General features: G+C 71.6%; 60 protein-coding genes (1 of these 60 only partly in view). 32 read left to right on the forward strand and 28 right to left on the reverse strand.

What is annotated here, in order from left to right; translation table 11 throughout:
• The 7 genes from ccoN to CRP50_RS05765 form a co-directional block, all read left to right on the forward strand.
• A protein-coding gene (ccoN, locus tag CRP50_RS05735) for a cytochrome-c oxidase, cbb3-type subunit I (RefSeq protein ID WP_097278028.1) crosses the window boundary here: on the forward strand, positions 1-266 show its 3' end. The gene continues 1210 nt to the left of window position 1, outside the view; the window shows 266 of its 1476 coding nt (coding positions 1211-1476); its start codon lies off the left edge, out of view; it ends in the stop codon at positions 264-266.
• A 13-nt stretch (positions 267-279) separates the two neighbouring features.
• On the forward strand, positions 280-1008 hold the full coding sequence (ccoO, locus tag CRP50_RS05740) for a cytochrome-c oxidase, cbb3-type subunit II (RefSeq protein ID WP_097278029.1): 729 nt from the start codon (positions 280-282) through the stop codon (positions 1006-1008).
• Positions 1009-1020: 12 nt separating this feature from the next.
• Positions 1021-1212 carry a cbb3-type cytochrome oxidase subunit 3 gene (locus CRP50_RS05745; protein ID WP_097278030.1) on the forward strand — a complete coding sequence of 64 codons (192 nt, stop codon included), beginning with the start codon at positions 1021-1023 and terminating at the stop codon, positions 1210-1212.
• A complete protein-coding gene (gene ccoP / locus CRP50_RS05750) occupies positions 1196-2062 on the forward strand; it encodes a cytochrome-c oxidase, cbb3-type subunit III (protein WP_097278031.1) in 867 nt (288 codons plus the stop codon). The genes CRP50_RS05745 and ccoP overlap by 17 nt, the downstream gene beginning before the upstream one ends.
• A 533-nt stretch (positions 2063-2595) precedes the next feature.
• On the forward strand, positions 2596-4083 hold the full coding sequence (gene ccoG, locus CRP50_RS05755) for a cytochrome c oxidase accessory protein CcoG (protein ID WP_097278032.1): 1488 nt from the start codon (positions 2596-2598) through the stop codon (positions 4081-4083).
• 97 nt (positions 4084-4180) lie between these two features.
• Positions 4181-4684: a FixH family protein gene (locus tag CRP50_RS05760; protein WP_097278033.1), complete on the forward strand. Its 504-nt coding sequence runs from the start codon at positions 4181-4183 to the stop codon at positions 4682-4684.
• 37 nt (positions 4685-4721) lie between these two features.
• Positions 4722-7088, forward strand: coding sequence for a heavy metal translocating P-type ATPase metal-binding domain-containing protein (locus tag CRP50_RS05765; protein WP_097278034.1), 2367 nt, complete (start codon positions 4722-4724; stop codon positions 7086-7088).
• A gap of 206 nt (positions 7089-7294) precedes the next feature.
• Here CRP50_RS05765 and fmt read toward each other — a convergent pair whose 3' ends face one another.
• On the reverse strand, positions 7295-8215 hold the full coding sequence (gene fmt, locus CRP50_RS05770; RefSeq protein ID WP_097278035.1) for a methionyl-tRNA formyltransferase: 921 nt from the start codon (positions 8213-8215) through the stop codon (positions 7295-7297).
• Positions 8216-8263: 48 nt separating this feature from the next.
• Positions 8264-8809 carry a peptide deformylase gene (def, locus tag CRP50_RS05775; protein WP_097278036.1) on the reverse strand — a complete coding sequence of 182 codons (546 nt, stop codon included), beginning with the start codon at positions 8807-8809 and terminating at the stop codon, positions 8264-8266.
• Between the two features lie 146 nt (positions 8810-8955).
• Between def and CRP50_RS05780 the strand changes: the two genes are divergently transcribed.
• Positions 8956-10389 (forward strand): mechanosensitive ion channel family protein, encoded by a 1434-nt coding sequence (locus CRP50_RS05780; RefSeq protein ID WP_097278037.1) that lies wholly within the window; start codon positions 8956-8958, stop codon positions 10387-10389.
• A gap of 4 nt (positions 10390-10393) precedes the next feature.
• Here CRP50_RS05780 and CRP50_RS05785 read toward each other — a convergent pair whose 3' ends face one another.
• Together CRP50_RS05785 and CRP50_RS05790 are read right to left on the reverse strand one after the other, a co-directional pair.
• Entirely contained in the window at positions 10394-11014 is a 621-nt protein-coding gene (locus tag CRP50_RS05785; protein WP_097278038.1) for a LysE family translocator, read from the reverse strand.
• Between the two features lie 60 nt (positions 11015-11074).
• Complete coding sequence (locus CRP50_RS05790) at positions 11075-11950, reverse strand: DUF6920 family protein (RefSeq protein ID WP_097278039.1); 876 nt, start codon at positions 11948-11950, stop codon at positions 11075-11077.
• A gap of 115 nt (positions 11951-12065) precedes the next feature.
• On the opposite strand from CRP50_RS05790, the gene CRP50_RS05795 reads away from it, so the two are divergent.
• Positions 12066-12692, forward strand: coding sequence for a TetR/AcrR family transcriptional regulator (locus CRP50_RS05795; protein ID WP_097278040.1), 627 nt, complete (start codon positions 12066-12068; stop codon positions 12690-12692).
• Here CRP50_RS05795 and CRP50_RS05800 read toward each other — a convergent pair.
• Positions 12682-14211 (reverse strand): YifB family Mg chelatase-like AAA ATPase, encoded by a 1530-nt coding sequence (locus CRP50_RS05800; RefSeq protein ID WP_097278041.1) that lies wholly within the window; start codon positions 14209-14211, stop codon positions 12682-12684. The two genes, CRP50_RS05795 and CRP50_RS05800, sit on opposite strands and share 11 nt — an antisense overlap.
• An 80-nt stretch (positions 14212-14291) precedes the next feature.
• Positions 14292-14738, reverse strand: a complete 447-nt coding sequence (locus CRP50_RS05805; RefSeq protein WP_101613956.1) for a GFA family protein — start codon at positions 14736-14738, stop codon at positions 14292-14294.
• A gap of 204 nt (positions 14739-14942) precedes the next feature.
• Between CRP50_RS05805 and CRP50_RS05810 the strand changes: the two genes are divergently transcribed.
• Positions 14943-15842 carry a LysR substrate-binding domain-containing protein gene (locus CRP50_RS05810; protein ID WP_176525049.1) on the forward strand — a complete coding sequence of 300 codons (900 nt, stop codon included), beginning with the start codon at positions 14943-14945 and terminating at the stop codon, positions 15840-15842.
• Between the two features lie 4 nt (positions 15843-15846).
• Here CRP50_RS05810 and CRP50_RS05815 read toward each other — a convergent pair whose 3' ends face one another.
• Positions 15847-16119, reverse strand: a complete 273-nt coding sequence (locus tag CRP50_RS05815; protein ID WP_097278044.1) for a hypothetical protein — start codon at positions 16117-16119, stop codon at positions 15847-15849.
• A gap of 118 nt (positions 16120-16237) precedes the next feature.
• Here CRP50_RS05815 and CRP50_RS05820 point away from each other — a divergent pair, with 118 nt between their 5' ends.
• Together CRP50_RS05820 and CRP50_RS05825 are read left to right on the forward strand one after the other, a co-directional pair.
• Positions 16238-16765 carry a TspO/MBR family protein gene (locus CRP50_RS05820; RefSeq protein ID WP_176525050.1) on the forward strand — a complete coding sequence of 176 codons (528 nt, stop codon included), beginning with the start codon at positions 16238-16240 and terminating at the stop codon, positions 16763-16765.
• A 26-nt stretch (positions 16766-16791) separates the two neighbouring features.
• The gene (locus tag CRP50_RS05825; protein ID WP_097278046.1) at positions 16792-17304 is read left to right on the forward strand and encodes a peroxiredoxin-like family protein; all 513 of its coding nucleotides are present in this window, start codon (positions 16792-16794) and stop codon (positions 17302-17304) included.
• 237 nt (positions 17305-17541) lie between these two features.
• Here CRP50_RS05825 and CRP50_RS05830 read toward each other — a convergent pair whose 3' ends face one another.
• Positions 17542-18453, reverse strand: a complete 912-nt coding sequence (locus tag CRP50_RS05830) for a branched-chain amino acid aminotransferase (protein ID WP_097278047.1) — start codon at positions 18451-18453, stop codon at positions 17542-17544.
• A 157-nt stretch (positions 18454-18610) separates the two neighbouring features.
• Between CRP50_RS05830 and CRP50_RS05835 the strand changes: the two genes are divergently transcribed.
• From CRP50_RS05835 to CRP50_RS05845, 3 genes are read left to right on the forward strand one after another with little or no spacing between them, the layout of a single operon-like run.
• Positions 18611-19126, forward strand: coding sequence for a MarR family winged helix-turn-helix transcriptional regulator (locus tag CRP50_RS05835; RefSeq protein ID WP_097278048.1), 516 nt, complete (start codon positions 18611-18613; stop codon positions 19124-19126).
• A gap of 17 nt (positions 19127-19143) precedes the next feature.
• On the forward strand, positions 19144-19863 hold the full coding sequence (locus CRP50_RS05840; protein ID WP_097278049.1) for a response regulator: 720 nt from the start codon (positions 19144-19146) through the stop codon (positions 19861-19863).
• Between the two features lie 13 nt (positions 19864-19876).
• A complete protein-coding gene (locus CRP50_RS05845; protein ID WP_097278050.1) occupies positions 19877-21295 on the forward strand; it encodes an ATP-binding protein in 1419 nt (472 codons plus the stop codon).
• 189 nt (positions 21296-21484) lie between these two features.
• Here the strand turns inward: CRP50_RS05845 and CRP50_RS05850 are convergent, their stop codons facing one another.
• Positions 21485-22003, reverse strand: a complete 519-nt coding sequence (locus CRP50_RS05850) for a DUF4405 domain-containing protein (protein ID WP_097278051.1) — start codon at positions 22001-22003, stop codon at positions 21485-21487.
• A 116-nt stretch (positions 22004-22119) separates the two neighbouring features.
• On the opposite strand from CRP50_RS05850, the gene CRP50_RS05855 reads away from it, so the two are divergent.
• Positions 22120-22590, forward strand: a complete 471-nt coding sequence (locus CRP50_RS05855) for a GNAT family N-acetyltransferase (RefSeq protein ID WP_176525051.1) — start codon at positions 22120-22122, stop codon at positions 22588-22590.
• A 12-nt stretch (positions 22591-22602) separates the two neighbouring features.
• Here CRP50_RS05855 and CRP50_RS05860 read toward each other — a convergent pair whose 3' ends face one another.
• From CRP50_RS05860 to CRP50_RS05870, 3 genes are all read right to left on the reverse strand, one after another.
• The gene (locus CRP50_RS05860) at positions 22603-23037 is read right to left on the reverse strand and encodes a VOC family protein (protein ID WP_245913381.1); all 435 of its coding nucleotides are present in this window, start codon (positions 23035-23037) and stop codon (positions 22603-22605) included.
• Positions 23038-23216: 179 nt separating this feature from the next.
• Positions 23217-23810, reverse strand: a complete 594-nt coding sequence (locus CRP50_RS05865) for a hypothetical protein (RefSeq protein WP_097278053.1) — start codon at positions 23808-23810, stop codon at positions 23217-23219.
• Between the two features lie 68 nt (positions 23811-23878).
• Positions 23879-24535, reverse strand: a complete 657-nt coding sequence (locus CRP50_RS05870; RefSeq protein WP_097278054.1) for a hypothetical protein — start codon at positions 24533-24535, stop codon at positions 23879-23881.
• A 216-nt stretch (positions 24536-24751) separates the two neighbouring features.
• On the opposite strand from CRP50_RS05870, the gene CRP50_RS05875 reads away from it, so the two are divergent.
• The 3 genes from CRP50_RS05875 to CRP50_RS05885 are packed head-to-tail and all read left to right on the forward strand — an operon-like array spanning position 24752 to position 28136.
• Positions 24752-25855, forward strand: a complete 1104-nt coding sequence (locus CRP50_RS05875; protein WP_097278055.1) for an HlyD family secretion protein — start codon at positions 24752-24754, stop codon at positions 25853-25855.
• Positions 25856-25888: 33 nt separating this feature from the next.
• Positions 25889-27469, forward strand: coding sequence for a DHA2 family efflux MFS transporter permease subunit (locus CRP50_RS05880; protein WP_097278056.1), 1581 nt, complete (start codon positions 25889-25891; stop codon positions 27467-27469).
• 25 nt (positions 27470-27494) lie between these two features.
• Positions 27495-28136 carry a TetR/AcrR family transcriptional regulator gene (locus tag CRP50_RS05885; protein ID WP_176525052.1) on the forward strand — a complete coding sequence of 214 codons (642 nt, stop codon included), beginning with the start codon at positions 27495-27497 and terminating at the stop codon, positions 28134-28136.
• On the opposite strand, the gene CRP50_RS05890 is transcribed toward CRP50_RS05885, so the two are convergent.
• Complete coding sequence (locus CRP50_RS05890) at positions 28115-28876, reverse strand: phosphatase PAP2 family protein (protein ID WP_097278058.1); 762 nt, start codon at positions 28874-28876, stop codon at positions 28115-28117. The two genes, CRP50_RS05885 and CRP50_RS05890, sit on opposite strands and share 22 nt — an antisense overlap.
• Before the next feature lie 50 nt (positions 28877-28926).
• Positions 28927-29637, reverse strand: a complete 711-nt coding sequence (locus CRP50_RS05895) for a response regulator (RefSeq protein WP_097278059.1) — start codon at positions 29635-29637, stop codon at positions 28927-28929.
• 668 nt (positions 29638-30305) lie between these two features.
• Here CRP50_RS05895 and CRP50_RS05900 point away from each other — a divergent pair.
• The 5 genes from CRP50_RS05900 (at position 30306) to CRP50_RS05920 (ending at position 34554) form a co-directional block, all read left to right on the forward strand.
• Complete coding sequence (locus CRP50_RS05900; protein WP_097278060.1) at positions 30306-31859, forward strand: acyl-CoA carboxylase subunit beta; 1554 nt, start codon at positions 30306-30308, stop codon at positions 31857-31859.
• Positions 31856-32338 (forward strand): OadG family transporter subunit, encoded by a 483-nt coding sequence (locus CRP50_RS25475; protein ID WP_176525053.1) that lies wholly within the window; start codon positions 31856-31858, stop codon positions 32336-32338. Before CRP50_RS05900 ends, CRP50_RS25475 begins: the two co-directional genes overlap by 4 nt.
• On the forward strand, positions 32335-32739 hold the full coding sequence (locus tag CRP50_RS05910; RefSeq protein ID WP_097278061.1) for a biotin/lipoyl-containing protein: 405 nt from the start codon (positions 32335-32337) through the stop codon (positions 32737-32739). The genes CRP50_RS25475 and CRP50_RS05910 overlap by 4 nt, the downstream gene beginning before the upstream one ends.
• Positions 32740-32834: 95 nt before the next feature.
• Positions 32835-33971, forward strand: coding sequence for a sodium ion-translocating decarboxylase subunit beta (locus CRP50_RS05915; protein WP_097278062.1), 1137 nt, complete (start codon positions 32835-32837; stop codon positions 33969-33971).
• Positions 33972-33975: 4 nt separating this feature from the next.
• Entirely contained in the window at positions 33976-34554 is a 579-nt protein-coding gene (locus CRP50_RS05920) for a nucleoside 2-deoxyribosyltransferase (protein WP_097278063.1), read from the forward strand.
• A 7-nt stretch (positions 34555-34561) separates the two neighbouring features.
• Here CRP50_RS05920 and CRP50_RS05925 read toward each other — a convergent pair whose 3' ends face one another.
• On the reverse strand, positions 34562-35425 hold the full coding sequence (locus tag CRP50_RS05925; protein ID WP_097278064.1) for an AraC family transcriptional regulator: 864 nt from the start codon (positions 35423-35425) through the stop codon (positions 34562-34564).
• A 164-nt stretch (positions 35426-35589) separates the two neighbouring features.
• Positions 35590-37188 carry a gamma-glutamyltransferase family protein gene (locus tag CRP50_RS05930; protein ID WP_097278065.1) on the reverse strand — a complete coding sequence of 533 codons (1599 nt, stop codon included), beginning with the start codon at positions 37186-37188 and terminating at the stop codon, positions 35590-35592.
• A 191-nt stretch (positions 37189-37379) separates the two neighbouring features.
• Between CRP50_RS05930 and gpt the strand changes: the two genes are divergently transcribed.
• Positions 37380-37886 (forward strand): xanthine phosphoribosyltransferase, encoded by a 507-nt coding sequence (gene gpt, locus CRP50_RS05935; RefSeq protein ID WP_097278066.1) that lies wholly within the window; start codon positions 37380-37382, stop codon positions 37884-37886.
• Positions 37887-37947: 61 nt separating this feature from the next.
• Here the strand turns inward: gpt and CRP50_RS05940 are convergent, their stop codons facing one another.
• The 6 genes from CRP50_RS05940 to CRP50_RS05960 form a co-directional block, all read right to left on the reverse strand.
• Entirely contained in the window at positions 37948-38310 is a 363-nt protein-coding gene (locus CRP50_RS05940) for a type II toxin-antitoxin system RelE/ParE family toxin (RefSeq protein WP_097278067.1), read from the reverse strand.
• A 7-nt stretch (positions 38311-38317) separates the two neighbouring features.
• Positions 38318-38494 (reverse strand): hypothetical protein, encoded by a 177-nt coding sequence (locus CRP50_RS25480; protein WP_176525054.1) that lies wholly within the window; start codon positions 38492-38494, stop codon positions 38318-38320.
• A gap of 71 nt (positions 38495-38565) precedes the next feature.
• Positions 38566-39459 carry a pantoate--beta-alanine ligase gene (gene panC, locus CRP50_RS05945; protein ID WP_097278068.1) on the reverse strand — a complete coding sequence of 298 codons (894 nt, stop codon included), beginning with the start codon at positions 39457-39459 and terminating at the stop codon, positions 38566-38568.
• On the reverse strand, positions 39456-40295 hold the full coding sequence (panB, locus tag CRP50_RS05950) for a 3-methyl-2-oxobutanoate hydroxymethyltransferase (RefSeq protein ID WP_097278069.1): 840 nt from the start codon (positions 40293-40295) through the stop codon (positions 39456-39458). The genes panC and panB overlap by 4 nt, the downstream gene beginning before the upstream one ends.
• A gap of 77 nt (positions 40296-40372) precedes the next feature.
• On the reverse strand, positions 40373-40576 hold the full coding sequence (gene ccoS, locus CRP50_RS05955; protein WP_097278070.1) for a cbb3-type cytochrome oxidase assembly protein CcoS: 204 nt from the start codon (positions 40574-40576) through the stop codon (positions 40373-40375).
• A 96-nt stretch (positions 40577-40672) separates the two neighbouring features.
• On the reverse strand, positions 40673-41521 hold the full coding sequence (locus tag CRP50_RS05960; RefSeq protein ID WP_097278071.1) for an AraC family transcriptional regulator: 849 nt from the start codon (positions 41519-41521) through the stop codon (positions 40673-40675).
• 256 nt (positions 41522-41777) lie between these two features.
• Between CRP50_RS05960 and CRP50_RS05965 the strand changes: the two genes are divergently transcribed.
• A complete protein-coding gene (locus CRP50_RS05965; protein WP_176525055.1) occupies positions 41778-42500 on the forward strand; it encodes a helix-turn-helix domain-containing protein in 723 nt (240 codons plus the stop codon).
• A gap of 4 nt (positions 42501-42504) precedes the next feature.
• Here the strand turns inward: CRP50_RS05965 and CRP50_RS05970 are convergent, their stop codons facing one another.
• Positions 42505-42969: a molybdenum cofactor biosynthesis protein MoaE gene (locus CRP50_RS05970; RefSeq protein ID WP_097278073.1), complete on the reverse strand. Its 465-nt coding sequence runs from the start codon at positions 42967-42969 to the stop codon at positions 42505-42507.
• 165 nt (positions 42970-43134) lie between these two features.
• Here CRP50_RS05970 and CRP50_RS05975 point away from each other — a divergent pair, with 165 nt between their 5' ends.
• The 5 genes from CRP50_RS05975 to CRP50_RS05995 all read left to right on the forward strand — a co-directional run bounded on the left by CRP50_RS05975 (position 43135) and on the right by CRP50_RS05995 (position 47756).
• Positions 43135-43710: a GbsR/MarR family transcriptional regulator gene (locus CRP50_RS05975; protein WP_097278074.1), complete on the forward strand. Its 576-nt coding sequence runs from the start codon at positions 43135-43137 to the stop codon at positions 43708-43710.
• The gene (locus CRP50_RS05980) at positions 43710-45062 is read left to right on the forward strand and encodes a cytochrome ubiquinol oxidase subunit I (protein WP_097278075.1); all 1353 of its coding nucleotides are present in this window, start codon (positions 43710-43712) and stop codon (positions 45060-45062) included. Before CRP50_RS05975 ends, CRP50_RS05980 begins: the two co-directional genes overlap by 1 nt.
• Positions 45063-45065: 3 nt before the next feature.
• Positions 45066-46073: a cytochrome d ubiquinol oxidase subunit II gene (locus CRP50_RS05985; RefSeq protein WP_097278076.1), complete on the forward strand. Its 1008-nt coding sequence runs from the start codon at positions 45066-45068 to the stop codon at positions 46071-46073.
• Positions 46074-46162: 89 nt separating this feature from the next.
• Positions 46163-47386, forward strand: coding sequence for an MFS transporter (locus CRP50_RS05990; RefSeq protein ID WP_245913383.1), 1224 nt, complete (start codon positions 46163-46165; stop codon positions 47384-47386).
• 61 nt (positions 47387-47447) lie between these two features.
• Positions 47448-47756 carry a PGPGW domain-containing protein gene (locus CRP50_RS05995; protein ID WP_097278077.1) on the forward strand — a complete coding sequence of 103 codons (309 nt, stop codon included), beginning with the start codon at positions 47448-47450 and terminating at the stop codon, positions 47754-47756.
• Positions 47757-47762: 6 nt separating this feature from the next.
• Here CRP50_RS05995 and CRP50_RS06000 read toward each other — a convergent pair whose 3' ends face one another.
• The 5 genes from CRP50_RS06000 to fsa form a co-directional block, all read right to left on the reverse strand.
• A complete protein-coding gene (locus CRP50_RS06000) occupies positions 47763-48074 on the reverse strand; it encodes a hypothetical protein (RefSeq protein ID WP_097278078.1) in 312 nt (103 codons plus the stop codon).
• Positions 48075-48086: 12 nt separating this feature from the next.
• Positions 48087-48266: an entericidin A/B family lipoprotein gene (locus CRP50_RS06005; RefSeq protein ID WP_245913384.1), complete on the reverse strand. Its 180-nt coding sequence runs from the start codon at positions 48264-48266 to the stop codon at positions 48087-48089.
• Between the two features lie 108 nt (positions 48267-48374).
• Positions 48375-49385 carry a tyrosine recombinase XerC gene (locus CRP50_RS06010; protein ID WP_097278079.1) on the reverse strand — a complete coding sequence of 337 codons (1011 nt, stop codon included), beginning with the start codon at positions 49383-49385 and terminating at the stop codon, positions 48375-48377.
• The gene (locus tag CRP50_RS06015; RefSeq protein WP_176525056.1) at positions 49361-50071 is read right to left on the reverse strand and encodes a DUF484 family protein; all 711 of its coding nucleotides are present in this window, start codon (positions 50069-50071) and stop codon (positions 49361-49363) included. The genes CRP50_RS06010 and CRP50_RS06015 overlap by 25 nt, the downstream gene beginning before the upstream one ends.
• 2 nt (positions 50072-50073) lie before the next feature.
• Positions 50074-50736, reverse strand: coding sequence for a fructose-6-phosphate aldolase (gene fsa / locus CRP50_RS06020; protein ID WP_097278080.1), 663 nt, complete (start codon positions 50734-50736; stop codon positions 50074-50076).
• Between the two features lie 110 nt (positions 50737-50846).
• Here fsa and CRP50_RS06025 point away from each other — a divergent pair, with 110 nt between their 5' ends.
• Positions 50847-53129, forward strand: a complete 2283-nt coding sequence (locus tag CRP50_RS06025) for a primosomal protein N' (RefSeq protein ID WP_097278081.1) — start codon at positions 50847-50849, stop codon at positions 53127-53129.
• Positions 53130-53166 lie beyond the last annotated feature (37 nt).

Consider the following 53166-nt stretch of genomic DNA (forward strand, 5'->3'; position numbering starts at 1 on the left):
TGCTCTACATCACCGCGATGTGGATCTCGGGCATCATGCAGGGCCTGATGTGGCGCGCCTATGACGAGCTCGGCTTCCTGCAGTACTCGTTCATCGAGACCGTGGAAGCGATGCACCCCTACTACGTGATCCGCGCCGTGGGTGGTCTGCTGTTCGTGATCGGTGGCCTGATCATGGCCTACAACATGTACCGCACCATCAAGGGTGACGTGCGCACGGAGCAGCCTTACGAGGCTCCGGAAGCCGTCGCCGGCGCCCAGCAGTAAGGGGTGACGCGCTATGTCTCTGATCAAGCACCATGAGAAAGTCGAGACGAACGTCCTCGTTCTGACGCTGGGCATCTTCTTGACCGTCATCATCGGCGGCATCGTGGAAATCGTTCCGCTCTTCTCGATCGAAAGCACGATCGAGAAGGTGCAGGGCGTGCGTCCCTACACTCCTCTGGAGCAGGCGGGCCGCGACATCTACATCCGCGAAGGCTGCTACAACTGTCACAGCCAGATGGTCCGTCCGTTCCGCGACGAAGTGGAGCGTTACGGCCACTACTCGCTGGCGGCGGAGAGCAAGTACGACCACCCGTTCCAGTGGGGCTCCAAGCGTACCGGTCCCGACCTGGCCCGCGTGGGCGGCAAGTACTCCAACGAGTGGCACACCCGCCACCTGATCAATCCCCGCTCCGTGGTTCCGGAGTCGATCATGCCCGGCTACCCGCATCTGATGCGCGAGCTGAACTATGACGACATCGGTGCCCGCCTCGCGACCCTGCGGGTCGTCGGCGTGCCCTACACGGACGAGCAGATCACGAACGCCAAGGCCCTGCTGGAGGCTCAGGCCACCGACGGGCTGGACGAAGTCCTCGAGCAGTTCCCGAAGGCCCGCAGCGGCAACCTGGACGGCAATCCGGAAAAGATCACCGAGATGGACGCCCTGGTCGCCTACCTGCAGGTTCTCGGGACCATGGTGGACTTCGCGGAGTTCGATCCGGCTGCCGCCAATGCTTACCGGTGAGGTCCTGATCTGATGCTGGAAGATCTTCAGGCAGTGTCTGACTTCCTGCGGAATTTCTGGGGCCTCTGGCTGATGATTCTCTTCGTGGGGATCGCCGTCTACGCCTTCCGGCCCCGCAACAAGGGCCGGTTCGACGAGGCGAGCACGGTGATCTTCCGCGAGGACGATGACGACAAGGAGCACAAAAATGGCGGGAACTCCTGAAAAGGACGCCATTACGGGCCAGCACACCACTGGCCATGAGTGGGACGGCATCCGCGAACTGAATACGCCGCTGCCGAAGTGGTGGGTCTACGTCTTCTGGGCGTGCGTGGTCTTCTCGGTGGGTTACGTGGTGGCCTACCCGGCGATCCCGTTCACCAACAGCTTCTCGAGCGGCATGCTGGGCTACAGCTCCCGCGCGGAAGTCGAGGTGGAAATGCAGCAGGCGGCGCTGGCCCACAAGGACCAGATCGACGCCATCGCGGCCAAGTCCCTGGACGAGATCGCCGCCGATCCGGCCCTGCGCAACTACGCCATGGCCGGCGGTCAGGTCGTGTTCAAGGAAAACTGCGCGCCGTGCCACCAGTCGGGCGGCGCCGGTGCCTTCGGCTTCCCGACCCTCGCCGACGACGAGTGGATCTGGGGCGGCACGCTGGACGACATCTACACCACCCTCCAGCACGGCATCCGCTGGGAAGGCAACGCCGACACCCGTCTGTCGGAAATGCCCGCCTTCGGTGCCGACGGCATCCTGGAGCCGGCGCAGATCGACGCCGTCGCCAACTATGTCGTGAGCCTCGCCTCCGGCGCCCCGCAGACGGGCTCCGACGGTGCGGTCCTCTTCGAAGAGCAGTGCGCCGCGTGCCACGGCTTCGAGGGTGAAGGCCAGACCATGCTGGGCGCCCCGGCGCTGAACAACCAGCTATGGCTCTATGCCGGCGACATCGAGGCGCTCAAGGCCCAGATCTACAAGCCCAAGCACGGCGTCATGCCGGCCTGGGGCGGCCGTCTCGACGACGCCGACATCAAGCAGGCCGCGATCTACGTCCACTCGCTGGGCGGCGGTCAGTAAGCCTGACGTGTCGCACGTCGGTTGAATGGCGACGGGTCCGGCGGCTGCGGCTGTCGGACCCGTTCGCTTTGTGGCCCGGGACGGCCGGCGGGATACCCGGCGGGCGACCTCCGGGTCCTTGACGAAATGCTCATATGGGCGCACAAAAGGATACGTTGCTGCACCGCATCGACGGGCGGAGTTTCCGCTCGCCGTGACGCCGGATCCGGTCCGGCCGGCGGGGCGCCGGCAAGCCCGGGAAGGGTGGCCGCGACGGGCCTTTGGGCGGCCTTTCGAGCATCCATTGATCGATGTCATTGGCAGGCCAGGGCGCACCCCGTAAAGGGGTGCCGCGGAGCCCCTGCCGCACAGCCGCGAGACCGCCGGCACGCACGCCGCCCGCGGTCCTGCGCCAGCCGCACGGCCGGCATCGCCGCCGCGCATGGCGGCGCCGCGCGGTTCCGGTTGCGCCGGGTGCGCGACCGCACTACCCCTTATGCGCCCGACCCGGTGTGGGGCCGGCGTGGCGCTGCTGAACGAGAGGTCGGGATACCATGGCCGTTGCGAACGAGGTCGCGGAGAAGGCGCCGCAGCCGTCTCCCCCGCCGGGCAAGAAGCCGGAGGGCGAGCAGAAGACGTCCCTCTACGCGGCTTACCAGAAGGTCTATCCGCGTGAAATCCAGGGCAAGTTCCGCTCGCTGAAGTGGTGGTCGGTGGGCATCCTGCTCGCCATCTACTTCATCGGTCCGTGGATTCCCTGGGAACGGTCGGGCAATGCGCCCGATCAGGCGATCCTCATGGATATCGCCGGCCGCCGCGGCTATTTCTTCTTCGTCGAGATCTGGCCGCAGGAGGTCTATTACCTGACCGGCGTGCTGATCCTCGGCGCCATCGGCCTGTTCCTCGCCACCGCCCTGCTCGGCCGCGTGTGGTGCGGCTTCACCTGCATCCAGACGGTCTTCACCGACGTCTTCGTGTGGTTCGAGAAGAAGCTCGAGGGCGACCGCAACAAGCGCATGAAGTTCGACAAGGGCCCGTGGACCGCGCAGAAGTTCGGCATCAAGACCCTGAAGATCTCCATCTGGGCGATCATCTCCATCGCCACGGCGTGGACCTGGGTGATCTACTTCACCCCGGCGTGGTCGACCTCGGTGGACATCGTCACCGGCCAGGCGTCGCTCGGCCTCTACGGCTTCCTCGCGCTCATCGCCGGCACCACCTTCCTGCTGGCCGGCTTCGCCCGCGAGCAGGTGTGCATCTACATGTGCCCGTGGCCGCGCTTCCAGGCCGCCATGTTCGACGAGGACAGCCTGGTCGTCACCTACGAGCGCTGGCGCGGCGAGCCGCGCGGCTACGCCAAGAAGGGCGACGAGTTCAAGGATCGCGGCCACTGCGTCGACTGCACGCTGTGCGTCCAGGTGTGCCCGACCGGCATCGACATCCGCAACGGCAGCCAGCTGGCCTGCATCGGCTGCGGTCTGTGCATCGACGCCTGCAACAGCGTCATGGACCGCTTCAACCTGCCGCGCGGCCTCATCACCTACGACAGCACCAACAACCAGCTGGCGCGCGCCAAGGGCCAGCCGACCCGCTTCCGCTTCGTCCGCCCGCGCACGATCATCTATACCGCGCTGCTGGCGGCGGTGGGCGCCGTCATGGTGTTCGGCCTGTCGACCCGCGCCACGACCGAGATCAACGTGCTGCACGAGCGCAGCCCGCTCTACGTGCCGCTGTCCGACGGCCAGATCCGCAACGGCTACACCTTCAAGATCCTCAACATGCAGCCCGGCGAGCAGACCTTCACGCTGGCGACGGACGGCATCGAGGGGGCGAAGATCACCGCCGTCGGCTATGCGGAAGAGCCGGTGGACAGCGTGCAGCTGCCGGTGAAGGGTGATACGGTGGGCACCTTCCGCGTCTACGTCACGGCGCCGCCCAAAGCGCTGGACGGATCGTCGACTGACCTCGAGTTCGTGCTGACGAACCAGGCGACCGGCGAGACGCTGGACTACGAGACTCTGTTCGCCGGCCCCAACCGCTGACGCGGTTCCCCGACGACAGGCAGGATGCGACGGCCGCGGCTCCCCACGACGACGACCGGGGGGCCGCGGCCTGGTGTGCAACAGGAGTGACAGAGGCATGAGCGTCAAGACGCGCGCCGACGGCTGGTGGTACCCCTACATCTTCGTCGCCGGCTTCGTGGTGGTCATCGCGGTCAACGGAGCCCTGGCGTATTTCGCCACCTCCACCTTCAACGGCCTGGAAACGCAGAACGCCTACGAAAAGGGCCGCCTGTACAACCAGACCATCGCCAAGGAAGAGGCGCAGAAGGCGCTGGGCTGGACCCTGACGCTGACCAGCACGCCGAAGCCGCATGATCCGCCGGGCACCGGCTATCCCGCCGAGCTGGTCATCACCGCCGTCGGCCCCGACGGTCGCCCGGTGGACGGTCTGCAGGTGCAGGCCGAGGTCCGCCGCCCCGCCGTCGACGGTCTCGACCGCGAGGTCACCCTGGGCCGCCGCGACAGCGGCATCTACGGCCAGACCGTGGTGCTGCCCGAGCCCGGCCAGTGGGAAGTGCGCATCCTCGCCACCCGCGGCGAGGACGAGTATCGTCTGCGCGACCGCATCTTCGTGAAGTGAGCCGCGCCGCCTCGGCGACGCCCGGAACCCCGCATCCATGACCGCACCGCTCGCCGAATGCCGGCACTGCGGCAGCCCCGTGACGCCCCGCTCCCCCGCCGGGCCGGACTTCTGCTGCCGCGGCTGCCAGGCCGCCTTCTCCCTCATCAACGGCATGGGGCTCGACGCCTACTACCGGCGGCGCTGCATCGACCCCGAGGTGCGTCCCCTCAAGCCCGAGGACGAGACGGTCGCCGACTTCTCCGCCCATGTGCAGGAAGAAGACGGCGGCAGCCGCAGCCTGCACCTGATGGTGGAAGGCATGCACTGCGCCGCCTGCGTCTGGCTCATCGAGACGCTGCTCGGCCGCCAACCCGGCGTCACCCACGCCCGCGTCAACATGACCACCCGCCGCCTCACCCTGCGGTGGGACCCGGCAGAGGCCCCGGCCGATGCGCCGGCGGATCTGCTCGCGCCGGTGCAGCAGGTGGGCTACCGCCTCGTGCCCTTCGACCCCGAGGCGCTCGGCCGCGAGGGCCAGAAGGCCGACAAGGAACTGCTGCGCGCCATGGCCGTCGCCGGCTTCGCCGCCGGCAACGTCATGCTGTTTTCCGTCAGCGTGTGGGCCGGCCACGACATGGGCTGGGCGACGCGAGATTTCCTGCACTGGCTGTCGGCCCTGGTGGCGGTGCCGGCGGTGGTCTACTCGGGGCGGCCGTTCTTCCGCTCGGCGCTGACGGCGCTGCGGGCCAAGCGCACCAACATGGACGTGCCCATCTCGCTCGGCGTGCTGCTGGCGACGGGCATGAGCCTGTTCCAGGTGGCGACCAGCCAGGAACACGCCTACTTCGACGCCTCCATCAGCCTGCTGTTCTTCCTGCTCATCGGCCGCTACCTGGACCACCGTGCCCGCGGCCGCGCCCGCTCCGCCGCCGAGCACCTGCTGGCGCTCGGCTCGGGCTCCGTGACGGTGCTCGACGCCGACGGCACCCGCCGCATGGTGCCGCCGGCCCGCGTGCAGCCGGGCATGGCCGTGCTGGTGGCGGCCGGCGAGCGCATCGGCATCGACGGCACCGTCGCCGACGGCTCCTCCGACCTCGACACCAGCCTCATCACCGGCGAGACGGTGCCGCAGACCGTGCGCCCCGGCGACAAGGTGTTCGCCGGCATGGTGAACCTGTCCGGCCCCCTGCGCCTCGCGGTTTCGGCGGTCGGCGAGCGCACCCTGCTGGCCGAGATCGTGCGCATGATGGAAGTGGCCGAGCAGGGCCGCGCCAAATACGTCGCGCTCGCCGACCGGGTGGCGCGGGCCTATGCGCCGGTGGTGCATCTGGCGGCGCTGCTCACCTTCCTCGGCTGGTACTTCGGCGTCGGCGTGCCGTGGCAGCAGGCGCTGCTGACCTGCATCGCCGTGCTCATCATTACCTGCCCCTGCGCGCTGGCGCTCGCCGTGCCGGTGGTGCAGGTGATCGCCTCCGGGCGGCTGCTGCGCGGCGGCGTGCTGGTGAAGACGGCGACGGCGCTGGAGCGCCTGCACGCCTGCCGCACCATCGTGTTCGACAAGACCGGCACCCTCACCCTCGGCAAGCCCGACCTGCTGACCGAGGGCGCCGGCTGGACCACTGCCGACCTCGACGTCGCTGCCTCGCTGGCCGCCGCCAGCCGTCATCCCCTGGCGCGCGCCGTCGCCGCCCGCTCCGCCGCCCCGGTGGCCGAGGGGGTGGAGGAAGTGCCGGGCTCCGGCCTGCGGCTGGGTGCGGTGCGGCTCGGCAGCCGCGCCTTCTGCGCCGTCACCGAGGCCGAGGTCGCCGCGCAGCCGGAACCCGCCATGCCGGGACCGGAACTGTGGCTGCGGCGCGCCGACGGCGGCGTCGTGCGCTTCGCCTTCGCCGACCAGCTGCGCCCCGACGCGGCGGAGACGGTGGCGGCGCTCAAGCGCATGGGCTTCACGGTGGAACTGCTGTCCGGCGACCGCGCGCCGGCGGTGAAGGCCGTCGCCGAGGCGGTCGGCATCGACCGCTGGCAGGCCGGCTGCACGCCGGCCGGAAAGTGCGACCGGCTGGCCGAACTGCGCGCCGAGGGCCGGGTGGTCGCCATGGTCGGCGACGGCCTCAACGACGCGCCGGCGCTGGCGGCGGCGGACGCCTCCATCTCGCCGTCGTCGGCGGTGGACGTCAGCCAGACGGCGGCCGACGTGGTGTTCCAGGGTTCGCGGCTGGCGCCGGTGGTGGAGGTCTTCGCCGTCGCCGCCAAGGCCGACCGGCTGGTGAAGCAGAACTTCGGCCTCGCCATTCTCTACAACGTGGTGACCATCCCGCTGGCGGTGGCCGGCTACGTCACGCCGCTCATCGCCGCGGTCGCCATGTCGTCGTCGTCGGTGGTGGTCATCGCCAACGCCCTCCGCCTGGCCCGCGGCCGCGCCTGAGGGTGCCGTCCTCCATGGCACCCGACCTGGGAGCCGTGGATGCGCGGGTCGAGCCCGCGCATGACAAGGTGTTGGAACTTCTCGTGAAAGTGTCATAGCCGGACGTGATCCGGCCATCCACGGCGTCACCAAACGCGGCCAGAAGCACCGCTATCCACGGCCCCCGTCCGCAGAACCGCGGGAGCCAGGCAGAGCCGCCGCAAGCCCTACCCCAGCACCGCCCCCGCCGGCACCTTGAAGCCGCGCAGCAGGTCGGCGCGGGGCAGGGCGCCCTTGCCGGCGCGCTGTAGGCTCAGGGGCCGCACCGCCTCGCCGTCGGCGCAGGCGATCAGCAGGTCGTCGTCGAGCACCGTGCCCGGGGCCGCGCCGGGGCGGCCCGGTTCCACCGTGCAGGCGAGGATCTTCAGGCGCTCGCCGTCCACCTCGCACCACGCGCCGGGGAAGGGCGACAGGCCGTGGATGTGGCGCAGCACCACCCGCGCCGGGCGGGCGAAGTCGATGCGGGCCTCGTCCTTCTCGATCTTCCTGGCGTAGGTGATGCCCTCCTCGGGCTGTTCCTCGCCGTCCAGTTCGCCTTCGAGGATGCGGTCGAGCGCCTCCACCATCAGCTCGGCCCCCACCTGCGACAGGGCGTCGTGCAGGGCCTGGGCGGTGGTGTCGTCGCCGATCGGCACCTCGCGCTTCACCAGCATGGGGCCGGTGTCGAGCCCGGCCTCCATCTCCATGATGGTGACGCCGGTCACCGTGTCGCCGGCCATGATGGCGCGCTGGATGGGCGCCGCGCCACGCCACCGCGGCAGCAGGCTGGCGTGCACGTTCAGACAGCCGAGCTTGGGGCTTTCCAGGATCTCTTCCGGCAGGATGAGGCCGTAGGCGGCCACCACCGCCACGTCGGCGTCGATGGCGTCGAACTCGGCCTGGGCCTCCTCGGTGCGCAGCGACTTCGGCGTGCGCACGGGGATGCCGAGCTCCAGCGCCCTGGCGTGCACCGGGCCGGGCCGTTCCTTCTGGCCGCGGCCGGCGGGGCGCGGCGGCTGGCTGTAGACGCAGGCCACCTCGTGACGGGCGGCGAGCGCCTCCAGCACCGGCACGGAGAAGTCCGGCGTTCCCATGAAGATCACGCGCATGATGGTTCAGTCCCCCTCTCGCGGCGCGGCGGCCGCCATGCCGTGCCGTCAGCGGGCGGCGACGGCGGCCTTCGGCTGGCCGAGTTCGGGATCGGCCTTCTTCAGCTTGGTCAGCTTGCGCAGGATCATGTTCCGCCGCAGCGACGACAGGTGATCGACGAACAGCTTGCCGTCCAGGTGATCGATCTCGTGCTGGATGCAGGTGGCGAGCAGGCCGTCGGCCTCCAGCTCGCGGATCTCGTTCTGGTGGTCGAGGTAGCGCAGGCGGATGCGCGCCGGGCGCTCCACCTCGTCGTACTGCTCGGGCAGCGACAGGCAGCCTTCCTCGTAGGGCACGACGTCGTCGCTCGCCCACAGGATCTCGGGGTTGGCCATGCGCAGCGGATTGCGCTCGCCCTCGGGCGAGACGTCGACCACGACGACGCGCTTGGCGACACCCACCTGAGGTGCGGCGAGACCGATGCCGGGGGCGGCATACATGGTCTCCAGCATGTCCTCCATGAGGCGGGCGGTCTCGGCGTCGACCGACTCCACCGGCTTGGCCTTGACCTTGAGGCGCGGGTCGGGGGCGACGAGAATGGGAAGGAGGGCCATGGCGTCCGTGCAACCTGGGTTTCCGAAGGGTCAGGAGATAATCGCGCCGGCCCGGCCCGTCAAGCCGAGGCGCCGCGCCGCCGCTTCCTAAACGGCCGGCCCTTGGGTATGCTCGGAGTCGGGGGATAGCGGGGGTACGCGACATCATGGCGCATCGGTTGGCTCGTCTCGCGGTGACGCTGTTGCCCGTCGCCGTGCTCGGCGGCCTGTTCGTCGCCGACGGGGTGGACGTGTCGACCGCGGACACCGCCATCGCCGACTGGTTCGACCGCCACCGCCACGACCTGCTGGCCGCCGGCCTGTGGCTGACCGCCGCCTGGACCATCTCGCGCATCCTGCGCCACCACGTCTGGCACCGCATCGCCGCCCGCGGCGAAGGCCCGGCGCCCAAGGTGCTGGCGCAGATCTCCACCGGCTTCGTCTATGCCGTCGCCTTCGGCGGCATCCTCGGCAGCCTGTTCGGCAAGGATCTGCTGGCGGGGCTCGCGGCCTTTTCCGGCGTCATCGGCATCGTGCTGGGCTTCGCCCTGCGCAGCATCATCCTCGACCTGTTCATGGGGCTCGCCATCAACCTGGAGCGGCCCTTCCGCATCGGCGACCGCATCCACGTGAAGATCCGCGGCGCCGAGGTGCTGGGCAGCGTGCAGGAAATCACCTGGCGCGCCGTGCGCGTGCTGACGTCGGAAAACACCGTCGCCATCATCCCCAACCGCGAGATTTCCGACGCCGTCGTCGTCAACATGGCGCTGCCGCAGCCGCCGTCGCTGACGGTGGTGGAGGTGCCGGTGGAAAGCGGCGTCAGCCCGGCGCGTGCCAGCCGCGTGCTGGAGGCCGCCCTGCGCGAAGCCGCCTCGCGCGGCGGCCCCATATGCGAGCCGGTGCGGGCGGAGGCGGGCGCGGTCGCCGGCGACGGCGTCACATGGCGCTGCGTCTTCATGCACGACCACCGCCGCAGTTCCGTCGGCACCGCCCGCGACATCGTGCTGCGCACCGTGCTGCGCCACCTCTACGCCGCCGGGATCGAGCCGGCGACCAGCCGCCGCATCATCCTCGACGGCGACGGCCTGCGCCCGGTGGAGGGCGCCTTCGCGGTGCTGCGCCGGGTGCCGCTGTTCGAGCCGCTGACCGATGCCGAGCTGGAAACCCTGGCCGCCCGCGTCGAGCGCCACCACTTCGCCCCCGCCGAGACGGTGGTGCGCCAGGGCGACGCGGGCGACGTGCTGCACGTGGTGGTGGAGGGCTTCCTGGAAGCGCTGGTGGACGGCCGCATCGTCGGCACCGTCACCCCCGGCGACCTGATCGGCGAGATGGCTATGCTGACAGGCGAGGTGCGCAGCGCCACCGTGCGCGCCGTCACCGACTGCATCGCCTGGGAGGTCCGGCGTGACGCCCTGGCACCGCTGCTGGAGGCGCGCCCGGCCTTGTTCGAGGCGATCTCCGACATCGCCGCCCTGCGCCGCCGCCGCCTGCTGGCCGCCATGGGCGCGCCGGTCGACGGCGCCCCGCCGCCGGCCGCCCAGGCCCAATCCATTCGCGCCGCCATGGCGCGGGTGTTCGGCATGCTGAAGCTGGTGAAGTAGCCGCTTACCTCTCCGCCACCGCAAGCCGCACGCCGAGCCCCGCGATGACGGCGGCGAAGGAGCGGCGCAGCCAGGTCATGACGCGGGGGCTTTCCGCCACCTTGGTGCGCACCGCCGCCGCCATCAGGCCGTAGACCACGAAGACGGCGAAGGTCATGGCCATGAAGGTGGCGCTCAGCAGCCCCATGAGCGGCAGCGGGTTCGCGGCGTCGGCCGGCACGAACTGCGGCAGGAAGGCCAGGAAGAAGATCGACAGCTTGGGGTTCAGGATGTTGATCAGCACGCCGCGCAGGGCGATGCGCAGGCCCCGGCGCGGCGCCTCCTGCCCGGCCTCGGGCCGCACCGACAGGGCGCCGGTCTCGCGCCACAGGCCCCAGGCCAGCCACATCAGATAGAGCACGCCGGCGATCTTCACCGCCTGGAAGGCGACGGCGCTGGCGTGCAGCACGGCGGCGAGCCCGAGGATGCTGGCCGCCAGGTGCGGCACGATCCCGAAGGTGCAGCCGAGCGCCGCCCACAGGCTCGCCCGCGCCCCGCCGAGCAACCCGCAGGACAGGGTGTAGACGACCCCGGTGCCGGGGATCAGCACGACGATGAGGGCGGTGAGGAGGAACTCGGGCGACATGGGCGCGGACTCCCGGCTGAAGGGCGGAGGGGAGAGCCTACCGCCCCTGTGCCCGCCACACTAGAACCGCTTGGCGACGTCGAAGGCGATCCGCATCACCGTTCCGCGCCAGAACGGCTGCTCCTGCCCGCCGATGCGGCGCGACAGGGTGAAGGCGTGCGGCACCATGACGCCGTCGACGGCGCGGTAGTCGCCGCGCGTCACCACCTCCCCTGCGCCGTGGAAGCGGCCGGCCGTGGCCGGGTCGCCATCGGCCTCCGACTCCATGCGCACCAGCGCCCCGGCGGCGTCCACCGTCACCCGATAGGCGCCGATGGGGACGCCGTCGGCCAGCACCACGGCGCGCGCATGGTCGGCGTCCAAGGCCTCCCACCGCAGGTTGGGGCCGGGCAGCAGGGCGGAGGGGTAGAGCGCCGACTCGATGAAGAAGCGCAGGATCGACACGTGGTCGAGCGCCCCGCCGTCCTCGGCCATCACCGGGATCGCCGAGAACAGCTTGGCGCGCATGCGCATGCGCCCGTCCACATAGGCATCCATGGCGCGGGCGGGAACGCCGGGCAGGACCCAGGTGCTGCCGGTGAAGACGAAGGCCGGCTCCGGCCCGGCGGCGGCGACGTACTGCTCGGCGCTCATGGGCTCCCAGGTGGTGGCGCCGGGGCGGCGGAATTCGCCCTGCTGGGCGACCCCGGCGGCGCGCAGGCGACGCGGCGCCTCGCCCTGGAAGGCGAAGGCCATGTAGCGCCGCACCGGCTCCGGCAGCGCCGCCAGTTCGGCCGCCGTCACCGGCGCCGGGTCGGCCGTCGCGGCAGTCCGCAGCACGGCCGCGATGTCGGCGTCGATGCCCGCATGATAGTCGGCCGCCGCCGTCGCCATGGCGCCGGCCCCGAGGGCCAGGACCGCCGCCGCGGCGAGAAGCGTGATCTTCAGCTTGCCCATGCGTATCCCCTGTGTGTGGCCGCGTCCGCCGGCACTGTACCGTACCGTACGGTACTGTTGACGGCAGGGTGCGCCCGTGGCACGGTCCTGTCAAGCCGCACGAAGGACCCCCCGCATGACCGCAGACACCCCCGCCGACCCGCTGGACCCGCGCGCCGCCGCCATCCTGGAGGCCGCCCGGGCCGTCCTGGCGGAGAAGGGCTATGCCGCCGCCTCCATGCTGGACGTGGCGCGGCGGGCGCGGGTGTCGAAGGAGACGCTCTACGGCCGCTTCGGCGACAAGCGCGGCCTGTTCGAGGCGCTGGTGCGCGCCAATGCCGACACGGTCGTGCCGGCGCTGGCCGAGGCCATGGGCGACGCCCGCCTGCCGCTGGAGACGACGCTGGTGCGCTTCGCGGTGGCGCTGCAGACCCTGCTGCTCGGCGAGTCGGCGCTCACCGTCAACCGCGCCGCCATGGCCGAGGCGGCGGCCCATGCCGCCCTCGGCCGGCTGCTCGACGCCAACGGCCGCGGCCGCGTGGTACCGCTGCTGGCGGGCGTGCTGGATCGCCACCGGGCGGCGGGGGAGCTGACCTACGACAGCGTGGAGGAGCCCGCGTCCACCCTGGTCGCCCTCGTCATCGGCGACCAGCAGGTCCGCCGCCTGCTCGGCGCCCTCGCCATGCCGACGCCGGACGCCATCGAGGCGCGGGCCCGGCGGGCGGTGGGGCAGTTCCTGGCGCTCTACGGCGTCAGGCGGTGACGCGCCCCGGCAGGATGCGGCGGTAGCTCAACGCCTCGGCGATATGGATGCGGCGCACGGCGTCGCTGCCGGCCAGGTCGGCGAGGGTGCGGGCGACGCGCAGGATGCGGTGATAGCCGCGGGCCGACAGGTGCAGGCGCTGCGCCGCCTCGGTCAGCAGGCTGCGGCCGGCGTCATCGGGGCTCGCCACGGCATCGAGGACGTGCCCGTCGGCCTCGGCATTGCTGCGCAGCGGGCGGTCGGGCGACAGGCGGGCGTAACGGCGGCGCTGCTCCTCGCGCGCCGCCAGCACCCGCGCCGCGACCACCGCCGTCGGCTCGCCGGCGGGGGCGGCGGCCAGGGCGAAGGGCGGCACCGCGGGCACCTCCACGTGGATGTCGATGCGGTCGAGCAGCGGCCCCGACAACCGCGCCTGATAGTCGCCGGCGCAGCGCGGCGCCTTGTTGCAGGCGAGCGCGGGGTCGTCCAGATAGCCGCAGCGGCAGGGGTTCATGGCCGCCACCAGCTGGAACCGCGCCGGGTAGGCGACATGGCCGTTGGCGCGCGCGATCACCGCCCGTCCCGTCTCCAGCGGCTGGCGCAGGGCTTCCAGGGCGCCGCGGGCGAACTCGGGCAACTCGTCGAGGAACAGCACGCCGTTGTGGGCGAGGCTGATCTCCCCCGGCCGCGCCCGATGGCCGCCGCCCACCAGCGCCGGCACCGAGGCCGAGTGGTGCGGATCGCGGAACGGCCGGCGGTGCAGCAGGCGGCCGCCGTCCAGCCGGCCGGCGACGGAATGAATCATGGAGACTTCCAGCGCCTCCTCGGCGGTCAGCGGCGGCAGCAGGCCGGCCAGCCGTGCGGCCAGCATGGACTTGCCCGAACCCGGCGGGCCGATCATCAGCAGGTTGTGGCCGCCCGCCGCCGCCACCTCCAACGCCCGCCGCGCCGTCTCCTGCCCCTTGATGTCGGCCAGGTCGGGCAGCGGCGGCCCGTCCATGGCCATGCGCGCCTCGGGCCGGGCCAGGAGCTGCGTTCCCTTGAAATGGTTGATGAGGTCGAGCAGCCCGCGCGGGGCCAGCATCCCCTGCCCGCCCGCCCAAGCCGCCTCGCCGCCCTGGACCGCCGGGCAGATCAGGCCGCGCTCGGCGGCATTGGCGGCGATGGCCGCCGGCAGCACCCCGGCCACCGGCGCTAGGCCGCCGTCGAGGCCCAGTTCCCCGAGCACGGTGTAGTTGGCCATCTCCTCGGCTGGCAGCACGCCCATGGCGACCAGCAGGGCGCAGGCGATGGGCAGGTCGAAATGGCTGCCCTCCTTCTGCACGTCGGCGGGCGCCATGTTGATGGTGATGCGCTTGGGCGGCAGGGCGAGCCCGACGGCGGTGAGGGCGGCGCGCACCCGTTCCTTGCTCTCGGCTACCGCCTTGTCGGGCAGGCCCACCAGGGCGAAGGACGGCAACCCGCCCGCGACCGAGACCTGCACCTCGATATCCAGCGTCTCGATGCCCTGGAACGCCACCGTGTTGATGCGCGCGACCATGTGCCCCCTCGTGATCCTTGCGGGGGATTGTACACGCGCACGGCGAGTGGGGAAGGGCGATTCGGCCGGGGCGGAGGGCGTCAGCCGCCTTCCGGCACGTCCTTCTCGTATTCCGGCAGGCCGTCGGCGGTCTTCATCCAGGGCAGGCGCTCGCGCACCCAGCCGTGGCTGGTCGGCTGCGCAGCGGTGGGGTCGTCGAGCGCCGTCAACGGCACACCCACCGTCGCCGTGTCGGTCGGGTCGATCATGTGCAGCGGGCTGCCGCAATGCGGACAGAAGTAGCGGTGCCCCCGCCACGACGACGGGAAGCAGTGCGGCTTGCCCTCGGTGATGCGGAAGGCCTCCGCCGGCCAGATGCCCCAGGCGATGGCGGCCGAGCCGCTGGCGCGCTGGCATTCGCGGCAGTGGCACCAATCGGCATGGGTCGGCTCACCGGTCACCTGGAAACGGACGGCGCCGCACAGGCAGCCGCCGTCGTGGGTCGGGGGAGCGGTCTCGGGGGTCGTCTCGCTGGTCGTCGCGGGCACGCGGGCCTCCTTCGGCGGTGAACGGGGCAGGCGATCGGCGGAACCCGCCCAGCATGGCGGCATCGAGCGCATGGCTCCAGGCCCATTTCGTCAGGTCGAGCATGTTCCGCCTCCGGCTGGTGTCTCGTGCCATCTTGACGCCGGCCGCCCCTTGCGGAGAAATCACCTTATCTCGCCTTTCATGTGACCCAGGATCACATGGCCATGTCCCGCGCCCTGCTGCCGTCGCTCGTCGCCCTGCGTGCCCTGGAGGCGGCGGTGCGTCACGGCGGCGTGGTGAAGGCGGCGGACGAACTGGGCGTCACCCACGGCGCCGTCAGCCGTCACCTGCGCGACCTGGAGCAGGCGCTGGGGGTGGAGCTGGTGGTGCGCGGCGCCCGCCGGCTGGAACCGACCTACGAGGGGCGCCGGCTGGGGGCGGCGCTGACGCCGCTGTTCGACGGCATGGCGGCGGCGGTGGAGGCGGTGCGGCGGCGGCCCGAGCGCGAGTCGCTGCGGGTCAGCGTCGACCCCGCCTTCGCCGGCCTGTGGCTGGTGCCGCGCCTCGGCGCCTTCCGGCGGGAGCGGCCGGGGGTGGAGGTGGTGGTGGACGCCACGACCCACCTCGCCGACGTCGCCGCCGGCCCGGTCGACGTGGCGGTGCGCTACATCGTTCATGGCCGGCCGGAGGCGCCGGGCTGCCGCTTCGAGAAGCTGGCCGACGCCCTGTGCTACCCGGCGGCGGCGCCCGCCCTGGCGGCGACCCTCGGCCCGGCGCCGACGGCGGCCGACGTGGCGCGCCTGCCGCTCATCCACGACGACGGTCGCGAACCCTGGCACCTGTGGCTGACGGCGGCCGGCGTGGCGCCGCCGGCGCAGGCGGGGGCGCTGCTGCTCAACGACCTGACCCTGGCGGTGCTGGCGGCGGAGCGCGGCGAGGGGGCGGTGCTGCTCGACACCGTTCTGGGTGCCGAGGCCCTGGCGGGCGGCCGGCTGGTGGCGCTGTCGCCGCTGACGGTGCGCATCGGCTCCTACTGGCTGGTGACGCCGGCGGCGCGGCCGCTGGCCCGCCCGGCGCGCGAGTTCGCCGACTGGCTGCGCGCCGGCATCGCGGGCGGAGCGTGAGCGCCTACCAGATCTCCCGCGCCAGATCGTCGCCGCCCTTCACCACCTCGTCGAAGACGGCGCGCGCCTGGGTTTCGTCGCGCCAGCCGTCGGGCTCCACCAGGCGGGCCATGCCCTCGGGCGTGTCGGGTTCGGCGGCGCGGTCGCGGCCGTGCAGGGAATAGACCTTGCCGTCGCGCGCCTCCACCACCGCATGGCGGCCGGTGGCGGCCTCGCGGATGAGGCGGAAGCTGGCGTGCTGGTCGACGATGGCGATGGCGGGGTCGGGGTCGGTCATGGGGGCTCTCCGTGCTGGTGCCGTGCCCGGAAAACGGACGAGGCCCCCGCCGGGCTCGCGCAACGCGGCGCGGGCGGCGGCTGTTCCTCCCCAGGACGCAGCCGAGGAGACCACGACCATGCGGCGCCTGCCCCGCCACATCGACGACGCCCGCGCCCGCCGCCACCGCACCCTTTCGGGCCTGGCCTTCGTCGCCGGGACCGTGGTGATGACGGCGGCGGTGGCGCAATACTACGCCCCGAGCCCCCTGCAGCCCGAGATCGAGGACGACTGGAAGCGCCTCGACACGCCGCGCGGCACGCCGCCGCGGGCGGTGCTGGGCGTGGTCTGGCCGGCGCTGTGGGGGCTGATGGCGGCCTCGGGCTTCCGCATCTGGCAGGCACCCGAAAGCGGCGAGCGCGACCGGGCGCTGGCGCTGTTCCGCCTCGCCCTCGGCATGACCGCCGGCTGGGCCAAGCTGGTGTTCGGCAACCGCCGCCGCACCGCCGGGCTGGTGGAGCTGCTCGGCCTGATCGGCGCCGCCGGCGCCTATGCCCGCACCGCGTCGCGCGTCGACCGCGGCGCCGGTTTGCTCGCCATCCCCTACGGCGCCTGGCTGGCGGTGATGGCCGCCCTGAACGCCGCCGTCGTCCGCCGCAACCGCTGACGCCCCTTTCCCGACCGGAGATCCCCATGGCCGCGAAACCCGCCCAGCCCGCTCCCGCTCTCGACGTGCCCCTGTCGGCCGGCGGCCGCTTCGACCTCGCCGAGCAGCGCCCGGAGACCTTCACGGTCGTGGTGTTCTACCGCGGCCTGCACTGCCCCATCTGCAAGACCTACCTGCAGGAACTGTCCGCCAAGTGGCAGGCCTTCACCGACCGCGGCTGCAAGCTGGTGGCGGTCAGCTGTGACGACGCCGACCGCGCCGCCGAAAGCCGCCGCGAGTGGCAGCTGGGCGACCTGCCGGTGGCCTACGGCCTGACCATCGAGGCGGCGCGCGACTGGGGGCTCTTCATCTCCAAGGCCATCAAGGACGGCGAGCCGGCGCAGTTCTGCGAGCCCGCCCTGTTCCTGGTGCGCCCCGACGGCACGCTCTACATGGCGAGCATCGCCTCCATGCCCTTCGCCCGTCCGAAGATCGACGAGGTGCTGTCGGCCATTTCCTTCGTGACGGAAAAGGACTACCCGCCGCGCGGGGATGCGTGAGGGAGGGGGCGTTAACCCATCAATTGTCATGGCCGGGCTCGACCCGGCCATCCACGGCGTCACGGTCGGCCGCCCCAGTGACGCCACCCTCCACGGCAGGCGCCGTGCACGCCGTGGATGCCCGGCTCAAGGCCGGGCATGACAAGTTGTTGTGGCCGCGTCCGCTACGACACCCGCCAACGGGCGCCGTGAAAGCCACAGGGGAAGGCGGCGGACCGCCTCCCCCTGCCGGTCCGATCACGCCGCCGAGTTGCGGGCGGCGGCGGCGAGGTCGTGGGTGCGGCCGACCAGGGCGTCGTAGTCCTCGATCAGCGCCTTGCACACGTCGCCGGGGGTGAAGGTGTAGTCGCCGATCTGGCGCACCGGGGTCACTTCCGCGGCGGTGCCGGTGAGGAAGCATTCCTGCGCGTTCGCCATCTCTTCCGGCATGATGACCCGCTCGACCACCGTGTAGCCGCGCTTCTTGGCCAGCTCGATCACCGTGCGGCGGGTGATGCCGTCGAGGAAGCAGTCGGGCGTCGGGGTGTGGATCTCGCCGTTCATGACGAAGAACACGTTGGCGCCGGTCGCTTCCGCCACCTGGCCGCGCCAGTCGAGCAGCAGGGCATCGTCGAAGCCCAGGTTCTCGGCCTTGTGCTTGGACAGGGTGCAGATCATGTAGAGGCCGGCGGCCTTGGACTTCACCGGCGCGGTGCGCGGGTCGGGGCGGCGCCAGTCGGACAGCATGAGGCGGATGCCGGCGAGGCGGGCTTCCGGCGAGAAGTAGCTCGGCCACGGCCAGCAGGCGATGGCGACGTGGATCTTGGTCTTCTGCGCCGCGACGCCCATCATCTCGGAGCCGCGCCACGCCACCGGGCGGACGTAGCCGTCGACGATGTTGTTGGCCTGCACGGTTTCCAGCGTCGCGCGGTCCAGCTCCTCGGCGGTGAAGGGGACGTCGAAGCCCAGTTCCTTGCCCGAGGCGATGAGGCGCTCGGAATGCTCGGTCAGCTTGAACACCTTGCCGCCGTAGACGCGCTCGCCCTCGAACACGCAGCTGGCGTAATGGAGCGCATGGCTGAGCACGTGCAGCTTGGCGTCGCGCCAATCGACCATCTGGCCGTCGTACCAGATCACGCCGTCGCGGTCGTCGAACGAAGGAACCGACATCTGTATCCGCCTCTGGATGAGAAAAGTTGCCGAAACTCGGTCTTCCTGGGTAACATCGTTCCGGTACATAAGTCAATATGACTGCCCCATGACGGCTGTGGCATACTCGCCCGCGGAAGCCGCCGTCCCCATTCCCACAGCCGAGTCGCCGCGCCCCATGTCCGACATCAAATCCGGTGCGAACCTGCTCTTCCTGCGTGAGGAGGAACTGCGCCAGGGCATCGAGCTCCTGTTCTTCGCCTACCGCGACTTCACGGGCGAGGCCGACGCCATGCTGGCCAAGCACGGCTTCGGCCGGGCGCACCACCGCGTCATCTATTTCGTCGGGCGCCATCCGGGCATGAGCGTCAGCGAGCTGCTGACCATCCTGAAGATCACCAAGCAGAGCCTGTCGCGGGTGCTGAGCCAACTGGTGGCGGAAGGCTTCATCGTGCAGCGCCAGGGCGTGCGCGACCGCCGCCAGCGCCTGCTGGAGCTGACGGAGAAGGGCGTCGACCTGGAACGCCAGCTCACGGAACGGCAGCGCCGCCGCATCGCCCGCGCCTACCGCGAGGCCGGTCCCGGCGCGGTGGAGGGCTTCCGCAAGGTGCTGGCCGGCATGGTGGACGAACCCGACCGCAGCCGCTTCCTGGCCGGCGTGGCGCCGCAGCCGCGGCCGCGCGGCGGGCGCTGAGGGACCGGGCCGCCGCCATGACCGAGGACAGCCCCCACATCCTGGTGGTCGACGACGACGAGCGGCTGCGCAAGCTTCTGCGCAAGTACCTGTCGGACAACGGCTATCTGGTGTCGGTGGCGGTCGATGCGGCGGAAGCGCGCGGCCAGTTGGCGGCCATGGAATTCGACCTCGTGGTGCTCGACGTCATGATGCCGGGCGAGTCGGGGTTCGAGCTGGCGCGCGCTCTGCGGGCCGAGGGGCAGGCGGTGCCCATCCTCATGCTCACCGCCATGGGCGAGACGGAAGACCGCATCCAGGGGCTGGAGTCGGGGGTCGACGACTACCTCGCCAAGCCCTTCGAGCCGCGCGAGCTGCTGCTGCGCATCGCCTCCATCCTGCGCCGCGCCGCCGCGCCGCCGTCGACCCCCGCGCCGGCCGCCGTGGCCGACATCGCCGCGCCGCCGCAGTTGCGCTTCGGCGAGATCGTCTACGACCGCAAGCGGGAGGAGCTTGCGCGCCACGGCGTGCGCATCCACCTGACCACGGCGGAGGCGGCCCTGCTGGGCGTGCTCGCCGAGCGCCCCAACGAGGTGCTGAGCCGCGACGACCTCGCCACCGCCACCGGGGCCGGCGGCAACCAGCGCAGCGTCGACGTGCAGGTCACCCGCCTGCGCAAGAAGCTGGAGGACGACGCCCGGCTGCCCCGCTACCTCCAGACCGTGCGCGGCAAGGGCTACCTGCTGCGGCCGGACTGACGGAGCCGCGTCCATGAAGCTGACCGCCCTGCGCCGCCTGCTGCCCTCCGCGCCGCCCGCCCGGGACGATGCCGCCGCCGTCGCGCCGTGGCGCCGCTGGCTGCATCCCGGCACGCCGTCGCTGCTCAAGCGGCTGGCGCCGCGCGGGCTCATGGGGCGGTCGCTGCTCATCATCGTGACGCCGCTGGTCATCACCCAGGTGGTGGCGGCCATCATCTTCTACGACCGCCACTGGGACACCATGCTGCGCCGCCTGACCGGCGGCATCGCCGGCGAGATCGCCATGATCTCCGACATGCTGCGGCGCGAGCCCGACCCGCTGGAGCGCGAGTGGCTGCTGGCGACGGCGCACCTGCGCCTCGGCCTCGACGTCTCTCTGAGCCCCGGCGACATCCTGCCCAACGAGCCGCCGGCGGCGGCCGGCGGGCAGATGGCGGAAGCCTTGGCGCACGCCATGGAAAGCCGGGTGCAGCGGCCCTTCGTCATCGATACCGACAGCATCGACGACCGGGTGGAAATCCGCGTTCAGCTGTCGGACGGCGTGCTGACGGTGCTGGCGCCGCGCAAGCGGCTGTTTTCCTCCACCACCTACATCTTCGTCATGTGGATGGTCGGCACCTCCATGCTGCTCATGGGCATCGCCACCATCTTCATGCGCAACCAGGTGCGCAGCGTGCGCAAGCTGGCGGCGACGGCCAACAGCTTCGGCAAGGGGCGTGACGTGCCGCGCCTGAAGGAGGAGGGCGCGCGCGAGGTGCGCCAGGCCAGCCACGCCTTCAACCTCATGCGCGACCGCATCTCCCGCCAGATCGAGCAGCGCACCGAGATGCTGGCCGGCGTCTCCCACGACCTGCGCACGCCGCTGACCCGCATGAAGCTGCAGATCGCCATGATGAACGGCGACGACGAGGACATCGCCGCCCTGCGCGAGGACGTCGAGGAAATGGAGCGCATGCTCGCCGACTACCTCGCCTTCGCGCGCGGCGAGGGCACCGAGTCGACCGAGCCCGCCGATCTGTCCGGCCTGCTGCAGGACGTGGTCGGGCGCTACCGCCGCGAAGGCTACGCCGTCGACCTGCACCTGGAGGAGGACATCACCCTGCCGCTCAAGCGGCGCGCCATGGAGCGGTCGGTGTCCAACCTCATCGGCAACGCCTGCCGCTACGGCAGCCACGTGGCGGTGCGCGCCGGCCTGCGGGGGGAGACGGCGGTGCTGCTCATCGACGACGACGGCCCCGGCATCCCCGCCGACAAGCGCGAGCAGGTGTTCAAGGCCTTCTTCCGCCTGGAAAGCTCGCGCAACCCCAAGACCGGCGGCAGCGGCCTCGGCCTGACCATCGCCCGCGACATCGTGCGCGGCCACGGCGGCGAGATCACGTTGGCCGACAGCCCGCTCGGCGGCCTGCGGGTGGTGGTGGAACTGCCGCTGTAAACTGGCCCTCGCCGGGCGGGTGTTCGCATTAGTTTGGCCCTCGCCGGGCGGGTGCTGGCGCACCCTTGGCCGCTCGCTCAATGCGTTTTTTGGTTTGGCCCTCGCCGGGCGGGTGCTCGCGCACCCTTGGCCGCTCGCTCAATGCTCGCTTGCACCGGCCCTCGTGCCGAGGGCCGGTGCGGCTGCGTCTTACGGCGTCTCCGTGGGCGAGGTCGCCAGGAGGGAGGCGACGCCGAAGCCGCCCAGGCCGGCGCGGGTGCCGATGGCGGTCAGCGTCTCCGTCGGGTCGGTGGCGACGATGCCGGCCGCCGCCAGCTTTTCCACCGCCTGCTCGGGCGTCAGGCCGAGGGCCGGCGCGGCGACGGCGAGCGGGGCGCCGGTGACGGCGCCGATGATGGCGCGCGGGCCGCCGCCGGTGGTCGTCTCGGCGGTAGCGGCGGTGACGGCGACGGAGGCGATCAGGCTCAGCGCGAAGGCGATCACCGCCGGGCGCCGCCGCAGGTAGCCGGTGAAGGCCTTCCAGTTGCGCGCCAGGTGCCAAACGGCGATGGCGCCGAACACCACGCTCAGCCATTCGTGGGAAAACCGCACCAGACCGCTGTTCCAGTGCGCCAGCAGCATGATGCCGGTGACGGTGGAAACGACGAAGGTGACGATGGTCACCGGCGTGACGATGTCGCGGGAAAGGCTCTTTCGTGCGGCGGACATGACTGGCAGGCTCCTCGGGCTCGCGCGTTGGTGGATGCGGTCAGCCTGCCGCCGCCCGGTAACGGCGCGATGTCGGGCGGCCCGGCCGTCGGTAACACTGTGTAACGAGGATGCCCATGCACGTCCGCCGCGCCGCCTCCGGCGATCGCCCCTTCATGATGAGCCTGGCCGGCCGCCTCGCCGGCGTCGCCGATTTCCCGTGGCGCACGGTGGCGGAACTGGAGTCCTTCCAGCACGCCTTCATGCAGGCGGCCCTCGGCCGGCAGGAAACGGTGGCGCTCATCGTGGAGGCCGCCGACTCGGGCGAGCGCCTCGGCTTCATCGCGCTCGAGCCGCAGGCGGACCCCATCACCGGCGCCCCCGGCGGCTACGTCTCGCTCCTGGCGGTGACGCAGGCGGCGGAGGGGCGCGGGGCGGCGCGGGCGCTGGTGGAGGCGGCCGAGGACGTGGCGCGGGCCGCCGGCTGGGCGACGCTCGCCCTCGACGTCTTCGCCACCAACGCCCGCGGCCGCCGCTTCTACGACTCCGTGGGGTTCCGGGAAGAGGCGGTGCGCCTCGTCCGCCCGCTCACCCGGCCGGCGGACTGAGGCGCGAGGCCGTCACACGCCGAAGGTGACGCGGCCGTCGGCGGCGATGGGCCAGGCCGGGTTCCAGGCGATTTCCCAGGCGTGGTCGTCGGGGTCGGCGACATAGGCACGCAAGCCGCCGTGCGGCGGGGCCGAGGCCGGCGTCAGCAGGCGTCCGCCGTGGGCCAGCAGTCGGTCGACGGCGGGCTGCACGTCCGCCGCCGTCGGCACGTTGTGGGCCAGGGCGAAGCCGCCGCTCGGCCGCGGTGCCGGGCGGCCGCTGTCGGCGGCCAGGGCTTCGGCCAGCCACAGGCCGAGCACGAAGCCGTTCATCTGGAAGAAGACGATCTCCGGCGTTTCGAACACCGGCTGCCAGCCGAAGCCCTCGACATAGAAGGGCCGCGACCGCGCCGGATCGGCGACGGCGAGGGTCACGACGGACATCTGTTGCTGCATCTGCATGGTCATCTGGCAATCCCTTGGCTGTCGCCGGCGCACCCTGCGCCGGCGTCTGGGCCGGGGGACTTGGCGCTGCGCGCCAGCCAGAACTCCTTCGGAGCGACCGGGCTAACCAAACCGGTCCGCCTTTTTCGACATCCCATGGTGGCGCCGGCACGGCGGTCGGTCAAGCCGCCGGCGGGACGGCGCTACAGCGGCTGCTGCAGGGCGGTGATGATGCGGTCGGTGTAGGGGCTGACGGCCTGCACGTCTTCCTTGGGCGCCTGGGCGAACAGGCTGACGGCCAGCAGCAGGCCCTTCAGCATGGTGCGGTCCTCGGGCGCGATGTCGGGGTTGGTCTCCAGTTCGCGCTCGGCGGCTTCGATGGGGTTGTTGCGGCCGTCGCGGTTCATGGCGAGCACGCCGAGCGCCTTGGTCACCCGATTGGCGACGCCGGCCCAATCCTCCGGCCCCTGAAAGCCGTGGCGGCCGACGGTGGTGTCGAGGTCGTCGTAGGCGGCGGTGCCGCGCAGGCCGTCGATCAGCCGGGCGAAGGGATTGCCGGCCAGCGCGCCGCCCTTCAGCACCGTCGGCGCCACCTCGCGCGCCTGATCCTGGTAGGTCTCCGTCCATTTCCGGATGGCCGGGATGGTGTCGATGAAGGCCTCGATGGTGGGCGCGTTGAGGGGCACGGCCGCCTGTTCCTGCGCGGCGGCGGCCGGGGCCGGCGCGGTGGCGACGACGGTGGCGGGCACGGCGGCCGCCAGGGCGGCGAAGGCGAGCGCGGCGGTCAGGCGGGGCATGGGCGGTCCTTCTCGGATGACGGGGCGGTCATCCTGAGGAACGCGTGTGGCGGGATGAAGGCGGCAGTTCAGTCGGCTGCCGGGGCCTCGGGCGGCCCGCCGTCGACGCCGCCCAGCGCTTCCGCCAGCTGCTCGGCGAAGGGCTGCACGGCCGTCACGTCGCCTTCCGGAGCCGTGCGCATGGCCGTCGCCATGCCGATGGAGGAGACGATCTGCTCCTTCTCCTGTGCCGAGATGGCGGGGTTGTTGAGCACCTGCCGGCGGGTCTGGTCCAACTGGTCCGGCGTTGGGCCGGAGGCTTCCATCTGCAGCGCGGCGAGCGCCCGCATCACCCGGTCGGCGGTGCCGGCCCATTGCTCGGCGTCGGTGAAGCCGTGGGCGCGCACCGTGTCGGTCAGCTCGTCATAGGCGTCGCTGTCCTGGATCTCGGCGAGGCCGACGGCGAAGGGGGTGGCCGCCAGGGTCTCGGCGTCGAATCGCCGCTCGGTCAGTTCGCGCGTGGGGGCGTCCTGGCGCATGGCCCAGCGCTGCACCTCCGGCACGGACTTGATGAAGGCCTGGATGTCGCCGGGGCGCAGCGGCTCGGGCGGTTGCAGCTTGTCGGAGTCCGCCGCCGGGTCGACCGCGCCGGGCGGCTCGGCCTGCTGCGCCAGGGCGGGAGCGGTCGCCAGGGCGGCGGCCAGCGGCAGGACGACGGCGGCGAGGGCCAGCGAGGGGCGCGGCATGACGGTCTCCGGATGGGACGACGGCGCGGCGGCGCGGAACGGGCACCCCCGCATCCCCCTTCCAACGCCACGCCGCCCCGGACCGTTCGACGACTCTAATTCATGGACTGGTGCGTCCACTTTGATCTTGCGAGCGGGCGGCGGCGGCGCTACGTTGAATTCATGGACGCGGCAGTCCAGCAAAAGCCGCGCACTCGGGATCTATGGAGAAGAACCATGCGCAATCCTGCGCTTCTGGTGATCGCCGCCGCCGCCCTGGCCGGGGCCGGCGTGTACGGCTGGGACTGGTACACCACCGGCCGGTTCCTCGAGGTCACCGACAACGCCTACGTCCAGAGCGACGTGGTGACGGTGGCGCCGAAGATCGCCGGCTACGTCGCCCGCGTGCCGGTGGACGCCAACCAGCGGGTCGCCGCCGGCGACGTGCTGCTGGTGATCGACGACGCCGACTACCGCGCCAAGGCGGCGCAGGCCGAGGCCGCCGTGCAGGCGGCGCGGGCGTCGGTCACGGTGGTCGACAGCCAGGTGGCGCTGACCCGCAGCCTGGTGAAGGAGGCCGAGGCCCGCGTCGAGTCGGCGCGCGCCGACCAGGCCCGCGCCCAGGACGACCTGAAGCGCTACAAGGCGCTCAATGCCTCGCAATACGCCTCGACGCAGAAGTACCAGGCGGCCCTGGCCGACGCCCGCAAGGCCGCCGCCGCCGTCGCCCAGGCGACCGCGGCCCTGGCCGCCGAGCGCGGCAACCTCGACCTGCTGGCCGCCCAGCGCCTCCAGGCCGAGGCCGAGGTGGCGCGCGCCGAGGCGAGCCTGCAGGAAGCCCGCATCGCGCTGGACAACACCGTGGTGCGCGCCGCCGGTGCCGGCGTCGTCGCCAACCGGGCGGTGGAAGTGGGCCAGTACGTCGCACCCGGCCGCCAGGCCATGAGCGTGGTGCCGGTGGACGACGTCTACGTGGTCGCCAACTTCAAGGAGACGCAGCTCGCCCGCATGCGGGTCGGCCAGTCCGTCGCCCTGCACGTCGACGCCTACCCCGACCAGCCGCTGCACGGCGTCATCGACAGCGTCGCGCCGGGCAGCGGGGCGGTGTTCAGCCTGCTGCCGCCTGACAACGCCACGGGCAACTTCACCAAGATCGTGCAGCGCGTGCCGGTGAAGATCCGCCTCGCCGGCGCCGCGCCGGCCGAGACCCTGCTGGTGCCCGGCCTGTCGGTGGAAGCCGAGGTCGACACGCGCACCGAGGGTGACCGGGCGCTGGCCGGCGGGTCGTTCTTCCTGGCGCCCTCCACCGCCCTCGCCGCCGTCCCGAAGACACAGCCGTAAGGGCCGGCAGGCCCGCAGACGAAAGCCGCCCCCATGTCCACCGCATCCGCATCCGCCGCCACCGCCGGAGCCCCCGCGCCGGCCGTCGGCTGGGGGCCGAAGCTCGGCTTCCTCGCCATGGTGGTCGGCATGTTCATGGCGATCCTCGACATCCAGATCGTCGCCGCCTCGCTGTCGGAGATCCAGGCCGGGCTCGCCGCCAGCGCCGACGAGATCATCTGGGTGCAGAACAGCTACCTGATCGCCGAGGTCATCATGATCCCGCTGTCGGGCTACCTGTCGCGGGCGCTGGGCACGCGGTGGACCTTCGTGCTGTCGGCCGGCGGCTTCACCCTGTCGAGCCTGCTGTGCGCCTTCGCCGCCACCATGGACCAGATGATCGTCTTCCGCGCCATCCAGGGCTTCGTGGGCGGTGCCATGATCCCGCTGGTCTTCGCCTCGGCATATACCATCTTCCCGCGCGACAAGCAGGCGGCGGTGACGGTGGTGGTGGGGCTGGTGGCGACCGTCGCGCCGACCGTCGGCCCGACGCTGGGCGGCTGGCTGACCGAGATGCTGTCGTGGCACTGGCTGTTCCTGGTCAACGTGGTGCCCGGCGCCATCGTGACGCTGGTGGTGTGGGCGCTCATCGACGTCGACCGCCCGCAGCTCGACCTCATCCGCCGCATCGACGTGCTCGGCCTCGTGCTCATGGGGCTGTTCCTCGGCAGCCTCGACTTCGTGCTGGAGGACGGTGCCCGCAACGACTGGTTCGACGACCACCACATCCTGATGTTCTCGGTGGTCGCGGCGGTGGCCGGCGTCGGGTTCTTCTGGCGCACCCTGACGGCGCAGAACCCCATCGTCGACCTGACGGCCTTCAAGGACCGCAACTTCGCCACCGGCTGCCTGTTCAGCTTCGTGCTCGGCATCTCGCTCTACGGCCTCGTCTACCTGCAGCCGCAGTTCCTCGCCCGGGTGCGCGAGTTGAACGCCCTGCAGATCGGCGAGATCATGTTCGTCACCGGCCTCGCGCAGTTCCTGTCGGCGCCCATCGCCGGCGGCCTGTCGCGCAAGGTGGACCCGCGCATCATGCTGTCCATCGGCTTCGGGCTCATCGCCTTGTCCAACTGGATGCTGACCGGCCTGACCGCCGAGTGGGATTATTGGGAGCTGTTCCTGCCGCAGGTGCTGCGCGGCGTCGGGTTCATGTTCGGCATCATCCCGGTGAACGTGCTCGCCCTCGGCACCCTGCCGCCGGAGAAGCTGAAGAACGCGAGCGGCCTCTACAACCTCATGCGCAACCTGGGCGGCGCCTTCGGGCTGGCCGGCATCACCACGGCCATGACCGAGCGCGGCGGCTTCCACTACGCCCGCCTCGCCGAGCAGGTCAACCCGGCGCGGCCCGAGGTGCAGGCCCGCATCGACGCCCTGGCCGCCCGCTTCGTCGAGCAGATCCCCGGCGTCGACGGCCACGCCGCGGCGTTGAAGGTCATCGCCGGGCAGGTGATGCGCCAGGCGACGGTCCTGACCTTCATCGACGTGTTCTGGCTCATGAGCCTGGTGGTGGCGGGGGCCATCGGGGTTGTCTTCCTCGCCCGCAAGCCCGACCATGCGGTCAGCGATGCCCACTAGCCCCAGGATGAGAGTGCCCGGTCCCGTGTCCGATACCCCCTGCTGCGACAAGCCGGCCGGCCGCGGCCGCCGCCCCGACCCGCGCAAGCGCGAGGCCATCATCGAGGCCGCGGCGGCCCTGTTCGTCAGTCACGGCTACCATATCACCATGGACGCCATCGCCGCCGAGGCCGGCGTCTCCAAGCAGACCATCTACAACCTGTTCTCCACCAAGGAAGACCTGTTCGGCGCCGTCATCGCCGACCGCGGCGAGCGCGTGTTCGGGGTGCTGTCGCGTCCGCCCGCCGACGCCGGGCCGGAGGAGGTGCTGCGCCAGGTGGGGCGGCAGTTCCTGGCGCTGGTCGCCGGCGGTCCGGCCATCTGCGTCCAGCGCATGATGGTCATGGCCGGCAGCGACCCCGCCGTCACCCGCCGCTACTACGAGAACGGGCCGCGCCGGGCGCTCACCCTGCTCGCCACCTACCTGCGGCAGGAGACGGAGAAGGGGCGCCTCGCCGTGCCCGACCCCGACATGGCGGCGGAGGCTTTCCTCGGGATGCTCAACGGCCACATGCAGATGCGCACGCTCATGGGGCTGCAGAGCGAGTGGCCGGAGGAGTACCTGCGGCGCAAGGCCGAGTTCGCGGTGGAGACTTTCCTGCGCGCCTACGCCGTGTCGCCGGCCTGAGGGGTGTCGCCGCTTTCGCCGCGCATCTTGCGGCGGCGCACCAGCAGGTCGGCGACGGCGCTGCACAGCAGTGCCCAGGCGGCGCCGACGCTCCAGCCGGCCAGCACGTCGGTCGGCCAGTGGACGCCCAGGTAGACGCGCGACAGCCCGACCAGCATGGCGATGAGCAGGGCGGCGGCGATGATGAACACCTTCACCGACCGCCCCGGCTGGACCGTCGCCAGCAGGGCGCCGAGGGTCAGGTAGACCACCGCCGACAGGGTGGAATGACCGCTCGGGAAGCTGAGGGTGTGGACGTCGACGATGTGCGGCACCAGGTCGGGGCGGGCGCGCTGGAACAGCGCCTTCAGGCCCTGGCTGATGACCATGCCGCCGAGCACCGACGCCAGCACCAGGGCGGAGGCCCGCCAGCGCCGCAGCAGCCACAGATAGACGACGACCAGCGCCGTCACCAGCGTCAGCACCGTATAGCCGCCGAGCGCGGTGATGTCGCGCGCCGCCTGCTCCACCCAGGCCGGGCCGATGGGATCGGCCAGGTTCTGCGCATCGCGGAAGAACAGCAGGATCTGCTGGTCGAAGGTCTGCAGCTCGTTTTCCGCCACTTCGTCGGCGATGACGCCGAACATCCAGAACCCGCCGAACACCAGCACGAGCAGGGCGAGCAGACGGGCCTCGCGGCGGGCGAGCACGGCGACGGCGGGAACGGCGCGCACGAGGCGCAGGGCGAGGGTGTGGAGCATGGTCCCTGCACAACGCGGGATGGTGCCCCACGGTGGCGTCATCGGTGGCGTCAGGTCACCTCCGGCGTGAAGACGTAGCCGACGTTGCGCACGGTGACGAGCAGGCGCGGCTGGGCGGCGTCCTGCTCCAGCTTCTTGCGCAGGCGGCCGATCAGCACGTCGATGGAGCGGTCGGACGGCGACCACTCGCGGTTGGACACGGCGTCGAGCAGGCGGTCGCGGGTGAACACCCGCTGCGGCTGGGCGGCCAGCGTCGCCAGCAGGTTGAACTCGCCGGTGGTCAGCGGCACGTTCACGCCGCTCGGGTCGGTGAGCAGGCGGCGGCCGGTATCGAGCCGCCAGCCGTCGAAGTGATAGGTGGCGCGCTCGTCGCGGGCGGCATCGGTGCGGACCGCGCGGCGCAGGATGTTCTTCACGCGCGCCAGCAGCTCGCGCTGTTCGTAGGGTTTGACCACGTAGTCGTCGGCGCCGAGTTCCAGCCCCACCACCCGGTCGACGGCGTCGGACTTGGCGGTCACCAGGATGATGCCCATGTCCGACTTCGCCCGCAGCGTGCGCAGCAGCGACAAGCCGTCGCGCCCGGGCAGGTTGATGTCGAGCAGCACGAGGTCGAAGCGACGGCGCGCCAGCTGGCGGTCCATGTCGTCGCCGTTGGCCGCCTCGCTGACCTGATACCCCTCCCGATTCAGGTAGGCCGCCAGCACGGCACGGCTCACCTGCTCGTCCTCGACGATGAGAATGTGATGGCTTTCAGGTCTCATTCGGTCGTGATGCCCCCCTTTCGACCGTTCACCGTTCCATCCTTATTCAACCAACGGGCCGGGCGCAACGCCCCTGACAAATCGGGACATTTACCTGCCGTTTACAAAATCGAACTCGCCGTTTACGGCGGTCGGCTTGGCGGTTCACATGCCTCTGCTATCACCAATCTCGGCTTCGTTGCGGAGCCGCCGAATGGTCCGCTGCTTCGGGGGAAGTGCCGGACCTGGTTCGATCCTCCGGCAGGCTTAGGCCTGCACCTCTTGGGGAAGAGGGAGGGCCGGACCGGCGGCCACCTTAGGGGGGTGCCGCACGGCTGCCGGGTCTTCGGACCCGGCATCGGATGAAGTGCCTGCCGGTGGGGAACCCGATGGGGAACCGGCAGGTCTTCTTCCGCCGAGTTTCGCCGGGTCCGCCCGGCGGTCCTCATCTGCGTCTCGAAAACTGCGCGCCGGCCCTCGGGTCGGCGTTTTTTTTGGCGGGTTTTCGGGTCGGTTCACTAAACCTTAAATTCCAACGAGTTATTCCGATGGTACGGTCGCGCCACGACGGTATCCCGGTGTCCGGGTTCAATTGGACGCCTTGGTCGTGGTACGGTCGCAGCGAGAGCAACCAGGCGGCGAGCCGGGCGCCGGCGGGCGTCGCGGCCGAACGGAGGACGAGGCAGCCGATGGCGATATCCAAGGACCTTCTGGACGACCTTCGCCGCCGCCGCGAGACGGCCATGCTGGGCGGCGGCCGCGACAAGATCGACGACCGCCACGCCCGCGGCCTGCTGTCGGCGCGCGAACGCCTGGAAGCCCTGTTCGCCGCCGACACCTTCCAGGAATTCGGCCTGCACGCCCGTCACCAGACCCGCCACTTCGGCATGGAGGGCAAGGACCTGCCGGGCGACGCCGTGGTCACCGGCATCGGCTTCGTCGACGGCCGCCCCGTGGCCGCCTTCAGCCAGGACTTCACCGTCGCCGGCGGCTCGCTCGGCCGGGTCCACGCCGGCAAGATCTGCGACGTCATGGACTACGCCATGCGCGGCGGCATGCCCATCGTCGGCTTCAACGACTCGGGCGGGGCACGCATCCAGGAAGGCGTCGACAGCCTGTCGGGCTATGGCCAGGTGTTCTATCGCAACGTGCTGGCGTCGGGCGTCGTGCCGCAGGTGGCCGTCATTTCCGGCAGCTGCGCCGGCGGTGCCGCCTATTCGCCGGCACTCATGGACTTCATCATCATGACCCGCGGGTCGGGCAACATGTTCATCTGCGGGCCGGAGGTCATTCGCGCCGCCACCGGGCAGGTGACGACCATGGACGAGATCGGCTCGGCCATGGCGCATGCCAGCGTGTCGGGCAACATCCACTTCGTGGCCGAAGACGACATGCACGCCGGCGCCATCGTGCGCGACCTGCTGTCCTACCTGCCGTCCAACAACATGGCCGACCCGCCGCACGACCTGTCGGCGCACATCACCCTGGCCGACGATCCGGGCCTCGACGCCCTGGTGCCGGAAGATCCGCGCATTCCCGTCGACGTCAAGCGGGTGATCGAGCGCATCGCCGACGGCGGCCGGTACCTGGAAGTGCAGGCCCTGTTCGCGCCCAACATCGTGTGCTGCTTCACCCGCATCGCCGGCATCGTCACCGGCATCGTCGCCAACCAGCCGGCGGTGAAGGCGGGCACGCTCGACATCGACGCCTCCGACAAGGCGGCGCGGTTCATCCGCTTCTGCAACGTCTTCAACATCCCCATCGTGACCCTGGTGGATGTGCCCGGCTTCCTGCCCGGCGTGAACCAGGAGCGCCACGGCATCATCCGCCACGGCGCCAAGATGCTGTTCGCCTACGGCGCGGCGACGGTGCCCAAGATCACCGTCATCCTGCGCAAGGCCTATGGCGGCGCCTACCTCGCCATGTGCTCGCGCGACATGGGGGCGGACCTGGTCTACGCCTGGCCGTCGGCGGAAATCGCCGTCATGGGCGCCGAAGGGGCGGTGAACATCCTCTACCGCCGCGACCTGAAGGACGCCGAAGACCCGGTCGCCAAGCGCCAGGAGCTGGCCGCCGAGTACCGCCGCGAGTTCGCCAACCCCTACGTCTCGGCCGGCAAGCTGTTCGTGCACGACGTCATCGAGCCATCGCGCACCCGGGCCGCCATCGCGCTCGGCCTGCGCAGCCTGCTGTCCAAGCGCGAGACCCGCCCCGCCAAGAAGCACGGGAACATTCCGCTGTGATCGCCGAAGAGCTGGAACTGGTCGGCCTCGGGTTCGCCGTCGTCCTCATCGTGCTGACGGCGCTGTGGGGCATCACCGCCGCCATCGGCCGCATCGTCGTCGGCCGCGAGGAGGCCGCCCGCGCCGCCGCCGCCCGCCGCGCCGAAGCCGCTCGCGCCCAGGCGCCGCAGACCGTCCCCGCCGCCGCCATGGCTGCGGGCAGCGCCGCGCCGGCCGGCGTGCCGCCGCATCACCTGGCCGCCATCGCCGCCGCCGTCGCCGTCCTGGTGCCCGGCCGCCACCGCATCATCGACGTGGTCATGCCGCCGCACACGGCGCCCGCCTGGATCAACGAAGGCCGCTACGAACACATGTCGAGCCACGGCGGCCGCGCGTCCGCCGGCTGGACCATCCCCGGCCCGCCGCACGTCGATCACCCCATCCACCAGGCCAACCCGCTGGCCAACGGCTCCGCCCGGACGCAGAAGAGGACGCCATGAGGAAGTTCAGGATCACCGTCGAAGGCACCGCCTACGAGGTCACGGTCGAGGAACTGGACGCGCCGGCCGGCGCCTCCGCCGTCGCCGCACCGCGCCCGCCGGCCGCCATGCCCGCCGCGCCGACGCCCGCCGCGCCCGCCGCCGTCTCCGCTCCGGCGCCGCAGAACGCCCCGGCCGCGCCGGCCGGCCCCGGCGACGTGGTCAGCCCGCTCGCCGGCACCGTGCAGAAGGTGGAGGTGGCGGTCGGCGCCGCCGTCACCGAGGGGCAGCCACTGGTGACGCTGGAGGCCATGAAGATGCTCACCTCCGTCCCGGCGCCGCGCCCCGGCACCGTCACCGAGATCCGCGTCCAGCCCGGCACCGCCGTGCAGGAAGGCCAGGTGCTGGTGGTGCTGGGCTGACGCCCGGCGCTCCTGCCCGCCGCCTCTCCTACGGCCGCTTCTCCACGTCCCCCGCCGCCGTTCCCCCGCCGACCCAGCCAGCCGAGGCGCCCCGCATGGATACGCTCAATCAGTTGTGGTCGCTGACCGCCTTTCCCCACGTCACGTGGCAGATGGCGGTCATGTGGGCGGTGGTCGCCGGACTGCTCTACCTCGCGGTTTACAAGAACTTCGAGCCGCTGCTTCTGGTGCCCATCGCCTTCGGGGCGCTGCTCGCCAACCTGCCGACGCAGGGGCTGGTGAACCTGCCCGACCCGGTGAGCGAATCGGTGGGCGGGCTGTTCTATTACATCTCGCAGGGCGTCCACCTGGAGATCTTCCCGCCGCTCATCTTCCTCGGCGTCGGAGCGCTGACCGACTTCGGCCCGCTGATCGCCAACCCGCGCACCCTGGTGCTGGGGGCGGCGGCGCAGTTCGGCGTGTTCGCCACCTTCTTCGGCGCCATCCTGCTCGGCTTCACGCCCGAGCAGGCGGCGGCCATCGGCATCATCGGCGGCGCCGACGGCCCGACCTCCATCTTCCTGTCCAACAAGCTGGCGCCCGAGCTGCTGGCCCCCATCGCGGTGGCGGCCTACAGCTACATGGCGCTGGTGCCGCTCATCCAGCCGCCCATCATGCGTGCCCTGACGACGCCCGAGGAGCGCAAGATCCGCATGCGCTCGCTGCGCCCCGTCTCGCGCACCGAGAAACTGATCTTCGCCGTGGTGGTGACCGTGCTGGTGATCCTGCTGGTGCCGGCGGCTTCGGCGCTCATCGGCATGCTCATGCTCGGCAACTTCCTGCGCGAGTGCGGCGTGACGGAGCGCCTGTCCAATGCGGCGCAGAACGAGCTGATCAACGTCACCACCATCTTCCTCGGCGCCTCGGTCGGCATCACCATGACCGGCGAGCGCTTCCTGCAGGTGGAGACGCTCGGCATCCTGGTGCTCGGCATCGCCGCCTTCGGGGTCTCGACCGCCTCGGGCGTGCTCATGGCCAAGGTGATGAACAAGGTGTCGAAGACGCCCATCAACCCGCTCATCGGCTCGGCCGGCGTCTCCGCCGTGCCCATGGCGGCGCGCGTGAGCCAGGTGGAGGGCCAGAAGGCCGACCCGCACAACTTCCTGCTCATGCACGCCATGGGGCCGAACGTCGCCGGCGTCATCGGCACGGCCGTGGTGGCCGGCTACTTCATCGCCCGGCTGGCTGGCTGACGCGGTGGCCGCGCCGCGCGTCTATCTGGCGGGGCCGGAGGTCTTCCTGGCCGACGCCGTCGCCCTGGGCGAGGCCAAGAAGGCGATCTGCGCCCGCCATGGCTTCGAGGGGTGCTTCCCGCTCGACAATGCGTTGGACCTCGCGGGCCTGACGCCGCACGCCGCAGGATGTGCCATCAGTGCCGCCAACGAGGCGCTGATGCGGTCCTGCGATCTGGTGATCGCCAACATCACGCCCTTCCGCGGCCCCGGCATGGACCCGGGCACCGCCTTCGAGGTCGGGTTCATGCGTGCCCTCGGCCGGCCGGTGTTCTGCTACACGGCGAGCCCGCTGCCGCACACCGCCCGTGTCGAGCGCTGGGCCGCCGGCACCCTGCGCCTGCGTCCCGGCGAGGGCATGGAGGACGCCGACGGTCTGCTGGTGGAGAGCTTCGCCATGGTCGAGAACCTGATGATCGACGCCGCCGCCCTGGCGAGCGGCGGCGCCGTCGTCGTCACCTCGGCGACCGAGGCGGCGCCGGACTACCGCGACCTCGCGACCTTCGAGGCCTGCGTCCGGGCCGCGGCCGTTCTGCCGGGCTGAGGGCCGGTCAGGCCTTCAGCGGCAGGTGGATTTCCGTCACCAGCTCGGCCGGTGCCGTGGTGCGCGGGTCGTTGAGGTAGACCTCGCGGCACGGCTGGTCGGCCGGCTCACGCCCGCTCTGCGGCAGCCACTCGCGGTAGAGCCAAAGGTAGGACCGTTCCAGCTCCGCATAGGGGCCGACGTGGCGGATCACCGCGCAGGGGCCGGCGGGCAGGGTGAGGGTCTCGACCGCCGGGTCGTCCACCGGCGTCGTCACCGGAATGGCGGCGGCGGAGCGCAGGCGCGCTTCCGGCACGCTGCCCGGGTCGTCCCAGTAGAGCCCGATGCCCGGCGCCTCCCGTCCGGCCAGGCCGCGCGGCGCGGCCCAGGCGTAGAGGCGGTCGAACACCGCGCCGATGCCCATGTACGGCCCGGTGTGGCGCATGGCGGCGAGGGTGAGCGGGGCGCTGTCGCGAATTTCGACGTCGTAGGTCATGGATGTGTCCTCGTCTGCGATGGGGGATACGTGCATCGCAGGCGACACCAGCCGTCCCGCCGCCCGGTAGGCCGCGGGCGTCGTGCCGTAGGTCCCGCCGAAGGCGCGGGTGAAGGCCGCCACGCTGCCGTAGCCGGCCCGCCGCGCCACCCGCTCCAGCGTTCCCCGCCCGCGCACCAGATCGGCGGTGGCACGGGCGAGGCGCAGGCGGCGGATGGTCTCCGCCACCGTTTCGCCCGTCAGGTGACGGTAGACGCGGTGGAAGTGGAAGGGCGACAGGCAGGCCACGTCCGCCAGCCGCTCCAGCGACAGGTCGCCGTCCAGATGCTCGCCGATGTGGGCGATGACGGCCTGGATGCGGCGGCTGTAGTCGAGGGTGGTGGCGGTGCGGGGCATGGCCGGTGTCTCCTGTGATGCCCCGTCACCCTACCGACGGCCGTTTGATCCGGGTTGCTGACTTGGCGCTGCGCGCCCCGAACCGGAGGCGCGCAGCGCAAGCGAGCATTGAGCGAGCGGCCAAGGGCGCGCCAGCGCCCGCCCGGCGAGGGCTAAAAAACCACTCAATATCCCGCTACACATCCGTCGCTGCGGGGGTCGGCTGCGCCTTCCATCACGCCGTCGGGGCGCAGCACGATGGCGCCGGCGTGGCCCATGAGGTCGTCGAAGGGCTCCACCAGGCCGATGGTGTGGCCGGCATGTTCCAGGGCGGCGATGACGCCCGGGTCCATGCGGCGTTCCACCTTCACGTCGCGGCTCTCGCCCTCGTAGGAGCGGCCGAGCGCCCAGCGCGGGGCGGTCACCGCCGCCTGCAGGCCCTGGCCGTAGAGGGCGTAGCGGGTGAACAGGGCGGCCTGGGTCTGCGGCTGGCCGTCGCCGCCCATGGTGCCGTAGACCATCACCCGCCCGTCGCGGAAGCGCGCCAGCGCCGGCGACAGGGTGTGGAAGGGCTTGCGGCCGGGCGACAGGAAGCGCGGGCTCTCGGCGTCGAAGTCGAAGGCGATGCCGCGGTTGTGCCACACGAGGCCCGTCTCGGGCAGCACGACGCCCGAGCCGTAGGCGTGGTAGAGGCTCTGGATGAAGCTGACGGCGCGGCCCTGGCCGTCGACGCAGCCCATCCACACGGTGTCGCCCGACAGCGCCGGCAGCGGCCACGGCATGGCCCGCTTGGGCGCCACTTCCGCCGCCAGCCGGTCCAGCAGGTGGTCGGACAGGAAGGTGGTGGCGTGCACCTGCATGGCGCCGGGGTCGGCGATGTGGGTGTTGCGCACCCGGAAGGCGAGCTTGGTCGCCTCGATGAGGCCGTGGATGTGGGCGAAGCGCTCCGCCTGCTCGGCCGGCACCCGCAGCCGCTCGTAGAGGCCGAGGATCATGAGCGAGGCGAGGCCCTGGGTCGGCGGCGGCGTGTTGTAGACCGTGCAGCCGTCGAGCCCGAGCGACAGCGGCCGGCGGCGGATGCTGCGGTGGCGGGCGAGGTCGTCGGCGGTGACGGGGGCGCCGGCCGCCGCCAGATCGGCGGCAACGGCTCGGCCGATGCCGCCGCGGTAGAAGTCGTCGAGCCCGTCGCGCGCCAGCGACTCCAGCGTCTGCGCCAGGGCCGGGTTCTTGCGCAGGGTGCCTTCCGCCGGGGCGCTGCCGTCGGCGTTGAGGAACAGGGCGGCGAAACCCGGCTGGCGGGCCAGCACCTCGCGCCGGCGGGCCAGCGACCGGGCCTCGGCGGCGCTGACGGCGGCGCCCTCGCGGGCGTGCCACACGGCGTCTTCCAGCAGGCGGGCGAGGCCGAGGCGGCCCTCCCACCGCGCCGACAGCTCCAGCGCCGACTGCCAGCCGGAAAGGGTGCCGGCGACGGTGGCGCAGGACAGCGGCCCGACGCTCGGGACGGCGTTCAGACCTTCGGCGCGGTAGGTCTCCGGCGCCGCGCGGCGGCCGGCGGCGCCGCTGCCGTCGATGGAGACGACGGGGCGGCCGGGCTCCGAAATCAGCCAGAAGCCGTCACCGCCGAGGCCGTTCATGTGCGGATAGACGACGGCGCAGGTGGCGGCCGCGGCGATCATCGCCTCGACCGCGTTGCCGCCCTCGCGCAGCACCGCCGCCCCCGCCTGCGCCGCCAGCGCGTGGGGGGCCGTGACCATGCCGCGTCGTGCATAAGAGGTGTGGAGCATGCCGCCTCATCCTGATCGATCGGCCACATTGTTGAAAAAGAAGACGAATGGGTAAAGCATTTATCCGCGCAGGGCCGCCGATGGCGCGGACGGGCGGTTGCCGCCTTGCCCAGCGGGGCGCGTTCGGTATAAACCAGCGCCTTCCTTTCGCCCCCGCCGATTCCCGATTGTTCAGTGCAGGACCGCCGAGCATGGCCCAGGACTACAGCACCGCCGTCTACATTCCCATCGCCTGGGAACTGTTCCACCGTGATACCCGCGCGCTGGCGCACCGGCTCATGGAGTCGGGGGCCGGTCCGTTCAAGGGCATCTGCGCCATCACCCGCGGCGGCCTGATCCCGGCCTCGATCCTGGCGCGCGAGTTGGACATCCGCCTCATCGAGTGCGTCGGCGTCGTCACCTACGACGACCGCGTCGCCGGCGAGCCGCAGGTCATCAAGGCGCCGGCGGCGGTGGAGAACGACGGCGAGGGCTGGCTCATCGTCGACGACCTGGTCGACAGCGGCGTCACGGCGCGGGAAGTGAAGCGCCTGCTGCCCAAGGCCCACCTCGCCACCGTCTACGCCAAGCCGGCCGGCCAGAACGAGGCGCATACCTTCGCCGTGCCCATCAAGGAAGGCGTGTGGCTGCTGTTCCCCTGGGACGCCGAACTCATGCCCAACGAGCCGCTGGCCCGCCAGGGCCGCAACCCGAAGTGACGAAGCAGGGCGGCGCCGCGAGGGGCCGCCCGCTTTCTTTCGGCCGCAGCGGTGGCGTGCCTCAATCGGCGTCCTCGGCCATGAGGCCACTCACATGCAGGCCCGGCTCCATGTGCTCGTGCAGGACGCGCACGATGAGTACTGTGGCCTCATCGGTTTTCAGGACGCGGTAGTAGAGGACGTGCGCGGCGGCGCCACGGCGCCCGGCGACGCGGTCCAGCCGGAAGCTGAACAGCCCGCCGGGCAGGTCGGGGCGGGCGAGGGCGCCTGGGCGGCGCGGGTTGTCGGCCAAGGCTTCGGCGGCGCGTTCCAACAGCGCCGCATAGCGGTCGCGCTGCGCTGGGCCGAAGGTCGCGGCGGTGTGCCGCAGAACACGCTCGACGTCCGCGGCGGCGGCATCGGTCAGGCGATACCGGGGCGGCACGGAGGGATCAACCCTCGCGCTTCAGCTTGGCGTTGATGTCGGAAATGCTCAGCGGCGAGAGGCGCCCCGCGTCGGCGTCCATCAGGCCGAGGGCGATTTCGCGGCGAAGGCGGGCGAGCTTCTCCTCGTCCGATGTGGACAGTTCAGCCTCGTCGGCTTGCGGGCGCGGAAGTGGGTGGGCCATGGACGCCTCCAGGAATTACTGAATATCATATGGCCCGGCGATGCGGTCGGTCAAGACCGCCGCGTCTCCCCTTACTCCCCGCCCTTTACGCCCGCCGCCACGTTGTCGATGAGGCGGGTCTTGCCGAGGAACACGGCGCACAGCACGCGGGCCGGGCGGGTCACCGCGTCGACCGGCTCCAGTGTCTCGGCGTCGCGGACTTCCAGGTAGTCGACCGGCCCGAAGCCCAGGCGGCCGAGTTCGGAGATGCCCCAGGCGCAGGCGTGGCCGACGTCCTTGCCGGCGTCGATGTCGTCGGCGATGCGCTTCAGGGTCTTGTAGAGGTAGTTGGCGATGGCGCGTTCGGCGTCGGACAGGTAGGCGTTGCGCGACGACATGGCGAGGCCGTCCATCTCGCGCACCACCGCCGCCCCCTCGATGCGCACCGGCAGGTCGAGGTCGCGGGCGAGGCGGCGGATCACCTGCAGCTGCTGCCAGTCCTTTTCGCCGAACACGGCGACGTCGGGCCGGCCCTGGTTGAGCAGCTTGGTCACCACCGTCGCCACGCCCTCGAAGTGGCCCGGCCGGGCGTCGCCGCACAGGCCCGACGACACGCCCGACACCACGACCTTGGTGGCGAAGCCCTGCGGGTACATCTCGTCGACCGTCGGCGCGTAGACCAGGTGGGTGCCGGCCATGCCGAGCTTGAAGCGGTCCTGCTCCAGCTGGCGCGGATAGCGGGAAAAATCCTCGTTGGGCCCGAACTGGGTCGGATTGACGAAGATGGAGACGACGACGCGGTCGGCCAGCATCTTGGCGCGCCGCACCAGCGACAGGTGGCCTTCGTGCAGGGCGCCCATGGTGGGCACCAGGGCGACCTTCAGCCCTTCGGCCCGCCAGGCATCGACCCGCGCCCGCAGGTCGGCGACGGTGGAAACGGTGTCCAGCACGCGGTGCGCGGAAGCGGGCGCGGCCATGGCGGTCATCCTTTCTGGGGTTCGGCCTTCTTGACGCCGAAGCAGTGCTCCGGCCCGGGGAAGCGGCGCGCCTTGACCTCGGCGGCATAGGCGGCGGCGGCCTCGGACACCTGGGCGCCCAGCTCGGCGTAGCGCTTGACGAACTTGGGCTGGAAGTCGTTGAACAGGCCGAGGATGTCCTCGGTCACCAGCACCTGACCGTCGCACAGGGGCGAGCCGCCGATGCCGATGGTGACGCAGCCGACCTCTTCGGTGATCTGGCGGGCGACCGGCTCCCACGTGCCTTCGACGACGAGGGAGAAGGCGCCGGCCTCGGCGATGGCGCGGGCGTCGGCACGCACATGCTCGGCCTCGGCTTCGGTGCGGCCCTGGGCGCGGAAGCCGCCGGTGGCGTGCACCATCTGCGGCTTGAGGCCGACGTGGCCCATGACGGGCACGCCGCGGTCGACCAGGAAGCGGACCGTCTCGGCCATCTCGACGCCGCCTTCCAGCTTCACCGCCGTGCAACCGGTTTCGGCCAGGATGCGGGCGGCGTTGCGGTAGGCCTGCGCCGGGCTCTCGCCGTAGGAGCCGAACGGCATGTCGACCACCACCATGGCCTTGCGCGAGCCGCGCATGGCGGCCTGGCCGTGGGCGATCATCATGTCGACGGTCACGGCGAGCGTGGTGTCCATGCCGTAGACCACCATGCCGAGGCTGTCGCCCACCAGCAGGATGTCGACGTGGGGGTCGAGGAACTGCGCCATGGGGGCGGTGTAGCAGGTGAGGACGACCACGGGATCGCCGCCCTTGCGGGCCGCGATGTCGCGCACGGTGACGCGCCTCGTCTGGGTCTGTGCGCTCAAACCATCCTCCTGTGAGAGGCTTGTCGTTTCTTGGACTCGGCCGTCCTTTTACCCGGTTCGGCGGCGCAACAAAAGAATCATGAGCGCTTTTCAGGCTTGCCGTTTTCGCCGGCCGGGGGCGGCGCCGCCGGCGGGGGCATGTCGTCTTCCTCGAACAGGATGCGGTTGGCGGCGCCGTCGAGGTCCTCGAACTGGCCGGACCGCAGCGCCCACAGGAACCCGCCCAGGCCCAGCAGCCCGAGGAACAGGGCGACGGGAATGAGCATCAACAGACTGTCCATCACGGTCCTCGCATACCAGGCCGCGCGCCGCGCCGCGCGCCGCCCGAACATAGGGCAGCTCGCGCGGCGAGGCCAGATGATGCGGCGGGGCGGGGCCTAAGAGCAGACGCCTGCCTGGTATGCGCCCGGCGTGATGCCGTAGAGCTGCTTGAAGCGGCGGGTGAAATGCGCCTGGTCGTAGAGGCCGACGGCGGCCGCCACCTGGGCCGGCGGCTGGCCGGCCCGCAGCAGGTCCTTGGCCGCCGCCAGCCGGCGCTGCATCAGGTAGGCGTGCGGCGGGAAGCCGGTGGCGCGGCGGAAGGCGCGCACCAGCTGGAAGCGCGACAGGCCCGACACCGCCGCCAGGTCGTCGAGGGCGATGTCGTCGTCCAGGTGGGCCGCCATGTAATCCATGGCCCGCCGCGGCGCATCGGGGGCGGCGGCGGTGGCCGTCAGGCCGGCGTGGCGGCCGAAGACGGCGGCGACGAGGCCGTAGAGGGCGGTCTGGCGGTGCAGCGTCTCGCCGGTCGCGGCGCCCGCCGGCGCGGTCGGATCGAAGGCCGGCAGCACCCGCCGCAGGGCCGCCGCCAGTTCGGGGTCGTGGGTGACGGAACTGCGGTAGAACGGCAGCATGCCGCGGTCGGAGCCGTCGACTCCGGCCGCCTCCCGAAGAATGTCCTCCAGCACTGGCGGATCCATGTAGAGGACGCGGTAGCGGAAGCCGTCGGCGGTCGCGGCGGTGCCGTCGTGGACGTCGCCGGCGTTGACGGTGATGAGGTGGTCGGGCGTCGCCAGCCAGCGGCTGCCGCGGCAGGTGAAGGTCTCCACACCCTCCTCCACCACGCCGACCAGGCATTCGTCGTGCGCATGGCGCGCGAAAGCGTACCGCGTGAAGGTGGCGGCGAAGAACTCGAACCCCGGCACCGCGGCATGGCGCCAGAACCGGCTGTGATCGGCGGCTGTCATGGCATCAGGATAGCGCGACCACGGCCTGCGGGTCTTGTACGTCGTTGCGGCGACGGCAAACGCCCGCGTTGAAGAAGGTCCGTCGGATGCATCTCCGCGTATACAGAATGGCTCTTCCACTTATCCGCGAGACGCCTTAGGCTCCGCCTCCATGACTGCCGACCCCATCGCCATCGGGCCATTGCCGGACATGGATCCGGCGGTCCCTGCTCCGCTTCCTCCGCAACCGGCCTGCGTGCAGACCCGCGCGGAAGCCTTGCTTCGCGCCGGTTGGAGCCCCGTCGCCGGCGGACCGGGCGGTGGCGAGGCGGTGCTCGCGGTCAGCGGCTCCGCGCTGGTGCTGACCGAGGTGGCGACGCTGGTGGTTCCCGCCGGCTGTGGTGCCATTCTGCCCGCCGACAGCGGATCGGGCGTGATGACGGCGGCCGACCCGCTGTCGGCGGTGGTTCGCGTTCCCCTCGACGAAGCGCCCGTCCCGCCCGTGCCCGCCGTCACCGTGGCGAGCGACTTCGCCCGCATGCTGGCGGCGGAGACGACGGCGGCTCCGGCCGGCGACAGCCCCCGCCGCAGCGCGGCCGCCGGCCTGTTGCGCGAGGAACTGGCGCGCGGCCGCCCCGGCGGCTTCACCCTGGCGGAACCCGCCGATCTGCGGCTCGGCCGCGTCACCCGGCAGATCTGGGTCACCCCCGCGGCGCCCCTGACGGTGAACGAGGCGGCGGCGCTCGCCATCATGAGCCGGCGCACCTTCACCCGCCATTTCGGCCTGCAGACCGGCTTCGGCTTCGACGCCTGGCAGCGCCGCCTGCGGCTGCTGACGGTGGTGCCGCGGCTGGAGCAGGGCGTGCAGGTGACGCAGGTGGCGGGCGAACTGGGTTACGACAGCGTCTCGGCCTTCATCGCCGCCTTCCGCCGCGCCTTCGGCACCACGCCGCGCCGCTTCGGCCGTAGCGCCGTGCGGGCCTCTGCGCTCGCCGGCTGACGGCTCAGCCGTTCCACCGCTCCGCCGCCGCGTCGTCGCTCGCCTTGGCGTCCACCCAGCGGGCGCCGGCGGCGGTTTCCTCGCGCTTCCAGAACGGCGCCTTGGTCTTCAGCCAGTCCATGAGGAAGGCGCAGGCGTCGAAGGCCGCCTGGCGGTGGGCGCTGGCCGTCAGCACCAGCACGATGCGGTCGCCGGGCTCCAGGCGGCCGTGGCGGTGGATCACCAGCACGTCGGTCAGCGGCCAGCGTCGCCGCGCCTCCTGCTCGATGGCCTCGAGCTGGCGTTCGGTCATGCCAGGGTAGTGCTCCAGGGTCATGGCCGCCACCGCGGCGCCCTCCGCCCCCTCGCTGGTCTTGTCGGCGCGCACCAGGCCGAGGAAGCTCGCCACCGCCCCGACGGAGGTGTCGCCGGCGCAGAAGGCGGCCATTTCCGCCCCCGGGTCGAAGTCCTCGCGCTGCACGCGGATCATGGCCGCCTCCCTGTGTCGTGTCGTCCGGCAGAGTAACGCCGGGCGGGCGCGCGATGCCAGAGCCGTGGATTCCTCCAGAAATTATGCGGTCTTGTTGTTCTTGAAACTCATTCCAATCGGGGTTACCTGGAATTTCAGAAATTCCTGAAATCGCAGGACGTGCCGATGAACCTTCCCCCCATCGTCCAGGACTTCGTGCTGCACTTCGGCGAGATGGGCAGCCGCTGGGGCATCAACCGCACGGTGGGGCAGATCTACGCCCTGCTGTTCGTCGCCGACCGCCCCCTCAACGCCGAGGAGATCACCGAGCGTCTCGGCTTCTCGCGGTCCAACGTCAGCATGGGGCTGAAGGAGTTGCAGGGCTGGAACCTGGTGCGCCTGCAGCACCTGCCGGGTGACCGCCGCGACTACTTCACCACGCCCGAGGACATCTGGACCATCGTCCGCACCCTGGTGGAAGAGCGCAAGAAGCGCGAGATCGACCCGACCCTCTCGGTCCTGCGCGACATCCTCATGCAGCAGCCGGGCAGCGCCGAGGAGCGCCACGCCCAGGACCGCATGTCGGAAATGCTGGAACTGATCGAGCTGCTCGACGGCTGGTACGCCGACATGCGGCGGCTCGATACCGTGCGCCTCGTGCAGCTCATGAAGCTCGGCACCAAGGTGCAGCGCGTGCTCGATTTCGGCGACCGCCTGGGGTTCGGCGGCCGCGCCAAGCCGTCCAAGGAGGACCCCGAGTAATGGACCCGCTCATCCTCTCGCGCATCCAGTTCGGCGCGAACATCTCGTTCCACATCCTGTTTCCCACAATCACCATCGCGCTCGGGTGGGTGCTGCTGTTCTTCAAGCTGCGCTTCAACCGCACCGGCGATGAAAGCTGGATGGACGCCTACCGCCTGTGGGTGAAGGTCTTCGCGCTGACCTTCGCCCTCGGGGTGGTGTCGGGTGTCACCATGTCGTTCCAGTTCGGCACCAACTGGCCGGGCTTCATGAATACCGTCGGCAATATCGCAGGCCCCCTGCTCGCCTACGAGATCCTGACCGCCTTCTTCATCGAGGCGGTGTTCCTCGGCGTCATGCTGTTCGGCTGGCGGCGCGTGTCAAACCGCGTCCACACGGCGGCGACGGTCATGGTGGCGGCCAGCACCACGCTGTCGGCCTTCTGGATCCTGACGCTGAACAGCTGGATGCAGACGCCGGCCGGCTTCGAGATGCGCGACGGCGTCGCCCATGCCGTCGACTGGTGGGCCATCGTGTTCAACCCGTCCATGCCCTACCGCGTCGTCCACATGCTGCTGGCGAGCGGCCTGACGGCGGCCTTCCTGGTGGCCGGCGTGTCGGCGTGGCGGTGGCTGCGCGGCGACCGCGGTCCGGCGGTGCTGAAGGCCCTGCGTACCGGCGCGACGCTGGGCGCCATCCTCATCCCGCTGCAGATCGCCGCCGGCGACCTGCACGGCCTCAACACCCTGGAGCACCAGCCGCAGAAGATCGCCGCCATGGAAGGCGTCTGGCAGACCGAGCGCGGCGCCCCGCTGCTGCTGTTCGCCCTGCCCGACGCGGAGGCGCGCGCCAACCGGCTGGAGATCGGCATCCCGCACGGCGCCAGCCTGATCCTCACCCACGACTGGAACGGCGAGATCCGCGGCCTGAACGAGTTCGAGTACCACCCGCCGGTGGCGCCGGTGTTCTTCGGCTTCCGCGTCATGGTGGGCGTCGGCCTGCTCATGCTGGCGGTGTCGTGGGTCGCCGTGTGGCAGATGCGCAAGGGCCGGTCGCCGTCGCCCTGGCTCGCCCGCGGCCTCGTCGCCATGACCTTCTCGGGCTGGGTGGCGACGCTCGCCGGCTGGTACGTCACCGAGATCGGCCGCCAGCCGTGGCTCGTTTCCGGCGTGCTGAAGACGGCCGACGCGGTGGCGCCGCTCGGCGCCGGCATGGTGGGCTCGACGCTGGCGATGTATCTCGCGCTCTATGGCGTGCTGCTGGCGGCCTACATCGGCGCCCTGTTCCACCTGGCCGCCAAGGCCGGCAAGGGCACGCCGATGCCGACCGGCGCGCCCGCGGGCCGCGCCGCCACCCTCGGCCAGGAGGGCTGAGCCATGACCGACCTGTTCCCCGGCGACTGGCTGCCGGTCGCCTTCGCCCTGCTCATGGGCTTGTCCATCCTGGTCTACGTGGTGCTCGACGGCTACGACCTCGGCGTCGGCATCCTGCTCAACGGCGCCACGGCCGAGGAGAAGGACCGCATGATCGCCGCCATCGGCCCCTTCTGGGACGCCAACGAGACGTGGCTGGTGCTGGCGGTCGGGCTGCTGCTGGTGGCCTTCCCGCTGGCCCACGGCGAGATCCTGTCGACCCTCTATCTGCCGGTGGCCCTCATGCTGGCCGGGCTGATCCTGCGGGGCGTCGCCTTCGACTTCCGCGCCAAGGCGCCGCCGGCCCACACGGGCGCGTGGAACGCCGCCTTCTTCGCCGGCTCGCTGCTGGCGGCCGGCGCACAGGGGGTGATGCTCGGCCTCTACATCATGGGGTTCGAGGGCGGCCTGGGCGCCACCCTGTTCGCCGCCCTGGTCGGCGTCTGCCTCGCCTGCGCCTATGCCTTGCTCGGCGCCTGCTGGCTGATCTTCAAGACCGAGGGCACGTTGCGCGCCAAGGCCATCGGCTGGGCGAAGCGGACGCTGTGGGTGGCGGCGCTCGGCATGGTCGCCGTGTCGGTGGCGACGCCGCTGCTGTCTGCGCGGGTGTTCGACAAGTGGCTGAGCTTCCCCGAGGTGGTGCTGCTCGCGCCGCTGCCGCTGGTGACGGCCGGCGTCTTCGCCGCGCTCTGGCTGGTGCTGCGCCACCTGCCGGACCGCCACCACCGTTTCGACCGGCTGCCCTTCGCGGCGGCGGTCGCCATCGTGATGCTCGGCTTCCACGGGCTGGCCTACAGCTTCTTCCCCTACGTGGTGCCCGAGCATCTGACCATCTGGGAGGCCGCGAGCGCGCGCGAGTCGCTCGCCATCATCTTCGCCGGCACGGTCGTCGTGCTGCCGTTCGTCGTCGGGTCGACGATGTACGTGTACCGCGTCTTCCGGGGAAAGGCGACGGACCTGCGCTACGACTGACCGCAGTTCCCGGCGAAGCGGAAGGCCGCGCCCGATCCCCCGGGCGCGGCCTTCTTGCGTGCGGGGCCTGCGCCGCCGTATGACGGAGCATGAGCCGGCCCGTCCTCCTTCTCGTCCTCGCCGTGTGCATGGCCGAGGTCTGCACCATGGTGGGGGTGTTCACCTTCCCCGCCCTGCTGCCCGGCTTCATGGCCGAGTGGCGGCTGAGCAATACCGAGGCCGGCTGGATCTCGGGCGTCTTCTTCGCCGCCTTCGCCGCCGCCGCGCCCGTTCTGGTGGCCCTGACCGACCGCCTGGATGCGCGCCGCATCTACATGGTGGGGGCGGCGCTGACCGCCCTGTCCTGCGCCGGCTTCGCCCTCTTCGCCGACGGCTTCTGGCCGGCGATGCTGTTCCGCGCGCTCGGCGGCGCCGGCCTCGCCGGCACCTACATGCCGGGGCTGCGGGTGCTGGTGGACCGGGCGCCGGCGACCGCGCGGGCGCGGGTTGTGCCGCTCTATACCGCCTGCTTCAGCCTCGGCACCGCCGCCTCCTACGCCGTGTCCGCCGCCGCCGCCGAGTGGCTGGGGTGGCGGGCGGCCTTCGTGCTGGCGGCCGGGGCGGCGGTGGCGGCACTCGTTATCGTGCTGGCGCTGCGCCCGGTGGACCCGCCGCCGCAGGCGGAGCCGGGCCGCCTGCTCGACTTCCGGCCGGTGTTCCGCAACCGCGCCGCCATGGGCTACGTGCTCGGCTACGTCGCCCATATGTGGGAGCTGTTCGCCTACCGCGCCTGGGTGGTCGGCTTCCTGGCGGCCGCCGCCGCCCTGCCCGGGGCCGATGGGGCGGGCTGGAGCGGCGGCGTGTTGTCGCCCACCGGCGTCGCCTCGCTCGGCGCCGTCATCGCCTTCGCCTGCTCCATCGGCGGGGCGGAGGTGGCGACGCGGCTCGGGCGTGGCCGGGGGGGGATGGTCTACATGGTGCTGTCGGGCACGGCGGCCTTCGCCATGGGGCCGGCGGCGGCGGTGTCCTACCCGCTCGCCGCCGTCGCCATGCTGGTCTACATCGGCTTGATCCAGCTCGACTCCGCGGCCCTGACCACCGGCGCCGTGGAGCAGGCGGAGGACGGGCGGCGCGGGGCGACGCTTGCCGTGCATTCGCTGCTGGGCTTCGGCGCGGCCTTCGTCGGGCCGCTGGCGGTCGGGATGGTGCTGGACGCGGCGGCAGGGCAGGGCGCCGTCACCTGGACCTGGGCCTTCGCCGCCATCGGCGCGGTCGGCCTGCTCGGTCCGCTCGCCATGGCCTGGGGGCTGCGGTGGAGCGTCACGAAGCCTTAGCTTGTTCGGGGGTATCCGCCGTGCCAGCGTGGCGGATCGTTCCGTATCGGTGCCCGCCCCCATGACCGAGACCCCGGCCTTCTCCGCCCGCCCGTGGCGGCTCGTGCGCCTGACGGCCGGCTGGCTGCTGGTGATCGTGGGGGCGATTCTGGCGCCGACGCCCCTCCCGCTCGGCCTGCCCATGGTGGCGGCGGGGCTCTACCTGCTGGCGCGCGACAGCGCCACGGTGCGGCGGATCATCCGCGAGCGGCGGCGGGCGTTGCCGGTGCTGTCGCGCGGCCTCGACCGCATCAAGGGCCGCATGCCGGCGGGAGTGCGGGGGATGATCGAGGCGACGGACCCGGCCGGCCCGTTGCCGCAGGAGGACTGACGTCGGTCAGCCGCCCTGGCCGCGGCCGCGAAAGCGGGCCATGGCGCGTTCGAAGGCGTCGGAGACGTCGCGCCATGCCGCCTCGGCGTCGCCGCGGGCGCCGATCCAGTCGTCCTGTTCGGTGAACTCGCAGCGCGCGAGGCTGCGGCTGGCGGCGTCGCGCTTCTCGCGCAGGGTCGTCAGTTCGGGGGAGGGCGGGTGGCCCGGCCGGTCCACCCGCTCCGCCTCCTCGGCATGGTCGAGGTCGCGCATGCGCGCCGTGAGGTCGTCGAGCCGGGCCTGCAGGTCGCGGCACCAGGCCTCGCGGTCGTCAGCCATGCGGCCGGCTCCTCAGTTCTGGGCGTCTTCGGCGGTGTCCTCGATGGCGTCGCCGGCGGCTTCGACGTCACGGCCGAAGCCCTCGGTGGTGTTGCAGGCGCTCAGGGTGACGGCCGTCGCCGTCAGCGCGAGGGCGACGAGGAAGGCGTGCAGAAGGCTGTTGCGGCGCAGGGCGCTCAGGCTGGTCATCATGGTCGTCGTCTCCTGGTCCGTGGACGGTTCGACAAGAACCGGATCTTGTCCTGCCAACGGATCCGCGCGCCTGCCGGTTGCAGGCGCCGGGGGGAGTACCACCCTCCGCTATCGCCCCTTGCGGGCGCGCGGGTGGGCGGCGTCGTAGACCGCCATGAGCTTGGCCGCGTCCACCTCGGTATAGCGCTGGGTGGTGGACAGGTTGGCGTGGCCGAGCAGTTCCTGGATGGTCCTCAGGTCGCCGCCGCGGCCGAGCAGATGGGTGGCGAAGGAATGGCGCAGCGCGTGCGGCGTCGCCGTCTCCGGCAGGCCGAGCAGGTGGCGCGCCTTCTCCATGGTCCGCTGCACCATGCGCGGGTTGAGCGGCCCGCCGCGCACGCCGACGAACAGCGCCCGCTCCGGCAGCGGCGGCCAGGGGCAGAGGGCGAGGTACTGGGCGATGGCCTCGCGCACCAGCGGCAGCACCGGCACCACCCGTTCCTTGCGCCCCTTGCCGAGTACCACCATGGCGTCGGCCGTGGGGCGATCGGCGACGGTGAGGCCGAGCGCCTCACCCAGGCGCAACCCGCAGCCGTAGAGCAGGGTCAGGATGGCGACGTCGCGGGCGGCGATCCACGGCTCGTCGTGCAGCTCGCCGGCGGTCGGCAGCACCTCCAGCGCCTCGTCCTCGGCCAGCGGCTTGGGCAGGCTGCGCGGCGGCTTCGGGTTGCGCACCAGGTCGATGGCCGGGTTTTCCATCAGCCCGAGCTTGGCGCACAGGCGGTAGAAGCCGCGCAGGGTGCTCATGGCCCGCCCGAGGGAGGTACGGGCGATGCCCTCGGCGGTGCGGTGGGCCAGGTAGCTGCGGAAATCGCTCGCCGACAGCTGCGCCAGGTCGGCCAGCGTCGGCTCCTGTCCGAGGAACCCCGTGAGGAACCGCAGGAAGAAGGCGAGGTCGCGCTGGTAGTTGGACAGGGTATGCGGGCTCGCCGTGCGCTCCGACACCAGCCAGCGGCGCCACCGGGCGATGGCGTCGCGCAGGGCAGGGTCGGGCGGCAGGCCCGGCGGCAGGGCATCCGCCTCCGCCGCCTGGGCCGCCGCCGCGTCCTGCGGGATCACGCCGCCGGCTGCTGCGCCCATCGGCGGACCGTGTGTTCCACCACGCGGGCGAGGAAGCCGAGCAGTTCCGTCCCCTGCTGCGGATGGAACGAGCCTTCCGTGCGGGTGCCGAGCGCCAGCACGCCCTGCGGCAGGCCCTCGCCGGGCTCCAGCCGCACCAGCGCGTCGGACGCCACCAGGGAGGCCGCCGCCCCGTAGAGCGGCTGCTCGCCGCCCACCGCCTCGCGCAGACGCGCCGCCACGCGCTCGCCCATGAGCTGGTCGAGGCCGCCCGACGGCAGTTCCTGTACGTAGACGGCGGCCGACTTGGGCAGGCCGGGTTCGAACGCGAAGGTGACCACGTCCACCTGCAGCACCACCGGCAGTTCGTCGGTGACGATGCGGGCGAGGCTGTCCATGCCCTGGGCGTCGAGCACCGCCAGCGCCGCCTGCAGGGTGCGCTCCTGGATGCTCATGTTGGAGCGGGCGTTGGAGATGAGCGCCTTGGCGGAGAGCTTCAGTTCCTCCACCTCGCGGCGCAGCCGCTCCACCACGAAGCTCTGCAGGTCCAGCACGTTGCCCTCGCCGCGCGGGGCGAGGCCGGGCAGCAGCTCGGCCAACAGCGGCATGTTGTCGGCGAGGAATTGCGGGTGGGCCCGCAGGTAGTCCTTCACCTGACGGGCGGTGACGCGGGGGTCTTCGGGGGCGGCGTTCTCCTGGTCGGCCACGGTCAGTCCTCCAGGATCTTCAGGCCCGACTTCTCCCAGTCCGCGGTGAAGGCGGCGAGGCCCTTGTCGGTGAGCGGGTGATTGTAGAGCTGGCGCAGCACCGACGGCGGCAGGGTGGCGACATGGGCGCCGATGCGGGCGGCGTCGACCACGTGGATCGGGTTGCGCACCGAGGCGACCAGCACTTCGGTGCCGATGTCCAGGTAGTTGGAATAGATCTCGACGATCTCGGCGATGAGCCCCATGCCGTCCTGGCCGATGTCGTCCAGGCGGCCGACGAAGGGCGACACGAAGGCCGCACCCGCCTTGGCGGCGAGGATCGCCTGGGCGGCGCTGAAGCACAGGGTGACGTTGACCAGCGTGCCGTCGTCGGCCAGCTTGCGGCAGGTCTTCAGGCCGTCGGGCGTGAGCGGCACCTTGATGCACACGTTGTCGGCGATCTTCCGCAGCACGTCCGCCTCGCGCATCATGGTGGCGTGGTCGGGGGCGGTGACCTCGGCGCTGACCGGGCCGGCGACGACGGTGCAGATTTCCTTCACCAGATCGGTGAACTTGATGCCCGCCTTGGCGGCCAGCGAGGGATTGGTGGTGACGCCGTCGACGAGGCCCGTTTCGGCGAGATCGCGGATGTCGTCCAGGTTGGCCGTGTCGATGAAGAACTTCATGGGTGAGACATGCCGTTTGCGGTTGAGGAAAGCGTCGGTGCACGGGAAATGGCTTACGGGTCAAGGACTTGCCGTGGCGCCCCCGGCCGCCGTGGGCTAGAGTGTAGCCCATGAGCACCAAACCCGCCACTCCTGCGCCGACGCTGTTCGCCGCCGCCGCCGACGCGGGCGGCGCCGGGCCTTTCGCGCCCGGATCGCGGGTCGGCGTGCTGCTGCCGCTGCCGCTCGGCGGGCTCTACGACTATCGCGTGCCGCCGTCGGAGCGGGCCGGCGTGGTGGCGGGGCAGGTGGTGGAGGTGCCGCTCGGCAAGCGGCGGGAGATCGGCGTCGTGTGGGGCGCCGGCACCGGCGACGTGCCCGAGGCCAAGGTGAAGGACCTGGTGCGCGCCTTCCCGGCGCCGCCCCTGCCGGATGTGACGCGCCGCTTCGTCGACTGGGTGGCGGCCTATACGCTCGGCGCGCCGGGGGCGGTGCTGCGCATGGCGGTCAGCGTGCCGCAGGCGCTGGAGGAGGCGCGGCCGCTCACCGTCTACGGCCTGCGCGACCCCGCCGACCCGCCGGACCTGGAGCGCATGGGACTGAAGGCGACGCGCGCCCGCCTCGCCGTGCTGCGCGCCGCCGCCGAACTGCCGCCGCTGCCCGCCGCCGAACTGGCGCGCGAGGCCGGCGTCTCCGACGGCGTGGTGCGGTCCCTGGCCGAGGCCGGCGTGCTGGTGCCGAGCCTGGTGCAATCCCAGCTCATGCCCGACCGCCCGGACCCCGAGCATCCCGGCCCCGACCTGTCGGGCCTGCAGGCCGACGTGGCGGAAGACCTGCGCCGCCGGGTGCGGGCGCACGAGTTCTCCGTCGCGCTGCTGGAAGGGGTCACCGGGTCGGGCAAGACGGAAGTGTATTTCGAGGCGGTGGCCGAGGCCTTGCGCCAGGGCCGCCAGGTGCTGGTGCTGGTGCCGGAAATCAGCCTCACCGGCCAGTGGCTCGCCCGCTTCCGCCGGCGCTTCGGTGCAGCACCCCTGGAATGGCATTCCGAACTCACCGCAGCCCGTCGCCGCGACACCTGGCGGGCGGTGGCGGAGGGGCGGGCGGCCGTGGTGGTGGGGGCGCGCTCGGCGCTGTTCCTGCCCTACCCGGACCTCGGCCTCATCGTGGTGGACGAGGAACACGAGCAGGCCTTCAAGCAGGAGGAGGGCGTGCTCTATCACGCCCGCGACATGGCGGTGGTGCGCGGCCAGCTGGGGTCGATCCCGGTGGTGCTGGCCTCGGCCACGCCGTCGCTGGAGACGGTGCTCAACGCCGAGGCCGGGCGTTACGACCGCCTGCACCTGCCGGTGCGCCATGCCGGCGCCGAGATGCCGGCCATGGACGTGGTCGACATGCGCCGCTTCCCGCCCGAGAAGGGCGACTGGGGCCGCTCGTGGCTGGCGCCGACGGTGGTGGAGGCGGTGACGCAGACCCTGGAGAAGGGGGAGCAGGTGCTGCTCTTCCTCAATCGCCGCGGCTATGCGCCGCTGACCCTCTGCCGCACCTGCGGCTACCGCATCCAGTGCCCCAACTGCACCGCCTGGCTGGTGGAGCACCGGCTGGTGAAGCGACTCGTCTGCCACCACTGCGGCCATTCGGCGCCCCTGCCCAAGGAATGCCCGAGCTGCGGCGCCGAGGACACGCTGGCGGCCTGCGGCCCCGGCGTCGAACGCCTGGCCGAGGAGGTGCAGGGCCGCTGGCCGCAGGCGCGCTCGGTGGTGGTCGCCTCCGACACCCTCGGCGGGCCGAGCGCCGTGGCGGCCATGATGGAGCGCATCGCGGCGCACGAGGTCGACCTGCTCATCGGCACCCAGGTGCTCGCCAAGGGCCACCACTTCCCGGAGCTGACCCTGGTGGCCGTGGTCGATTCGGACCTCGGCCTCTCGGGTGGCGACCTGCGGGCGGCGGAACGCACGTGGCAGTTGCTGACCCAGGTGGCGGGACGCGCCGGGCGCGGCGAGAAGCCGGGACGGGTGATGCTGCAGACCTATCAGCCCGACCACCCGGTGCTGCACGCGCTCGCGACCGGCGACGCCGAGTCGTTCCTGGAGGCGGAAACCGAGGGCCGCCGCGCCGCCAGCATGCCGCCCTTCGGGCGCCTGGCGGCGCTCATCGTCTCCGGCGAGGACGAGGCGGCGGTGGACTCCACCTGCCGCGCGCTCGCCGCGGCGGCACCGCGCGACCCGGCGGTGGAGGTGCTCGGCCCGGCGCCGGCGCCGCTGGCGCTGCTTCGGGGTAGGCATCGGCGTCGGTTCCTGGTAAAGACGCCGCGCGGCATGCGGATTCAGCCGGTGATGCGGGGGTGGCTCACCAAAGTGCGGGTTCCTCACAGCGTGCGCGTGCAGGTGGACGTCGATCCCTACAGCTTTCTCTAGCGTCGGGGGGAGGGGCGAAAGCCGCGGCAGGCGGGCG

It is taken from the genome of Caenispirillum bisanense, from assembly GCF_900230255.1.
Taxonomy (GTDB): Bacteria; Pseudomonadota; Alphaproteobacteria; order Rhodospirillales; family Rhodospirillaceae; genus Caenispirillum; species Caenispirillum bisanense_A.

What these genes read in the sequence shown, in the direction of transcription:
- ccoO (WP_097278029.1), top strand. Translation starts at nt 280, where the DNA reads ATGTCTCTGATCAAGCACCATGAGAAAGTCGAGACGAACGTCCTCGTT.
- CRP50_RS05745 (WP_097278030.1), top strand. Translation starts at nt 1,021, where the DNA reads ATGCTGGAAGATCTTCAGGCAGTGTCTGACTTCCTGCGGAATTTCTGG.
- ccoP (WP_097278031.1), top strand. Translation starts at nt 1,196, where the DNA reads ATGGCGGGAACTCCTGAAAAGGACGCCATTACGGGCCAGCACACCACT.
- ccoG (WP_097278032.1), top strand. Translation starts at nt 2,596, where the DNA reads ATGGCCGTTGCGAACGAGGTCGCGGAGAAGGCGCCGCAGCCGTCTCCC.
- CRP50_RS05760 (WP_097278033.1), top strand. Translation starts at nt 4,181, where the DNA reads ATGAGCGTCAAGACGCGCGCCGACGGCTGGTGGTACCCCTACATCTTC.
- CRP50_RS05765 (WP_097278034.1), top strand. Translation starts at nt 4,722, where the DNA reads ATGACCGCACCGCTCGCCGAATGCCGGCACTGCGGCAGCCCCGTGACG.
- fmt (WP_097278035.1), bottom strand. Translation starts at nt 8,215, where the DNA reads ATGCGCGTGATCTTCATGGGAACGCCGGACTTCTCCGTGCCGGTGCTG.
- def (WP_097278036.1), bottom strand. Translation starts at nt 8,809, where the DNA reads ATGGCCCTCCTTCCCATTCTCGTCGCCCCCGACCCGCGCCTCAAGGTC.
- CRP50_RS05780 (WP_097278037.1), top strand. Translation starts at nt 8,956, where the DNA reads ATGGCGCATCGGTTGGCTCGTCTCGCGGTGACGCTGTTGCCCGTCGCC.
- CRP50_RS05785 (WP_097278038.1), bottom strand. Translation starts at nt 11,014, where the DNA reads ATGTCGCCCGAGTTCCTCCTCACCGCCCTCATCGTCGTGCTGATCCCC.
- CRP50_RS05790 (WP_097278039.1), bottom strand. Translation starts at nt 11,950, where the DNA reads ATGGGCAAGCTGAAGATCACGCTTCTCGCCGCGGCGGCGGTCCTGGCC.
- CRP50_RS05795 (WP_097278040.1), top strand. Translation starts at nt 12,066, where the DNA reads ATGACCGCAGACACCCCCGCCGACCCGCTGGACCCGCGCGCCGCCGCC.
- CRP50_RS05800 (WP_097278041.1), bottom strand. Translation starts at nt 14,211, where the DNA reads ATGGTCGCGCGCATCAACACGGTGGCGTTCCAGGGCATCGAGACGCTG.
- CRP50_RS05810 (WP_176525049.1), top strand. Translation starts at nt 14,943, where the DNA reads ATGTCCCGCGCCCTGCTGCCGTCGCTCGTCGCCCTGCGTGCCCTGGAG.
- CRP50_RS05815 (WP_097278044.1), bottom strand. Translation starts at nt 16,119, where the DNA reads ATGACCGACCCCGACCCCGCCATCGCCATCGTCGACCAGCACGCCAGC.
- CRP50_RS05820 (WP_176525050.1), top strand. Translation starts at nt 16,238, where the DNA reads ATGCGGCGCCTGCCCCGCCACATCGACGACGCCCGCGCCCGCCGCCAC.
- CRP50_RS05825 (WP_097278046.1), top strand. Translation starts at nt 16,792, where the DNA reads ATGGCCGCGAAACCCGCCCAGCCCGCTCCCGCTCTCGACGTGCCCCTG.
- CRP50_RS05830 (WP_097278047.1), bottom strand. Translation starts at nt 18,453, where the DNA reads ATGTCGGTTCCTTCGTTCGACGACCGCGACGGCGTGATCTGGTACGAC.
- CRP50_RS05835 (WP_097278048.1), top strand. Translation starts at nt 18,611, where the DNA reads ATGTCCGACATCAAATCCGGTGCGAACCTGCTCTTCCTGCGTGAGGAG.
- CRP50_RS05840 (WP_097278049.1), top strand. Translation starts at nt 19,144, where the DNA reads ATGACCGAGGACAGCCCCCACATCCTGGTGGTCGACGACGACGAGCGG.
- CRP50_RS05845 (WP_097278050.1), top strand. Translation starts at nt 19,877, where the DNA reads ATGAAGCTGACCGCCCTGCGCCGCCTGCTGCCCTCCGCGCCGCCCGCC.
- CRP50_RS05850 (WP_097278051.1), bottom strand. Translation starts at nt 22,003, where the DNA reads ATGTCCGCCGCACGAAAGAGCCTTTCCCGCGACATCGTCACGCCGGTG.
- CRP50_RS05855 (WP_176525051.1), top strand. Translation starts at nt 22,120, where the DNA reads ATGCACGTCCGCCGCGCCGCCTCCGGCGATCGCCCCTTCATGATGAGC.
- CRP50_RS05860 (WP_245913381.1), bottom strand. Translation starts at nt 23,037, where the DNA reads ATGACCATGCAGATGCAGCAACAGATGTCCGTCGTGACCCTCGCCGTC.
- CRP50_RS05865 (WP_097278053.1), bottom strand. Translation starts at nt 23,810, where the DNA reads ATGCCCCGCCTGACCGCCGCGCTCGCCTTCGCCGCCCTGGCGGCCGCC.
- CRP50_RS05870 (WP_097278054.1), bottom strand. Translation starts at nt 24,535, where the DNA reads ATGCCGCGCCCCTCGCTGGCCCTCGCCGCCGTCGTCCTGCCGCTGGCC.
- CRP50_RS05875 (WP_097278055.1), top strand. Translation starts at nt 24,752, where the DNA reads ATGCGCAATCCTGCGCTTCTGGTGATCGCCGCCGCCGCCCTGGCCGGG.
- CRP50_RS05880 (WP_097278056.1), top strand. Translation starts at nt 25,889, where the DNA reads ATGTCCACCGCATCCGCATCCGCCGCCACCGCCGGAGCCCCCGCGCCG.
- CRP50_RS05890 (WP_097278058.1), bottom strand. Translation starts at nt 28,876, where the DNA reads ATGCTCCACACCCTCGCCCTGCGCCTCGTGCGCGCCGTTCCCGCCGTC.
- CRP50_RS05895 (WP_097278059.1), bottom strand. Translation starts at nt 29,637, where the DNA reads ATGAGACCTGAAAGCCATCACATTCTCATCGTCGAGGACGAGCAGGTG.
- CRP50_RS05900 (WP_097278060.1), top strand. Translation starts at nt 30,306, where the DNA reads ATGGCGATATCCAAGGACCTTCTGGACGACCTTCGCCGCCGCCGCGAG.
- CRP50_RS05910 (WP_097278061.1), top strand. Translation starts at nt 32,335, where the DNA reads ATGAGGAAGTTCAGGATCACCGTCGAAGGCACCGCCTACGAGGTCACG.
- CRP50_RS05915 (WP_097278062.1), top strand. Translation starts at nt 32,835, where the DNA reads ATGGATACGCTCAATCAGTTGTGGTCGCTGACCGCCTTTCCCCACGTC.
- CRP50_RS05925 (WP_097278064.1), bottom strand. Translation starts at nt 35,425, where the DNA reads ATGCCCCGCACCGCCACCACCCTCGACTACAGCCGCCGCATCCAGGCC.
- CRP50_RS05930 (WP_097278065.1), bottom strand. Translation starts at nt 37,188, where the DNA reads ATGCTCCACACCTCTTATGCACGACGCGGCATGGTCACGGCCCCCCAC.
- gpt (WP_097278066.1), top strand. Translation starts at nt 37,380, where the DNA reads ATGGCCCAGGACTACAGCACCGCCGTCTACATTCCCATCGCCTGGGAA.
- CRP50_RS25480 (WP_176525054.1), bottom strand. Translation starts at nt 38,494, where the DNA reads ATGGCCCACCCACTTCCGCGCCCGCAAGCCGACGAGGCTGAACTGTCC.
- panC (WP_097278068.1), bottom strand. Translation starts at nt 39,459, where the DNA reads ATGACCGCCATGGCCGCGCCCGCTTCCGCGCACCGCGTGCTGGACACC.
- ccoS (WP_097278070.1), bottom strand. Translation starts at nt 40,576, where the DNA reads ATGGACAGTCTGTTGATGCTCATTCCCGTCGCCCTGTTCCTCGGGCTG.
- CRP50_RS05960 (WP_097278071.1), bottom strand. Translation starts at nt 41,521, where the DNA reads ATGACAGCCGCCGATCACAGCCGGTTCTGGCGCCATGCCGCGGTGCCG.
- CRP50_RS05970 (WP_097278073.1), bottom strand. Translation starts at nt 42,969, where the DNA reads ATGATCCGCGTGCAGCGCGAGGACTTCGACCCGGGGGCGGAAATGGCC.
- CRP50_RS05975 (WP_097278074.1), top strand. Translation starts at nt 43,135, where the DNA reads ATGAACCTTCCCCCCATCGTCCAGGACTTCGTGCTGCACTTCGGCGAG.
- CRP50_RS05980 (WP_097278075.1), top strand. Translation starts at nt 43,710, where the DNA reads ATGGACCCGCTCATCCTCTCGCGCATCCAGTTCGGCGCGAACATCTCG.
- CRP50_RS05985 (WP_097278076.1), top strand. Translation starts at nt 45,066, where the DNA reads ATGACCGACCTGTTCCCCGGCGACTGGCTGCCGGTCGCCTTCGCCCTG.
- CRP50_RS05990 (WP_245913383.1), top strand. Translation starts at nt 46,163, where the DNA reads ATGAGCCGGCCCGTCCTCCTTCTCGTCCTCGCCGTGTGCATGGCCGAG.
- CRP50_RS05995 (WP_097278077.1), top strand. Translation starts at nt 47,448, where the DNA reads ATGACCGAGACCCCGGCCTTCTCCGCCCGCCCGTGGCGGCTCGTGCGC.
- CRP50_RS06000 (WP_097278078.1), bottom strand. Translation starts at nt 48,074, where the DNA reads ATGGCTGACGACCGCGAGGCCTGGTGCCGCGACCTGCAGGCCCGGCTC.
- CRP50_RS06005 (WP_245913384.1), bottom strand. Translation starts at nt 48,266, where the DNA reads ATGATGACCAGCCTGAGCGCCCTGCGCCGCAACAGCCTTCTGCACGCC.
- CRP50_RS06010 (WP_097278079.1), bottom strand. Translation starts at nt 49,385, where the DNA reads ATGGGCGCAGCAGCCGGCGGCGTGATCCCGCAGGACGCGGCGGCGGCC.
- fsa (WP_097278080.1), bottom strand. Translation starts at nt 50,736, where the DNA reads ATGAAGTTCTTCATCGACACGGCCAACCTGGACGACATCCGCGATCTC.
- CRP50_RS06025 (WP_097278081.1), top strand. Translation starts at nt 50,847, where the DNA reads ATGAGCACCAAACCCGCCACTCCTGCGCCGACGCTGTTCGCCGCCGCC.